52 protein-coding genes are annotated in these 57,671 nt (G+C 30.6%); 22 read left to right on the top strand and 30 right to left on the bottom strand.

The genetic code is table 11. From position 1 onward, the window contains the following. Nucleotides 1-5 precede the first annotated feature (5 nt). The 6 genes from ES045_RS13380 (at nt 6) to ES045_RS13360 (ending at nt 4,267) form a co-directional block, all read left to right on the top strand. Nucleotides 6-554, top strand: a complete 549-nt coding sequence (locus tag ES045_RS13380; RefSeq protein WP_147116798.1) for a hypothetical protein — start codon at nt 6-8, stop codon at nt 552-554. Between the two features lie 114 nt (nt 555-668). Further along, nucleotides 669-845, top strand: a complete 177-nt coding sequence (locus tag ES045_RS13375; RefSeq protein WP_223267264.1) for a CAL67264 family membrane protein — start codon at nt 669-671, stop codon at nt 843-845. A 55-nt stretch (nt 846-900) separates the two neighbouring features. Further along, on the top strand, nt 901-2,592 hold the full coding sequence (gene ettA, locus ES045_RS13370) for an energy-dependent translational throttle protein EttA (protein ID WP_147116797.1): 1,692 nt from the start codon (nt 901-903) through the stop codon (nt 2,590-2,592). A gap of 273 nt (nt 2,593-2,865) precedes the next feature. Further along, a complete protein-coding gene (locus ES045_RS13365) occupies nt 2,866-3,294 on the top strand; it encodes a hypothetical protein (protein WP_147116796.1) in 429 nt (142 codons plus the stop codon). A gap of 300 nt (nt 3,295-3,594) precedes the next feature. Then, nucleotides 3,595-3,765, top strand: a complete 171-nt coding sequence (locus ES045_RS16450; protein WP_189663108.1) for a hypothetical protein — start codon at nt 3,595-3,597, stop codon at nt 3,763-3,765. 271 nt (nt 3,766-4,036) lie between these two features. After that, nucleotides 4,037-4,267: a hypothetical protein gene (locus tag ES045_RS13360; RefSeq protein ID WP_147116795.1), complete on the top strand. Its 231-nt coding sequence runs from the start codon at nt 4,037-4,039 to the stop codon at nt 4,265-4,267. Between the two features lie 795 nt (nt 4,268-5,062). Here ES045_RS13360 and ES045_RS13355 read toward each other — a convergent pair. Further along, nucleotides 5,063-5,974, bottom strand: a complete 912-nt coding sequence (locus ES045_RS13355) for a hypothetical protein (RefSeq protein WP_147116794.1) — start codon at nt 5,972-5,974, stop codon at nt 5,063-5,065. A gap of 300 nt (nt 5,975-6,274) precedes the next feature. Here ES045_RS13355 and ES045_RS13350 point away from each other — a divergent pair, with 300 nt between their 5' ends. After that, a complete protein-coding gene (locus ES045_RS13350) occupies nt 6,275-7,186 on the top strand; it encodes a serine hydrolase (RefSeq protein WP_147116793.1) in 912 nt (303 codons plus the stop codon). Nucleotides 7,187-7,207: 21 nt separating this feature from the next. Further along, nucleotides 7,208-10,036 carry an NTP/NDP exchange transporter gene (locus tag ES045_RS13345; protein WP_147116792.1) on the top strand — a complete coding sequence of 943 codons (2,829 nt, stop codon included), beginning with the start codon at nt 7,208-7,210 and terminating at the stop codon, nt 10,034-10,036. Here the strand turns inward: ES045_RS13345 and ES045_RS13340 are convergent. From ES045_RS13340 to ES045_RS13235, 22 genes are all read right to left on the bottom strand, one after another. Then, nucleotides 10,033-11,346 carry a serine hydrolase gene (locus ES045_RS13340; RefSeq protein ID WP_147116791.1) on the bottom strand — a complete coding sequence of 438 codons (1,314 nt, stop codon included), beginning with the start codon at nt 11,344-11,346 and terminating at the stop codon, nt 10,033-10,035. The genes ES045_RS13345 and ES045_RS13340 overlap by 4 nt on opposite strands. 2 nt (nt 11,347-11,348) lie before the next feature. Continuing rightward, the gene (locus ES045_RS13335) at nt 11,349-14,258 is read right to left on the bottom strand and encodes a PEP/pyruvate-binding domain-containing protein (protein ID WP_147116790.1); all 2,910 of its coding nucleotides are present in this window, start codon (nt 14,256-14,258) and stop codon (nt 11,349-11,351) included. A gap of 158 nt (nt 14,259-14,416) precedes the next feature. Then, nucleotides 14,417-15,409 carry a DUF6695 family protein gene (locus ES045_RS13330; RefSeq protein ID WP_147116789.1) on the bottom strand — a complete coding sequence of 331 codons (993 nt, stop codon included), beginning with the start codon at nt 15,407-15,409 and terminating at the stop codon, nt 14,417-14,419. 4 nt (nt 15,410-15,413) lie between these two features. Further along, on the bottom strand, nt 15,414-15,656 hold the full coding sequence (locus ES045_RS13325) for a DUF6095 family protein (protein ID WP_147116788.1): 243 nt from the start codon (nt 15,654-15,656) through the stop codon (nt 15,414-15,416). Beyond that, nucleotides 15,646-16,464: an N-acetylmuramic acid 6-phosphate etherase gene (murQ, locus tag ES045_RS13320; RefSeq protein ID WP_147116787.1), complete on the bottom strand. Its 819-nt coding sequence runs from the start codon at nt 16,462-16,464 to the stop codon at nt 15,646-15,648. Before murQ ends, ES045_RS13325 begins: the two co-directional genes overlap by 11 nt. Before the next feature lie 53 nt (nt 16,465-16,517). After that, nucleotides 16,518-17,348, bottom strand: a complete 831-nt coding sequence (locus ES045_RS13315; RefSeq protein ID WP_147116786.1) for a DUF4249 family protein — start codon at nt 17,346-17,348, stop codon at nt 16,518-16,520. A 34-nt stretch (nt 17,349-17,382) separates the two neighbouring features. Beyond that, nucleotides 17,383-19,761: a TonB-dependent receptor gene (locus tag ES045_RS13310; protein ID WP_147116785.1), complete on the bottom strand. Its 2,379-nt coding sequence runs from the start codon at nt 19,759-19,761 to the stop codon at nt 17,383-17,385. Between the two features lie 146 nt (nt 19,762-19,907). Next, nucleotides 19,908-22,133 carry an NADP-dependent isocitrate dehydrogenase gene (locus tag ES045_RS13305; protein ID WP_147116784.1) on the bottom strand — a complete coding sequence of 742 codons (2,226 nt, stop codon included), beginning with the start codon at nt 22,131-22,133 and terminating at the stop codon, nt 19,908-19,910. A gap of 692 nt (nt 22,134-22,825) precedes the next feature. Further along, entirely contained in the window at nt 22,826-23,176 is a 351-nt protein-coding gene (gene rplS, locus ES045_RS13300; protein WP_147116783.1) for a 50S ribosomal protein L19, read from the bottom strand. Nucleotides 23,177-23,290: 114 nt separating this feature from the next. Then, nucleotides 23,291-24,769: a glycosyltransferase family 39 protein gene (locus ES045_RS13295; protein WP_223267256.1), complete on the bottom strand. Its 1,479-nt coding sequence runs from the start codon at nt 24,767-24,769 to the stop codon at nt 23,291-23,293. A 34-nt stretch (nt 24,770-24,803) separates the two neighbouring features. Beyond that, the gene (gene trmD / locus ES045_RS13290; protein ID WP_147116781.1) at nt 24,804-25,487 is read right to left on the bottom strand and encodes a tRNA (guanosine(37)-N1)-methyltransferase TrmD; all 684 of its coding nucleotides are present in this window, start codon (nt 25,485-25,487) and stop codon (nt 24,804-24,806) included. Nucleotides 25,488-25,679: 192 nt separating this feature from the next. Then, entirely contained in the window at nt 25,680-26,549 is an 870-nt protein-coding gene (locus ES045_RS13285) for a cation diffusion facilitator family transporter (RefSeq protein ID WP_147116780.1), read from the bottom strand. 83 nt (nt 26,550-26,632) lie between these two features. Further along, nucleotides 26,633-28,129, bottom strand: a complete 1,497-nt coding sequence (locus ES045_RS13280; RefSeq protein WP_147116779.1) for a hypothetical protein — start codon at nt 28,127-28,129, stop codon at nt 26,633-26,635. Between the two features lie 31 nt (nt 28,130-28,160). Next, nucleotides 28,161-29,111: a succinylglutamate desuccinylase/aspartoacylase family protein gene (locus ES045_RS13275; protein ID WP_147116778.1), complete on the bottom strand. Its 951-nt coding sequence runs from the start codon at nt 29,109-29,111 to the stop codon at nt 28,161-28,163. Next, nucleotides 29,101-29,976, bottom strand: coding sequence for a 30S ribosomal protein S6--L-glutamate ligase (rimK, locus tag ES045_RS13270; RefSeq protein ID WP_147116777.1), 876 nt, complete (start codon nt 29,974-29,976; stop codon nt 29,101-29,103). Before rimK ends, ES045_RS13275 begins: the two co-directional genes overlap by 11 nt. Next, entirely contained in the window at nt 29,973-30,413 is a 441-nt protein-coding gene (locus tag ES045_RS13265; RefSeq protein ID WP_147116776.1) for an ATP-dependent zinc protease, read from the bottom strand. The genes rimK and ES045_RS13265 overlap by 4 nt, the downstream gene beginning before the upstream one ends. 156 nt (nt 30,414-30,569) lie before the next feature. After that, a complete protein-coding gene (locus ES045_RS13260; protein WP_147116775.1) occupies nt 30,570-32,096 on the bottom strand; it encodes a sulfatase-like hydrolase/transferase in 1,527 nt (508 codons plus the stop codon). Between the two features lie 43 nt (nt 32,097-32,139). Continuing rightward, nucleotides 32,140-33,696 carry an NAD(P)/FAD-dependent oxidoreductase gene (locus ES045_RS13255; RefSeq protein WP_147116774.1) on the bottom strand — a complete coding sequence of 519 codons (1,557 nt, stop codon included), beginning with the start codon at nt 33,694-33,696 and terminating at the stop codon, nt 32,140-32,142. A 158-nt stretch (nt 33,697-33,854) separates the two neighbouring features. Further along, on the bottom strand, nt 33,855-34,817 hold the full coding sequence (locus ES045_RS13250) for an ornithine cyclodeaminase family protein (protein WP_147116773.1): 963 nt from the start codon (nt 34,815-34,817) through the stop codon (nt 33,855-33,857). A 60-nt stretch (nt 34,818-34,877) separates the two neighbouring features. Further along, nucleotides 34,878-35,744, bottom strand: coding sequence for a peptide chain release factor N(5)-glutamine methyltransferase (gene prmC / locus ES045_RS13245; protein ID WP_147116772.1), 867 nt, complete (start codon nt 35,742-35,744; stop codon nt 34,878-34,880). A 5-nt stretch (nt 35,745-35,749) separates the two neighbouring features. Further along, nucleotides 35,750-37,171 carry a cardiolipin synthase gene (gene cls / locus ES045_RS13240; protein ID WP_223267255.1) on the bottom strand — a complete coding sequence of 474 codons (1,422 nt, stop codon included), beginning with the start codon at nt 37,169-37,171 and terminating at the stop codon, nt 35,750-35,752. Nucleotides 37,172-37,181: 10 nt separating this feature from the next. After that, on the bottom strand, nt 37,182-37,673 hold the full coding sequence (locus ES045_RS13235; protein ID WP_147116770.1) for a GNAT family N-acetyltransferase: 492 nt from the start codon (nt 37,671-37,673) through the stop codon (nt 37,182-37,184). Between the two features lie 126 nt (nt 37,674-37,799). Here ES045_RS13235 and ES045_RS13230 point away from each other — a divergent pair, with 126 nt between their 5' ends. The 6 genes from ES045_RS13230 to ES045_RS13205 all read left to right on the top strand — a co-directional run bounded on the left by ES045_RS13230 (nt 37,800) and on the right by ES045_RS13205 (nt 41,919). Then, nucleotides 37,800-38,189, top strand: a complete 390-nt coding sequence (locus ES045_RS13230) for an LEA type 2 family protein (protein ID WP_223267254.1) — start codon at nt 37,800-37,802, stop codon at nt 38,187-38,189. Nucleotides 38,190-38,210: 21 nt separating this feature from the next. Then, entirely contained in the window at nt 38,211-39,254 is a 1,044-nt protein-coding gene (gene ribD, locus ES045_RS13225; protein ID WP_147116768.1) for a bifunctional diaminohydroxyphosphoribosylaminopyrimidine deaminase/5-amino-6-(5-phosphoribosylamino)uracil reductase RibD, read from the top strand. Next, on the top strand, nt 39,247-39,852 hold the full coding sequence (locus ES045_RS13220; protein ID WP_147116767.1) for an HAD family hydrolase: 606 nt from the start codon (nt 39,247-39,249) through the stop codon (nt 39,850-39,852). The genes ribD and ES045_RS13220 overlap by 8 nt, the downstream gene beginning before the upstream one ends. 1 nt (nt 39,853) lies before the next feature. Continuing rightward, the gene (locus ES045_RS13215; protein ID WP_147116766.1) at nt 39,854-40,714 is read left to right on the top strand and encodes an EamA family transporter; all 861 of its coding nucleotides are present in this window, start codon (nt 39,854-39,856) and stop codon (nt 40,712-40,714) included. A gap of 62 nt (nt 40,715-40,776) precedes the next feature. Further along, a complete protein-coding gene (locus ES045_RS13210) occupies nt 40,777-41,382 on the top strand; it encodes an IMPACT family protein (RefSeq protein WP_147116765.1) in 606 nt (201 codons plus the stop codon). Nucleotides 41,383-41,472: 90 nt separating this feature from the next. Next, nucleotides 41,473-41,919, top strand: coding sequence for a BLUF domain-containing protein (locus tag ES045_RS13205; protein ID WP_147116764.1), 447 nt, complete (start codon nt 41,473-41,475; stop codon nt 41,917-41,919). Nucleotides 41,920-41,933: 14 nt separating this feature from the next. Here ES045_RS13205 and ES045_RS13200 read toward each other — a convergent pair whose 3' ends face one another. Then, nucleotides 41,934-42,332 carry an acyl-CoA thioesterase gene (locus ES045_RS13200; RefSeq protein ID WP_147116763.1) on the bottom strand — a complete coding sequence of 133 codons (399 nt, stop codon included), beginning with the start codon at nt 42,330-42,332 and terminating at the stop codon, nt 41,934-41,936. 172 nt (nt 42,333-42,504) lie between these two features. Between ES045_RS13200 and dnaA the strand changes: the two genes are divergently transcribed. The 3 genes from dnaA to ES045_RS13185 are packed head-to-tail and all read left to right on the top strand — an operon-like array spanning nt 42,505 to nt 45,193. Continuing rightward, a complete protein-coding gene (dnaA, locus tag ES045_RS13195; protein ID WP_147116762.1) occupies nt 42,505-43,932 on the top strand; it encodes a chromosomal replication initiator protein DnaA in 1,428 nt (475 codons plus the stop codon). 44 nt (nt 43,933-43,976) lie between these two features. Next, nucleotides 43,977-44,429, top strand: a complete 453-nt coding sequence (locus ES045_RS13190) for a low molecular weight protein-tyrosine-phosphatase (RefSeq protein ID WP_147116761.1) — start codon at nt 43,977-43,979, stop codon at nt 44,427-44,429. A gap of 59 nt (nt 44,430-44,488) precedes the next feature. Next, complete coding sequence (locus ES045_RS13185; protein ID WP_147116760.1) at nt 44,489-45,193, top strand: SAM-dependent methyltransferase; 705 nt, start codon at nt 44,489-44,491, stop codon at nt 45,191-45,193. Between the two features lie 112 nt (nt 45,194-45,305). On the opposite strand, the gene ES045_RS13180 is transcribed toward ES045_RS13185, so the two are convergent. Genes ES045_RS13180 through dapF form a run of 5 tightly spaced genes read right to left on the bottom strand, consistent with a single transcriptional unit; the run spans nt 45,306 to nt 49,253 of the window. Then, complete coding sequence (locus ES045_RS13180; RefSeq protein ID WP_147116759.1) at nt 45,306-45,932, bottom strand: peptidoglycan-binding protein LysM; 627 nt, start codon at nt 45,930-45,932, stop codon at nt 45,306-45,308. A 49-nt stretch (nt 45,933-45,981) separates the two neighbouring features. Further along, nucleotides 45,982-46,884: a DUF2279 domain-containing protein gene (locus ES045_RS13175; protein WP_147116758.1), complete on the bottom strand. Its 903-nt coding sequence runs from the start codon at nt 46,882-46,884 to the stop codon at nt 45,982-45,984. A 23-nt stretch (nt 46,885-46,907) separates the two neighbouring features. After that, nucleotides 46,908-47,933, bottom strand: coding sequence for an endolytic transglycosylase MltG (mltG, locus tag ES045_RS13170; protein ID WP_147116757.1), 1,026 nt, complete (start codon nt 47,931-47,933; stop codon nt 46,908-46,910). A gap of 28 nt (nt 47,934-47,961) precedes the next feature. Beyond that, nucleotides 47,962-48,483: a GNAT family N-acetyltransferase gene (locus ES045_RS13165; protein ID WP_147116756.1), complete on the bottom strand. Its 522-nt coding sequence runs from the start codon at nt 48,481-48,483 to the stop codon at nt 47,962-47,964. After that, on the bottom strand, nt 48,483-49,253 hold the full coding sequence (gene dapF / locus ES045_RS13160; RefSeq protein ID WP_147116755.1) for a diaminopimelate epimerase: 771 nt from the start codon (nt 49,251-49,253) through the stop codon (nt 48,483-48,485). The genes ES045_RS13165 and dapF overlap by 1 nt, the downstream gene beginning before the upstream one ends. Before the next feature lie 129 nt (nt 49,254-49,382). Between dapF and ES045_RS13155 the strand changes: the two genes are divergently transcribed. From ES045_RS13155 to ES045_RS13145, 3 genes are all read left to right on the top strand, one after another. Then, nucleotides 49,383-50,759: a trypsin-like peptidase domain-containing protein gene (locus tag ES045_RS13155; protein ID WP_147116754.1), complete on the top strand. Its 1,377-nt coding sequence runs from the start codon at nt 49,383-49,385 to the stop codon at nt 50,757-50,759. Nucleotides 50,760-50,893: 134 nt separating this feature from the next. After that, nucleotides 50,894-52,336 (top strand): glyceraldehyde-3-phosphate dehydrogenase, encoded by a 1,443-nt coding sequence (locus tag ES045_RS13150; RefSeq protein ID WP_147116753.1) that lies wholly within the window; start codon nt 50,894-50,896, stop codon nt 52,334-52,336. A 457-nt stretch (nt 52,337-52,793) separates the two neighbouring features. After that, nucleotides 52,794-53,363, top strand: coding sequence for a hypothetical protein (locus ES045_RS13145; protein WP_223267253.1), 570 nt, complete (start codon nt 52,794-52,796; stop codon nt 53,361-53,363). A gap of 112 nt (nt 53,364-53,475) precedes the next feature. Here ES045_RS13145 and ES045_RS13140 read toward each other — a convergent pair whose 3' ends face one another. Next, entirely contained in the window at nt 53,476-54,138 is a 663-nt protein-coding gene (locus ES045_RS13140) for a hypothetical protein (RefSeq protein ID WP_147116752.1), read from the bottom strand. 78 nt (nt 54,139-54,216) lie between these two features. Here ES045_RS13140 and ligA point away from each other — a divergent pair, with 78 nt between their 5' ends. Together ligA and ES045_RS13130 are read left to right on the top strand one after the other, a co-directional pair. Next, on the top strand, nt 54,217-56,214 hold the full coding sequence (ligA, locus tag ES045_RS13135; RefSeq protein WP_147116751.1) for an NAD-dependent DNA ligase LigA: 1,998 nt from the start codon (nt 54,217-54,219) through the stop codon (nt 56,212-56,214). A gap of 140 nt (nt 56,215-56,354) precedes the next feature. Further along, nucleotides 56,355-57,056 (top strand): DUF4294 domain-containing protein, encoded by a 702-nt coding sequence (locus ES045_RS13130; RefSeq protein ID WP_147116750.1) that lies wholly within the window; start codon nt 56,355-56,357, stop codon nt 57,054-57,056. Nucleotides 57,057-57,671 lie beyond the last annotated feature (615 nt).

The following is a 57,671-nucleotide window of genomic DNA, read 5'->3' as shown; positions in this document are numbered from 1 at the left end:
AAAAGATGAAAAAAGTATTAATTCTATGCGTATTATTTACAAGTTACTTTGCTTCTGGGCAAGAAGCACCCGAGTTTCCGAAGTATAATGCTAAAAATCAAGCAAATATTTTTTATTACAACTTTACTGAAGTACCAGAGGAGATAAAAGTAAAAAAAGCGACTACAAAAAGTAAAACCTATAATACGCTTAGGCTTTATAATGATAAAATAAAAAAAATCTCTTTTTTAAACACACCAAAACTTCAAGAGTTAGAGCTTACCATTAATTCATTAGGCAAACAGTTGTATACCAATAGAGATCTTGCAGAGAAAGTTAGAAAAAAAGTAGAAACAATCATTTTACCAATTAGAGATAGTATCGAGGTTCATGAGAAGGTTTTAAATGACAATTTAAAAAGTTTTTTATCTAAGAAACAATTTAAAAAGTGGTTAAAATATCAAAAAGCTCAAAAAAGGAAGCTAGTTCCAGAGTTACCTAGAAATAACAATGCACCGCAACAAAATATGAGTGGTAGAAGAAATAGACAAGGTATGGGAGGTAGAAGGTATTAATACATCTCTACTTTCTTTAGTTTTATAGATCTTATAAAATTATACTTTTATCCTTTTTTCAGAAACAAAATAAAATGCCGATATTTGCCGTTAAACTAATTACTAATTATGGGAATGAATAAAAATACTGTGCTTGCTTGGGCAACACTTATAATGATACTTGTAGGCTTAGGTTTAATTGCATTAGGAGCTTTTAGATACAATGAAGTTGCAGGATGGGGTTTTGCAGCCGTTGGTGTTGGTTTCTTTGCAATTGCATGGGTTTTTAATGCATTAAAAGGAAGAGTCTAAAAAGTCTACAGTTTTTAGTAGTAATTTTCAAATTAAATTTTAAATAAAATATATAATGAGCGACGATAAGAAAGTAATCTTTTCGATGAATAAGTTGTCTAAAACTTATCAATCAACAGGGAAACAAGTTTTAAAAGATATTTATTTAAGCTTCTTCTATGGAGCAAAAATTGGAATTCTAGGTTTAAACGGTTCAGGGAAATCAACTTTATTAAAAATTATTGCAGGTGTAGAAAAGAATTATCAAGGTGATGTTAATTTTTCACCAGGTTACAAAGTTGGTTATTTAGAGCAAGAGCCACAATTAGATCCAGAAAAAACAGTTTTAGAAATTGTAAAAGAAGGTGTTGCAGAAACGGTTGCAATTTTAGATGAGTACAATAAAATTAACGACATGTTTGGCTTGGAAGAAGTGTATTCTGATGCTGATAAGATGGAAAAACTAATGGCACAACAAGCGGAGTTGCAAGACAAAATTGATGCAGCAAATGCTTGGGAATTAGATACCAAATTAGAAATAGCAATGGATGCTTTAAGAACGCCAGATTCTGATAAGAAAATTGGCGTACTTTCTGGAGGAGAGAAACGTAGAGTTGCACTTTGTAGATTGTTATTACAAGAACCAGAAATTTTATTGTTAGATGAGCCTACGAATCACTTAGATGCAGAATCTGTGCACTGGTTAGAGCATCATTTAGCGCAATACAAAGGAACCGTAATTGCAGTAACGCATGATAGATATTTCTTAGATAATGTTGCTGGTTGGATTCTTGAATTAGACAGAGGTGAAGGCATTCCTTGGAAAGGAAACTACTCTTCTTGGTTAGATCAAAAATCTAGTAGAATGGCACAAGAAAGCAAAACAGCTTCGAAACGTCAGAAAACATTAGAAAGAGAATTAGATTGGGTGCGTCAAGGAGCAAAAGGGCGTCAAACAAAGCAAAAAGCGCGTTTGAAGAACTATGACAAATTGATGAGTCAAGATCAAAAACAGGTTGATGAAAAACTGGAGATTTATATTCCGAATGGACCACGTTTAGGAACAAATGTTATTGAAGCAACGGGTGTTTCTAAAGCCTATGGAGATAAATTATTATATGATAATTTAGAATTTAATTTACCGCAAGCAGGAATTGTAGGGATTATTGGACCCAATGGAGCTGGTAAAACCACTATCTTTAAAATGATTATGGGTGAAGAAAAGCCTGACGCAGGAAGCTTTAAGGTTGGTGAAACAGCTAAAATTGCTTATGTAGATCAAGCACATTCAGACATTGACCCAGAAAAAACAATTTGGGAAAACTTTTCTGATGGACAAGACTTAGTAATGATGGGAGGTAAGCAAGTGAATTCTCGAGCGTATTTAAGTCGTTTTAATTTCTCTGGAAGTGAGCAAAATAAGAAAGTAAATACACTTTCTGGTGGAGAGCGCAACAGGTTGCATTTAGCAATGACTTTGAAAGAAGAAGGAAACGTTTTACTATTAGATGAGCCAACAAATGACTTGGATGTAAATACGCTAAGAGCTTTAGAAGAAGGTTTAGAAAACTTTGCAGGTTGTGCAGTGGTAATTAGTCACGATAGATGGTTTTTAGATAGAGTTTGTACACACATTTTAGCTTTTGAAGGGAATAGTGAAGTGTATTTCTTTGAAGGCGGTTTTTCTGAATATGAAGAAAATAAAAAGAGTCGTTTAGGTGGAGATTTAATGCCAAAACGAATTAAATATAGAAAGTTAATTAGATAATATTTCGAAATAATATTTCACCAAAAAGCAGCTAATTTTATTAGCTGCTTTTTTTGTTTAGAATAGTTCTGCACCTTTTATAGGTAGATCTATTTCGCCCAAGATAAACCATAATCCAACTCTAAATACCCAAAATCTATTACTTATGAAAAAAGATTAGATATTCTTTAAGTTAATATTTTTGTAGTATGATTTATATCATAAAAAGAAAAACATTCATTGCATACTTTTGTTTTAAAATAGAGATATATTAACATTTAAAAATAATATTTGATGAAAAATTTAAAAGTAAGTTTAACAGAAGGACAATTAAAAATCACAATGGATAAGCCAGGTTTTAGTAAATTTACATTAAAAGAAGCTGGTTTAAAAGAAGCATATAAAGTAGAAGGAGGAAATTTAAGAGTTAATGTAGTTTTAGGGTATATTCAAGATATTAACTTTTATAAAATGCCAAAGATTGAATTCGATTATACAGAAAATATTCATGAAAGTAATTGGATTGTTGAGTTTAACGGTGAAAATATTCTAGAGAAGAAAGATCATTCAGGAAAAGCAACAATACTTCTTTTAAATAGGAAAAAAATGAAAGAATTAGTGCAACGTCATGAAAACAACTTATTAATACATGGAGATTTCTCTGAAGAGGTTCTAATTAAAAACACAAGTTCTTTACAATTATTTGAGACATCAGGAGAATAAAACTTTAGATTTTCAACACAATAAAAAAACCATTTTACATTGCCCCTAAAAAGTTAGACACTATTTGGGGGTATTTTTATGTTAGTCTTACATCTTTAATTTGATGTGTTTTCGGTGTAAACGTATTTTTTAATCATGTATGCTGTAATTGGGTGTAGCTTTTTTAACGTTGCCGGATGAATTCCTCTGTTCATAAAAAAATCTATTTTACCAGTTGCTAATTTTCCATACCAAATTAATGGGTTTCCACCTCTAGAAAATTGAGTTTCTCCTGTAGCTTGTGTTGTTTAAATTTTTTTAATGTTCGAAAGATTACTTGTAAACAGCATTTTTTCCTCTTGTACAGAATTAGAAGAAAGTTTAAAGAATGAACCTGTAAAAATAGAAACTTTAGCAACAGAGGGTGAAGATGGACGAGACCCGGATGAAGACGACAATGATCAAACAGAAAAAAAGAATGGAGGAATTTAAACTTTTTTAAATCAAGAATTGTAGTATTTTAGAGAAGCAAAATTGAAACCTTTATTCCTCTTATGTTTTATTTTTTTCTAAACAATAATTTATTTTATTTTCAAGAAAAAACTTTTGATAGCATTTATAAAAAGGTTATTCATTGCAGTAAAAAAAACAAAATAGTAAAGCATTATTTTATTTTAAAAAATTACTTTTAGAAGCAAAGCAAAATAAAAACTTAGAACGAGAAGCGCTATCGTGTTATAAAACAGCAACTTATAGTGGTTTGTTGAGTTTTAGAGATAGTGCTTCTTACTATAACAATCAATCAAAAAAAATATATATACAATTAGAAGATAGTATTCAAACGGGTAGGGTTTTACTAAATATAGCTATTATAGAATCTAATTTTGGAAGTTATTCTATAAGTGATTCAATAGTAGTAGAAACATTAAAATATATAAACGGAAAAAGAGATAGAACAACAGCTTCTGTTTATAATTGTTTAGCAATCAATTAAAAAAAACAATTTTTATACGATGATGCAATTACTTATTTTAATAAAGCGATTGCTATTTCAAAAAGAAAAACATTAAAAAGCATTTACATAAGTAACATTGCGAATGTTTATGAAGAGCTTAAAGAGTAGCCAGAATCCATTTTAACTTTAGAAAACTTACTAAAATATTCAATAAACATTCTAAAAACAAAGGCAAGAATTATCCATAATACAGCGCAGGTTAAATAGTTAAATAATTCAAAAGAAAATGCTTTAAAAGGGTCGCACTTAAGAGAATCAATAAGGATAAAGGAAAACGATAATTACGGTTGAATAACTAGCTATTCTCATTTTACAACCTATGATATTTTTTAATTTAATACTTGTCTAAAGGTTTATTGCAATAAGGTATTAGTATAAAACTAAAAGAAAAGGAAATTTCTCCTTCGAGTACAGGTGCAATTGAAAAAAGATTAAAGTTTTTTTGAAAGAATATTTTAATGCTAATAATCTGTCACATTTAGTAGGTATTGCTAAAGATTTCGGAGTTATTTAAATCCATCTATTAATTTAAAAACAGTAGTAGCTTAGTCTAAAAAAGAATCTATATAAGTAAAAGAAGAAGAACATTATCGATTAGCAACTCTGCTTGTTCTAGAATCTTAAAATAAAAAACGCCACATTTTTTAAAATGGGGCGTTTAACTTCTACTTTTTCTATTGCAATTAGATTCTAATTTAATAAAAAATAAATTCAAATATCGTAATACAAAAGTACATTAAACCATCACTTTAGTTGTAAGTATAAACACCCGTTTTAACTTCTTTTTCGAGTTGATTTTTTTTGTATCTTATTAAATTTGCTTCTGGTGCTACTTTTTTTGGTATTCTCTTTTCTATCTTTAGAAGATTTAGCTCTTCTTGTAACCGGTTTTTTCGTGCGCACGGGTCTTCTTTGCGTATCTATACTAGCAGTTCTTCTTCTAGTTTCCGAACTTCTATTTATTTTAGCATCAGATTTTCTTTTGCTATCAGATTTTCTATAAGAAATATTATCATGCTTTTTATACGTTCTATTATTTCTATTCGTGTTTGCTGGTTTTCTCCTTTTTAAAATTTTTCCTCTTTTACCTGATTTGTATTTTTTATTAGACTTGTAATAATAGTATCTATTATCTTCTCTAAACTTGGTATAGCTTCTTCTAAAATCACTTTTATAAAAATAAGCATCATTATAATTCCAGATAGTTCCTATGTTTAGGTTTATTCTAATTCCGTTATCGTAATAGTAATTATCCTTTACATTTCCATAGAAAATAGGTTCTCCGTATCTATTATATTTGACACTTAAGTTACCAACATCTGTAAGTCTATTTCTATAGTACCTCATAAAAATAGTACCAACTCTAGAAACATTTCCTCTAAAATCATAATTAATAAATACAGAACCTACACGTCTTATTCTACCCTTGTAATCTCTTTCTATGGTTATACCACTTTTTCTAGCACGTATACCGTTATGGTCATAATAAGTGTCATTATAATTTGAGTTAAAATCAAAATCTCCGTTTGTGAAAATAAAAAATTCAACGCCTCTTTCTATAAAGTTTACAGAGTTTTCATAAGCGTAATTCCCTCTAATGTTTTCCGATAAATAATTGCCGTTTTTGGCTTCAACAGTAGAAACCATCAAGAACATTCCTAGTAATATAAGTACACCTTTTTTCATAATATATGGTTTTAGGGTTTTGCCTACTCTAATTGCTTTTCGGCTTTCGCATTTGATTTAGTATTTCCAAAGAACGTGCCAAAAACATAGAAAGTGGTGTATAAGAGCGAGGATGAATTGATAGTTAGCTACTTAATTTGTTGTTTTTTAGTTTTTTCGAAACAGCTTTGAGTTTCAAAGTTTATTTCTTTTAATGAGATATAATGAGTAATTTTATTTTAGATAAGATTAACAATATTTTTATACAAACTGGTATAAATATTGTACTATATATGGCGTTATTAATAAAAATAAATAAAGATGTATTCAAAAAAAATTAAGAAACATTTATTAACGGCAGTCCTATTGATATTTTCTTCAATAATTTACGGACAAGGTAGCTTGCCGATAAGTCATGTAGATGAAATAGACCAAATTGCAGTGATTGAAAACCCAGCATTAAAAAGAATATTGATAAAAGAAATAAATTCGAATAAAAAATGGAAGCGTTTGGTTGCAGGAAAGCAAATGTCTATTGGTATTGTAGATTTAAGCGATCCTACAAATTTTAAGTATGCAGGTATGAATGATAATTTTATGATGTATGCTGCAAGTTTGCCAAAAATAGCCATTCTTTTGGCGGCGATGGATGCTATCGATAAAGGAGAAATGGAGTACACAGATGAAATTAAAACAGATTTACGATTAATGATTAGTAAGTCGAATAACCAAGCATCTACAAGAATGATTGATAGGCTTGGGTATCAAAAAATTGAAGAGGTTTTAAGAGCTCCTAAAAATATGCTATATGATGAAGAGGTTGGCGGTGGTCTTTGGGTTGGTAAGAGATATGCAGCGCAAGGTAAAAGGAGTCCAGACCCGTTAAAAGGTTTAAGTCATGCAGCTACAACAAGACAAGTATGTAGCTTTTATTACCAATTAGCTTTGGGGAATTTAGTAAGTCCAGAACGTTCTAAAGAAATGTTAGAGATTATGAAAGATCCTAAATTGCATCATAAATTTGTAAATACTTTAGACAAAGTTGCTCCAAAAGCAACTGTTTATAGAAAATCTGGTTCATGGAGAAATTATCACTCAGACTCTGCATTAGTTTGGGGACCAGAAAGAAAATATATAATTGTTGCTTTGATTGATAATGATTACGGAGAGCAAATTATAAGAAATTTAGTAAGACCATTAGAAAAGGTATTAAAAAAAGCACGTTCTTTATAGTTCTTTTATTTAAAGTAAACTGTGAAGAAACTAATAACTAAAACATTCGGATTAAGAGATGATGAAATACGCATCTCTTTTTTAATGTTCTTTTATATTTTTATAATTATTACCGTTTTACTAATTGTAAAGCCAACTGTAAATGCCCTTTTTGTTTCTAAGTTAGGCGCAGATAACTTACCTTTTGGGTATCTTTTAGTTGCTAGTGTAGCTGTTCTAACCTCTTACTTTTATAATAAAGCAATTAGAAACTTTTCTCTTGTTAAGGTAACAGTGATTTCTTTAATTGTTTTTAGTTTTACTTTTATAGTACTAAGTTTAGTAATTAGGTATGCTCTTATTAATAATTTTATTCTCTATTTTTATTATGTCTTTATTTCTTTATTTGCCGTGGTTGCAACATCGCAGTTTTGGTTGTTTGCAAACATGGTTTTTAACGCAAGAGAAGCAAAAAGAAATTTCGGTTTTATAGGAGCCGGAGCTATTGCAGGAGGAATTTTTGGAGGTTATCTAACCAGTATCATCGCTACTAATTTTGGAAACGAGTTTGCTATTTTTCTTGCTGCTATATTAATTTTAGTTTGCATTCCGCTATTAAAAAAAATATACCATTCAAAAATTAAATTTTTAAATTCTTTTAAAAGAAAACAAGTAATTGCTAATGAAGAGAACTTAGAAAGTTCCTCATTGCGTTTAATTTCAAAATCTAAACACTTAACTTATATCGCTTTGATAACAGGTATAGGTGTTGTTGTAGCAAAATTAGTCGATTTTCAGTTTAGTGATTTTGCTCAAAAAGCGATGCCAGATTCAGATGATTTAGCAGCTTTTTTTGGTTTTTGGTTTTCAACGTTTAATGTTGTTGCACTAGTAATCCAATTATTTTTAACGAATAAAATTCTAACCAGATTAGGCGTTTCTTCTACTTTATTGATACTTCCGCTAACAATTGCGTTTGGTTGTTTACTATTTTTAACTTTCCCTGAACTTTGGGTTTTAATAATTATTAAGGCAATTGATGGTAGCGCTAAACAGTCTGTAAATAAGGCAGCAATAGAATTGTCTATTATGCCAATTCCTATTCAGGTTAAAAATCAAGCAAAATCTTATATTGATGTTGTTATAGATAGTTTGGCAACAGGTTTTGCTGGGTTTTTATTGCTCTTTTTGATAAAAAAATTAGACTTAGATACCACGTACATTACTGTTATTATTTTACTATTTACTTTTGTTTGGATCTTATTTATTTATCGTTTAAGAGAGGCTTATTTTTCATCTTTTAAAGAGAATATTCAAAAAACGCTATCATCTGAATTTAATAAAAATAAAAAGAATGAAAATACCATTACCGATATAAAAAATATTTTTGTAAACGGTGATGAAGAATCTATTCTTAACGCATTAGAAAGATTAAGAGACTACAAAGAATCTTCTTTTAACACTGCTGTAATTAAACTTTTAGAACATCCTTCTAAAAAGATTAACGCAAAAGCTATTGAGTATTTAGACTCTTTTGAAGGGATTGATATTTTAGATAAAGTTGAAAAGTTAGTTTATGAAAAAGATGATCTTTTAGTATTTATAGCGCTAGATTATATTTTAGCGCATTCGCCAATTACAGATGAATCTTTTTTTAATAAATATCTAAATCATGAAAATGAATACATCGCAAACGGAGCCTTATTATCTTTAGCGAAACAAAGTTTTAACAACGCTAAGTTAGGTGATAAATATACTGTTGTTAATAGATTAGATGAAAAAGTGATCGCTTTAAATAAGGGTATATTGTCTGAAAGAAAAGAAATTTTAGCAGGTTTGTTAATGAGTATTGCGTATGCAAGAATGACAAAGAATTACCACATAATTATAAAGTATCTTAAAGATGACAATGCTTACATAGCCAAATTTGCAACAATTTCTGCAGGTATTACGTCTGACGAAATTTTTATAAAGGATTTGCTTAATTCATTATCAGAAAAAAAACATAGAAAAAGGGCGATAAGAGCCTTGAGAAATTATGGACCAAAAATTATTGACTATATTCTTAAATTAGACAATAACGGAACGCTAAAGCCTTCTACCAAAAAGTACATTCCAAAAATTGTAGAATCTTTTAAAAATGAAAAAGCTGTAAGAATTTTATTACGTCTTTTAAGAAATAAAAATGCCATTACAAGGTTGTCTGCTTCTAATTCTTTAACTAAAATTCTTAAGAAGAACACAAATTTATCTGTGAGTGCTAGAGTTATTAAGAATCAGATTTTAAGAGAAAGTAATTATTATAAAAATACCTTAGAAATCATAGCTTCTATAGAGCATTTAATTCAAAAGGATGTGTTAGATGAGGTAAGAGAAAGTAATAATGAAGTTTACCTGTCCAGAAAAAATCTTGTTTCAGAATTAGAAATTTTACTAGACGCTAATATAAAATGCATTTTTAATCTCTTAAGTTTAATTTATAATGAAGAAGATATTAAAATGACGTATGTTGGTATACAGAGTAAAATTAAGGAAGCTAAAATAAATTCATTAGAGTTTTTAGATAATATTTTACAGCACAAAATAAAAACAATGGTATTGCCAATTATAGAATATTATGTGGTTGATGATAGTCATTATAAATCTTCAATAATAAATTTGAAGATCATAAAAGAGAAAAAATTTCTCAATAGAATTGTAACTTTAGGTAGTTTTAAATTGAGAATTCTTGTTATTAGATATGTTGAAGCGTCTAATAACAAGAGATTAACATCGGTATTATTACCGTTAAATAAGTTTAAGAATAGCAAGGTAAAAGAGCTTGCTACAAAAGCATATCACTTATCAATTTCTAAGAATAATAATCATTAATTATCGCTTTCGTCTTTATCGCTCTTATATTCTTCTTCTTTAATAATAGGTTTTTTAGAGACATTTGCTTCATCAATAATATCATCAATTTTACTAGCTAAATACATGTGTGCACCTGCAGAGTTTTTATTTAATACGTTAGACATTAAGCAAACGATGTATTTTAAACCATTGGGGTGCTCTACGATAATGACAGAATTCATGTAATTAAAAACATTACCGGCATAACTACCACAATCAGGGTTTTTTGCGCGATCACATTTATAATAACTACCAGATTTAAAATAAACAGCAGCACTATCTAATCTTGGTGATTTTGCATATCTAATTCTTCTGTCTGTTAGATAAAGCAATCTTTTCATCTCTAAGCTAGACTCTGTGTCTATAACATTACCTTGTTCTAATTGAACTAAAAATTTCATTAAACCTTTTGGTGTGCCAATACTTCCGCCTTTTCTACCAACATACTTTCCTGCGGGTCTTGTAAACATTCCGCCTAACTTCCATTCGTTTTCTTCAATTCCTAATTTTCTTAGAGGCTCGTTAACCACTGTATTTGCTAAGTTTGTAAGAGAGTCTCTAGATGTTTCTTTAAAATAGTTTTCTGCCTTTTCTGCATCTAAAAAGAAGTAATCTTGTCCGAAAGCAGCCATTAACATTGCCTCTCTATACATAATACTAGCGGCGCCATTATTACTTACAGAAACCATGTGATCTAACCATTCGTATAAAGAAAACTTGTCGCTTGCTACTACTTTTCTTTTTGTTAACCTATCTTCTTCAATATCGTAAACAGGTATTGTATGATGATCTCCGGTTCCCCAATATCTAGAAGTAACTTTGATGTTTTTTAAATAACCAACTCTATCCTCCCAAGAATCTGGACATAGTCTTTGCAATTGATCAAAAACGGCTAATAAAACAGCAATTTTACCAACACTTCCGGGTTGATAACCTACATTTTCTCTATGAGCTGCGTATTTTAGATTATCAGGATTACTCATGTCCATCACAGAGATAGAATACGAACCAGAAGGTATTATTCTTTTTAATTTTCTTTCAAAATCTCTGTCAGAAATTAATAAATCTTGAATACTATCATCCTTTCTATTCGCAAGGCTTAGCTTAATATCTGTCAGTTTTTTATAGGCTCCCGCAGGAATTCTAGTATACTTTACACTATCTAATTGAAACTTTCTTAATTGGTACAATCTTGCAATTCCGGTAGCTTCATAACCATCGATAGGATATTTTATGAAACCCAATGATGTAACTATTAAAACGGCTAGTACTATGTATTTAGCTTTCATATTTATATTTTTTCCGTTAATTTTATTTTTGTATTAATTTTTATTTTCGGGGCAATAGAATTTAGATAATCAGAACTTTTAGCTTGTTTATTCTCTACAAAAGGTCTTATCTGAAACAACCAAAGTTTGTCATCTTTAAACCCAAATTCAACATCATAAGCATGATTTTCTTCGGAAGATTTTTTGCCAATTTTAGTTCTAATTTCAGTTGCAAGTTCTCTAATGTCATTTACATTACCTACATTTAAAATAGGTATATTAAATGTGGTGTAATATTTTTTTGTGCTTCCTGTATTCGGTAAACGAATGTAATCTGGTTGTCTTGCAGGACTTAACAAATAACTGCTTTCTGAGGTAATTAATCTGGTCTCTGCAGATTGTCCATCTACAGCACCACCAGCTCCTCTACTAAAAGCCACTGTTAAATCTTTTTCAGAACCTTCGTTAATTCCTTTTGTAATCATAACCCCAGAATAATCTACATCTACACTTGGTATAATTAAAATTGAAGGATATACATTTTCTGGATTCAATAAATATTTCTGACGCCATTTAAAACTTCTCTCGGTATAAGCAGAAGCCCAAACTTGTTTTATTCCTTGAATTATTTTCTCTTCTTTTAGAATATTAAAAAGTGTTAGGTTTAACCCAGCTCCTGTAAATTCTTTCAGATCTTCCATATTGGTGTCACTTCTTAAAAATACCGGAACATTTCCAATCTTATCCCCGAAAACAGTTTTAAAATTATTTTTTAAATCCTCTATAAAGCTGTTCTCTAAATTGATACTTAAAATAGCTGTGTGTAACTCTTTTAAAGAAGAAATTAAGAATTTTTCTATGGCTTCCTCTGAGCTCCCATTCTTTTTTAGTGCTTCTGATTTTGCAAAAGTGGAATTTAAAAATTCCCAATAAGTTTTATCTTTACTAGGCATTTGTTGGTTCATATGGGTTTTAAAAATTCCGAAAGGAATGATGATTCCCTCTACAACCTTGTTAGGAAACATATTTTTTAATTCACCTAAGTTTGCTGCTTTTGGACCGCATAAAATACCAGAATCGGTAGCTTTTACATCTCTCATATTAATGATTTTAGAAACACCTAACTTTAATTTGTCAGTCGGAACTTTAATCATATTTTTAGATCTTTCTTTCTTATCGAACAATTTTCGTTCGATAGCTGTCATGTCATTCTCTAATTTTAAAATGACATTTCCTTTACTTGATACAGCGTAAAATACATTTTTGTTTGTATATTCTTCCAGAGACTTTAAATTATCACTAGACAAAGCGGCATTCGGTATTCCTAAATTTCTTGCTAATAATTGTACATGAGAAACCAAATTGCCTTCAGAAACCGTCATGATTCCTGCAACCGGTTTTAAGTCAGATGGCGGTTTTTGAAAAATATAAATATTATTAGTATTTACTCCAACATCGTCTGGGTTTCCATCGACAACAATTAATTTTCCGAAAGCATAACCTGGATTTAAACCTCTAATTGCACCTTGGTTGTTAATACTCATTACACTGTTATTCCTTTTAGAAACCCTGGCAGCAAAACCATTTAGCTTACTTACAGTTTCTCCTAAATTCAAACTAATAGAATTTCTAATTCGATCGTCTATAAAACTGTAGGCTAGTGGTTCAAATTTAGCATATTCATTTACATCTTCTTGATAATTTGCCTTTACTAGAGAAGTGCTCCATTCTACAATTCTTCTAGCATTAGTAACTAAAGAGTTTAGTTCTCCTAAAGTAATTTCATCATTTTTTAAAACGTCTGAAAAAGCAGATTTCACAATATCAAATTCCCAAGCCTCAACAAGACCAGTAGCATATGATGCACAGGTAAGTGTTTGTATTTTTAAAATGGTTTCTTCTAAAGTTTCTGGGTTCCAGTTTTGGGTTTCTATTAGAAGATTTTTTTCTAGCTGATTTGTTAAATCTAGTAGATTTAAACGGTCTTTGCTATTTTCAAATAAGGTAATATTATACCTAAGTAGATCTAAATTATCTGTAATTTTTATAACAATATCTCTTGCAGAAAGGTTTGCCTTGTCTTCGTTTATAAAACTTTTTAAATGCGCTAAAACTTCGTTTTTATCTTTAATTTTAGTCAGTTCTCTAGCAATTGAATTATAATTTAAAGGAGCATAGAATTCCTTCATCGTTTCTAAAAGTTTATCAAAATTCTTTTTGTCTTTGGTCTCTATTTTAGAAGCATTTTCCTTTAGGAAACTCTGTACTAAATAAATATCTGTTTTTTGTGGATTTCCATGGATTTTGATTCTAATATCCATAAAATCAGGAATTTCTTCTGCCAATATTTTAGATTCACTTCGCATTAGTTGTGCAATGTTAGAATCGCCATTATGAGGAATGTCTTTTAAAGATTGTCTAACCAAATAATAATTAGAATTTAAGAAACTATCATCTTTTAGAATATTTTCATAAAACTCTTTTCCCCATGCTTCTTCATCTTCAGATTGTATAGCGCCTCTATAAAACTGCCCTTTTCTTAACACCCAACCATCGTCTACACTTGCTAAATATTGGCCTATTTGATATTGTTTTATTCTGCTATAATTATGCTCTGAATCTAAAAAATTATCATTTTTAAGACTTGCTAGAATTTCTCCAAAAAACAAATGATTGCTTTTTCTTAAGTCTAAAGCAGATATTTTAAAACTTGCATGCTGAATTCCGCCACCGATAGAATCTGGACACGGGTCTCTTGGATCTCTAATACTACCGTCTTTACAGAACCATTTAATTCTGTAATAAGGACCTCTAATATCCTTCTTGTAAGAGGTAATTAACTCTTTTATTTCGTGTAGAGTCTTCTTTTGTGAGGTAGTATTCAAACTGAAAAACAATGCGATAGCAAAAGTAAAAAGTATTCTTTTTTTCATAATAAGTTCTTTGTCTTACACAAATTTATAATATTAAAAGTATATAATAAACTTTCTAAATTAATAAGAGTAAGAAAAAAACGGAATGAGTTAAAATTTTTTTGTTGCTAATAATTTTGAGAAGGCGAGCAGTGTAAATGTTGACTTTTAGTTAAGTATCAACATTTTTTAAAGGCAAATTTCTCTTTATTTTGAAGAAGAAAAGCCTCTTTACAATTTGTAGGATGTGTAAAATGATGTGTTTCTAAAGAGTTAAAATGGGGTTTATCTATTAAGAATAGACCTTCAAAATCTTTTTCTCCATCAGAATTGTGTCTTGATATTTTATACGTTTTGCTATTTATTTTTTCTTCAATTTTAAACCATGCACCGCTTCCAATTCCACCCAACCAAGTTCCATCTTTTAATCTAAAAACATCTAAATTAGGTTGCTCAGTTCCCTTTAAATTTGGCTCTCCTTCAAACCTGTTAAAAAAAGAAGCTTTGTATTCTCTTACAATAGATCTGTTAGTGTAATTGGTAATTTCCTGTTTAAAGACGTTGTATACGGTGTTGTTTGTGTTTGCTTTTATAACATTACCAATAGGACTTGGCGTTAATAAATTAGATTTTTTCAATTGAATTCCAATCTTTTTATTTGTAGAAGAAGCAATAATGGCATCGGTTACAAACCTAGCGCAATTGGTACCTTTTTTAATAAAAGCACCATAAGGAATCTCTTTTTCATCAATTAACTGATGAATAAATGTTTTGGCTTTATTATAATCGATTTCTTCATGAATGCTCGCAACCAATCGACCATCTCCATGTGTTTTTTCTGGATGATTCTCTATCCATAGTAAAATTTCTTTTAGGTTTAATAGTTCCTTCTTTTTAAACCTAGCAGTAACAGAAACTTCTAATTCGGGATCTGTCTCTTTAGAGCGCACACGACCATTTCCGTAGGTTGTAATATACCGCCCAAAATCAAAATAATTTATTTCCGATTTGCCTTTTTGAATCAACAGTAAAGCGGCATGTCCTGCTTGAACAGCGTGTTGGCCACCAATACCAATTTTTGGCCAAAAATTACTTAAAACTTCCCAATAAGCTGGTCTTACGATCGTATCTGGATACGAAAGTATGATGATAATTCCATCAGAATCTTGCATTCAACTAATTGTTAAAGATGGCTTTTAATAAAATCTGAAACGTTTTAAATGCGAAGAAAACAGTAAAAATGATTAAAATTCCTGCAGCAGCTATTATCACATAAGAGAGCATTTCTTTGGGAGTATTTTCAAACTTTTTTAAAGCCTTAAAACCCATGGTAAGTGAAATAGGTGATGCAATAAATAGAAAAACTAAAATACCTAAATACTTTAAACCTTTTGCTAATAAATTTACATTAGTGCCCATTGTTATAGTGTTTTATAGAATTTCTAACATTTCCGTATTTTTCTATTAAGACGGCTGCTTCACTTTGGTCGATACTTAATTCATTTGCTAACATTATTTGTCCTCTTTCTACTAATTTGCTATTAGACAGTTGCATATCAATCATTTTATTGCCTTTTATTTTTCCTAACCGAATCATGGTTGCAGTAGAAATCATATTTAGTACTAATTTTTGTGCGGTTCCTGCTTTCATTCTAGAACTTCCTGTAACAAATTCAGACCCCACAACAACTTCAATAGGAAATTGAGCTGCACTCGATAACGGACTGTTTTTATTACAGGAAATAGAACCTGTAATAATAGTGTTCTCATTACATTTTTCTAGCGCAGAAATAACATAAGGCGTGGTGCCAGAGGCAGCGATACCTATAACAATATCTTTATTAGAAATTTTATGTGCTTGTAAATCTAACCAGCCTTGTGTTTTAGAATCTTCTGCATTTTCTACCGCTTTTCTAATGGCAATATCCCCACCGGCAATAATACCAACTACAAGTTCATGAGAAACGCCAAAGGTGGGCGGACATTCAGAGGCATCTAAAACACCTAATCTACCGGAAGTTCCTGCGCCAATGTAAAATAACCTACCGCCACTTTTTAGTTTTTTAACGATTTCGTTCGTTAATATTTCTATTTGTGGTAAAGATTTTTCAACAGCTAAAGGCACTCTTTTATCTTCATTATTTATGTTGATTAACACTTCATTAGCCGTCATCTTTTCTAGATGGTTGTACTTAGAATCTTGTTCCGTAGTTTTTATAAAAGTCATCGTCCAAAAATACTGTTTTTTTGTATGTTTGAATGCTCATTTAAACCGAAGTTTTAGTTTTTTTCTACCAAAGTTATATTATAACTGTCTGTTTCTGAAATATGAAAATAACCTAGAGGAAAATTAGTTTCGTTTGTGGTGTTTATGATATTTCCTAGCAAAGAAGAAGGAACCGATTGAAATGGCCCACCACCATTTACACCACTTTGACTTAACAAAACTCTAAAATAGGTGTAATAATCTTTTGTAATACCAGATAGTTTGATCTTTATGTCTTTGGGGAATTCAATATTTTCATCTTCATAATAATAAGAAAAAAGATATTCAGATCCGTTAAAATACCTGTCTTCAATAGTAATATAATTATAGCTGTCTATATTAAAAAGGTAATAATCTTCTGTTGTGATAGTGTCTGTAAATACTATTTTTAGCTCTATTTGATCTTCTGAAAACAAGGTTTCATTGCCTTGTTGTATGTTGTTAATTATAGTAGATTTTACTTTTGTAGCTTTTCCTTTATAGACTTCGTTTTTATAAATCACAGTTAGTTCATAGATTGTGTTATCTACAGGGATAAAAGTAGTCATTGGCGTATAAACGCCGTTACTATTTATATCTAAAAAAGGAATAACAACATTATCGGACAGGTTTGTTATATAAACGACTGCATCAGTTACCGTAGGAATTGTTTCTTCAAAATAATCTGCAGATAATTTTAATTTAACAACTGTATTTGCCGTCACGGGAGTTTCATCAAACAAAACTTCAAAACTTGCATCTATAATTAATTTTGGTTCAATTGTAGGCAACTCTACATCTACTACTTTCTCGCAATTGGCAAAAATTAGCAATACTAAAAACGGAATTATTTTTATGTTTTTCATACGAGTATTATTATTTAAAAACTACTTAGCGTGTTTAGAATTTAAAATTATAAGTTACAGAAGGTACAACACCAAAAATTGAGGTTTGTACAGCTTCATTTCTAAAAGTATCTTCATTTTGCCTGAATGCTAAAGAAGCTGCATTTTGCCTTCCATATAAATTATAAATACCAAAAACCCATTCTCCTTGCCACTTTCTATTTTTATTTTTTTCGGGTGTTAAAGTAGCCGAAATATCTAACCGATGATAGGTTGGTAATCGATCTGCATTTCTTCGATTATCATCATAAATTGGTACATTTAAACCCTGCACCTCATATTGCCCAACAGGATAATTTGTTGGTTGCCCAGTTTGAAAAACAAAATTTGAATTAAATTGCCACTTTTCACTCAATTGATAACTTGCATTGATAGAAAAATCATGTGTTTTGTCATAAGGTGTGCTGTACCATCCACCACTATTAATACCAGGTTCATTAGTATTTCTACCTGCTGTTAGTTGTTCGGAACGCGAAAGTGTATAAGAAATCCATCCTTTAAAATTACCTTCATTCTTTTTAAACAATACTTCTAAACCATAAGCCCTTGCTTTTCCGTTTAAAATTATGGTTTCAATTTCATTATTTGCAATTAGATTTGCCCCATTTATATAATCGATTCTATTTTGAATGTCTTTGTAAAAAGCTTCTGTTTCTAAGGTATATTTTCCGTCTTTAAACGACTTAAAATAACCAACTGCATATTGATCTAATAATTGTGGTTTTACATATTTTCCACTTGGCGTCCAAACATCTAATGGAGTAGGAGAGGCGGTGTTAGAAAGTAAGTGTAAATACTGAACCATTCTGTTATAACTCGCTTTTATAGACGTGTTGTCATCTAAAGTATAAGACATAGAAACTCTTGGTTCAAAATTATGAAAGCTTGCAATTACATCGCTTCTTTTAAAATTTTCTGTACCTGTAGCTGCTGCAGATTCGTACTTTTTAAATTCGGTATTATAAAGTACTGCTTTATCGTTCTCATATGTATTTAATTCATCTTGCCCTAAGCGTGTAAAATTGCTAAAACGAACACCATATTGCAATCTAAAAGCATCACTAATCTTGTGTTCTGCATCTATGTAAGCTGCAAATTCATTGGCATACTTATCAATTAGTTTTTCTGCTATAATACCAGAATCTTCTCTGTTGGGTATAATTTTACCAGGGTTAAATTTGATGTAAATGTTGTTAATACCGTAACTTAGTTTTACCTTTTCACTTACATAATGATTAAAGTCGTATTTAAGATTGAAGTTTGTAATGCCAGAATCCCATTCGAAACCAACAAAGTCTAGCGTTAATCCGTAGAAATAATCAGAATAAATTAAAGACAGGTTAGAGAATAATTTGTCTGTAAAAAGATGGTTCCAACGTAAATTAACAACCGTATTTCCATACGTGTTTACAAAATTATCGCTGATTCCGAAAACATCTTTTCCGAAATAGGTAGACAAAAACACATTGTTGTTGTCATTAAAACGATAGTTAACTTTAGTATTTAAATCGTAAAAATAGGCTTTGTTATCATTATCAAACAACGGTAAAAATAAATGAGCGTAAGAAGATCTGCCACCAATTAAAAAAGAGCTTTTTTCTTTTTCTAGCGGGCCTTCAATGAGTAATCTAGAAGAAACCAAACCAATACCTCCTGTAATATTAAAGTCTTTGCTGTTTCCTTCTTTCTGATAAATGTCTAACACAGAAGACAATCTTCCGCCGTACTTCGCAGGAATACCTCCTTTATATAGTTTTACATTCTTAATAACATCAGGATTAAAAACAGAGAAAAAACCGAATAAATGAGATGAATTAAAAACAATTGCTTCGTCTAATAATATTAAGTTTTGATCTGCTGCGCCACCTCTAACATTAAAACCAGAAGCGCCTTCACCAGCACTTGTAACTCCTGGCAGAAGTATGAGTGATTTGATAATGTCTGCTTCACCTAAAACAACAGGAATCTGTTTTATGGTAGAAGAAGTTAAACTGTTAACGCTCATTTGTGGCGTTTTCAAATTCAGTTTTTCAATATTACTTTCTATTATAATTTCATTTAAACTCTCGGACTCTTCTCTTAAATTAAAATTTTTTGATGTTTTTTCTAGCAGTTCTAAATTTTCTATAATTGTAGTATATCCTAAATAACTAATTTGCAATTTATAGTTTCCTTTAGGAATAGTAATCGAGTAAAAACCGTATTCGTTAGTGGTTGTACCCGCATTTAATTCAGACAAATAAATAGAAACCCCTATTAAGGTTTCGTTATTAGAATTGTCATAAACAGTTCCGCTAAGTGTTACTTTTTCTTGACTAAGTATTGATAAACTCATCAGAAAAAACAAGAAAAATATTTTTTTAAGGTGTAACATTTTTATTTTGTTTAATTATTATCTAAATAATTGCAACAAAAATACAATTCTAAAATGATATAAAAATACAAATTACAAACTTTTATAAATAGCAAAAGCCGATATCTATATATCGGCTTTTGTTTAATTTATACATCTTGTAAAAACTAGATATTATCTAAAATAGTATTTAAAGTAGTATTGGGTCTCATTGCAGCATTAGCTAAATCTTCTTTTGGTAGGTAATAACCACCAATATCATTAGCATTTCCTTGGGCTGCATTTAATTCAGATACAATCTTAGCTTCATTAGTTTTTAAGTCTTTTGCAACTATAGTAAAGGCCGCTTTTAATTCTGCGTCTTTATCTTGGTTTGCCAATCCTTCTGCCCAATAAGTTGCCAAATATAAATGACTTCCTCTATTGTCTAACTCACCTACTTTTCTTGAAGGAGATTTGTTGTTTTCTAAGAATTTGTCTGTAGCATTGTCTAACGTTTCAGCTAAAATTAAAGCCTTAGGGTTGTTTTTAGAAGTTCCTAAATGTTCTAAGGAAACAGCCAATGCTAAAAATTCTCCCAAAGAATCCCAACGTAAATGGTTTTCGCTTAAGAATTGTTGCACATGTTTAGGAGCAGAACCTCCAGCACCTGTTTCAAACAAGCCACCACCATTCATTAAAGGAACAATAGATAACATCTTAGCAGAAGTGCCAACTTCTAATATTGGAAATAGATCTGTTAAATAATCTCTTAATACGTTACCAGAAACAGAAATAGTGTCTTCTCCTTTTACAATTCTTTCTAAAGTGAATTCTGTTGCTTTTTTAGGCGATAAAATTCTGATATCTAAACCAGAAGTATCATGTTCTGGTAAATATTTTTTTACTTTTTTAATAATTTCTGCATCATGAGCTCTGTTTTTATCTAACCAGAACACAGCTGGTGTTTCAGAAGCTCTTGCTCTTGTAACAGCTAATTTAATCCAATCTTGAATTGGTAAATCTTTTGCTTGACACATTCTCCAGATATCTCCAGCTTCAACGGCATGTTCAAGTAACGTCTTACCTTTGCTATCTAAAACAACTACTTTTCCGTCTTTAGCAATTTCGAAAGTTTTGTCATGAGAACCATATTCCTCTGCTTTTTGAGCCATTAAACCAACGTTAGGAACAGTTCCCATGGTTGTAGGATCGAAAGCACCGTGTTTTTTACAGAAATCGATAGTTGCAGAATAAATTCCTGCATAAGAACTATCAGGAATAATTGCTTTGGTGTCTTGTAATTTTCCTTCAGAATTATACATTTGTCCAGAAGTTCTAATCATAGCAGGCATAGAAGCATCTATAATTATGTCTGAAGGTACATGTAAATTAGTAATTCCTCTATCTGAATTTACCATTGCTAATTCTGGTCCGTGATCTAAGGCATATCTTATTTCATTTCTTATTTCATCACGCTTTTCTTTTGGCAATTCACCTAACTTGCTAAGAAGATTTCCTAAACCATTGTTTACATCTGCACCAATTTTCTTAAAGGTTTTTCCATGTTTTTTAAATAAATCATCAAAAAATACACGAACTGCATGCCCAAAAATAATAGGATCACTTACTTTCATCATGGTTGCTTTCATGTGTAAAGAAAACAATACATTTTTATCTAAAGAATCTTCATATTGCTCTTCTAAAAAAGAAATTAATGCTTTTTTACTCATGATGGTTGCATCAATAATCTCACCTTCTAAAAGATTTAAATTTTCTTTTAAAACCGTTTTTGCACCGTTTTCTGCAATATGAACAATACTTATAGAAGTGGCACTTTTTAAAGTAATAGATTTTTCGTTATTAGCAAAATCTCCTTCACTCATAGTGGCAACATGAGTTTTAGAATCTGCAGACCAAACACCCATAGAATGTGGGTTTTTACGGGCATAATTCTTAATTGCCTTTGGTGCTCTTCTGTCAGAGTTTCCCTCACGCAAAACAGGGTTTACGGCAGAACCTTTTACTTTATTGTACAAAGCTAAAACAGCTTTGTCTTCATCGGTTTTTATTTCTTCTGGATAATTTGGAAGCGCATAACCATTTTCTTGTAATTCTGTAATTGCTTCTTTTAACTGTGGTACAGAAGCACTAATATTTGGTAATTTTATAATATTTGCATCTGCTTGTTTTACTAAATCTCCCAAAACAGCTAAAGCATCTTCTACTTTCTGATCTTCATTTAAATACTCAGAAAAATTTGCTAAAATTCTTGCTGCAAGAGAAATGTCTTTTACTTCTATTTCTATATTAGAAGTTTTGGTAAAAGCTTTTACAATTGGTAAAAAAGAACGAGTTGCTAAAGCGGGTGCTTCATCTGTTTTTGTATATATTATCTTAGCTGTATTGCTCATGTAAATTGTATTTGAAATTGTATGAATAAATTACTTTCTTAATAAAAAGAGCTTATTGAGAAGGCGAACAAATTTAAGAATTTAAGTTGATATTTATATTGGTAAAATGCTTTTAATTAGTAGGTTTTATTACATTATTAGCAATTTTTGAAATCGATTGCATAGAAGTTAAAAATAAAAGCCATATCAAACAATTTCTTGCTGTGATATGGCTTATTTGAAATAGTTTTGAAACTATTTTACATTGCTGTAAAATAAATAAGAATACACTTATATTTCCATCTCTAAGGAGAAATTATCTTCGCTATTTCATTTTCGAAACATCCTTAATTTTAAAGAAGTAAATTACCTGTTTAAAACACAATGAATGTTTCTATTGCTATAGATAAAAGTATTTTCCTAAAAAAAACTTTCTACAGCTATACATTTTTAGATTTCAATTTCTTTTAAATAAACAATATATAAAGAACGTTACTTCATAAGTTTACTTTTAATTTCTTTTTAGTTATAGAAAACCAAAAAGTTTATCTTATTTATAAACTATAGCGTAAATATAAGATTAATGTATACAGAAACGAAGTTTTTAACTAATTAGTAATCAACATGATGTTAACCAAGGTTATGAACATTTGTTAACTAAAAAAAGCGTTGTAATTAAACAACGCTTTTTAGCTTCTTTATAAATTGAAGAATTATCTTCTTTTTTCAGTAATTCTAGCTTTTTTACCAGTAAGACCTCTAAAGTAAAAGATTCTAGCTCTACGAACTTTACCTCTTTTGTTAATTTCAATTTTTTGAATAGAAGGTAAGTTTACAGGGAAAATTCTTTCTACACCTACAGTTCCAGAAATTTTTCTAATTGTAAATGTTTCAGAAGCTGCAATACCTCTTCTTTGAATAACTACACCTCTAAAAAACTGAGTACGTACTTTTTCCCCTTCTTTAATTTCGTAATAAACAGTGATTGTATCACCAGCACCAAATTCTGCAAATTCTTTTTTTGCTACAAATTCGTCTTGTACAAATTTTACTAAAGATTCCATATCTTTTAATTTAATTAATTTTTTGTAAAACAACGTACACGATATCTTCGTCAGAGGTTAATTTAGCGTTTGCAAAAATAGTACTTTTTTTTAGTTGATAAAATTAAAATCGAACTATTTTTTAGGTTGGTAGTCAGTACAATAGAAAACCCAGAACTTTCTACTTTCTTTACCGTTTATTTTTATAATGATGGGTGCTAATTCTGTTACTTTTTTAAAGTGAGAAGTTAATAAAGGGTCAATTTCACCTAACTTTTCTTTGTTCTTAAAACGTTTATCAGAATCTATAAATAAGGCATTTCTTCCTTTTAAGATAGATAAATTATCATCTAAATAATCAAAATGTAACGCAGGCAACCCAATAATGTTTTGTGCATACACTTTGTCTTCCATAAAAAAGTTTAAACAAGCCGTTGTTTTATAATTATCATTAGAAAAGATAAAAGTATCTATATATTTTTCTTGTAACTTTTCCGTTTCTAAAGCCAATTCCTTCCAGCCAACCCAAGTGTCATCACTTTTAATCGGAACAAAATAAAACAAGATTTGTAAACTAAAAAGTACGTGAAATACAATTGAAAAAATAAGTTGAATTTTTAATAATTTCTTGCTGATAAACATTCCTGCGATAATTATTCCTGTAATATAAGAAGGCATCATCCAGTTTAATTTTACCCAATATATAGGGGTAATAAGAAAAAAACCAACAAACGTGGGAATAAAAAAGGCTAGTAAGAATAAGGTTTTAGCTTGTGGTATTTTTAATTTTAGGAAGGCTCTTTTGATGTATTTAAAGGTAAGCGTAATCAATATTAAAAATAAAACAGGCAACAATAAGAACATTTGATGGCCAATTGCACCAAAGAATTTTTTAGGTGAAATTTTAAACTCTGAAATAGAACTTGTTCTTTCGGAAGATTGAAAAACAAATGAAGCAAAATCATTTTGATAATTCCAATACCAAACCGGGTATTTTACTGCTAAAGAGATGGTAATTGAGAGCCACAACCATGGAGAAAGTAACAGTTTTCTGTGTTTGTTCGAGAATATTAGAAAAGCCAACAATCCAAATTGCAATAAAATTGCGGTGTATTTACTATTAAAAGCAAGTCCCATTGCAATACCACCTAAAACGAAAAACCATTTTTTCTCTTCAAAAATTGCTTTGTACAAGCAAATTAAACTCAAGGTCCAGAATAATAAAAGAGGTACGTCCGGTGTAGAATTAAAGGATAAAATAGAAATTAATATGGTGGACGCCAATAAAACAAAAGCTCTTTGTAATTTTTGTTTTGATAAAAAATAAGTGCTTAGTTTGTAAAAACTAAGAATTGTAAGTGAAGTAATAAAAAAGTCTGCAAACTTTACAACAAATATCGAAGCACCAAAAATATCAGTAAAAAAACGTAAAATATATCCAATCATTCCAGGATGATCAAAATACGAAAGTGATAAATTTTGTCCGTATAAATAGTAATACGCATCTTGTGGCATTAACCCCATAAAAGGGAGTAGTAACAACCTAAATAGCTGAAAACCTAAAACCCAAGAAAGTGCTTTATTATTTTTTATGAAAGTTTTTATAGTGTCCAAAATCAATCGGTTAGAGATATTTTATAAAAACCCTTTATGAGGTTTCATCTAGTAAATCGGGCCTTATTTGTTGTGTTCTTTCGTATGCTTTATCGCTTCTCCAGTCATTAATTTTAGGAAAATTACCAGATAATAATATTTCAGGTACTTTTGTTCCTTCAAAATCGGAAGGTCTTGTGTACACGGGTGGTGACAATAAGTTATCTTGAAAAGAATCTGTAAGTGCAGATTGTTCATCGCCAATAACACCGGGAATTAAACGCACAACAGCATCTACTAAAACTGCGGCAGCCAACTCACCACCTGTTAAAACGTAATCTCCAATAGAAATTTCTTTGGTAATGAAAAGTTCTCTAATTCTATGGTCTACACCTTTATAATGTCCTGTTAAAATTAGAATATTTGCTTTTAAAGAAAGTGTGTTTGCTGTAGATTGATTTAATGTTTTAGCATCTGGAGTCATATAAATAACTTCATCATAATCACGCTCAGATTGCAGTTTCCTAATGCAATTTGCAATAGGTTCTATCATCATAACCATGCCTGCACCACCACCAAACTGTGTGTCGTCTATTTGTTTGTAATTACCTAAACCATAGGTACGTAGATCGTGAATTACAATTTCTGCCAAACCTTTTTCTTTTGCACGTTTGATAATTGAATGATTAAACGGACTTTCTAATAAGTCTGGGGCTACTGAAATAATATCTATTCGCATTTTAAAATTGTAGTTTTTTGTTTAGTCTTTAAGTTGTTTTCTGAGAAAATTCACAAACGATTTTAAACTTGGTTTATGGAGCTATTTAAGCACGTAATTTAGTAAATAAAACCCGAATAGAAAACCTTAGAAGATTTTAGTAATTAGGAAAGAAGGACCGAATCATTTTACAATTTGGGGTGCATTCTTTTTTTACTTGTTTGGTTCAATATGAATTAGTACATGTCCTAAATTCGGTATTTCTGTTCGTAAATAATCTTTTAATTTGTGTGAGATGCCATGTCCTGCTTTTACTGAAATTTCACTGTTTACAATGGCGTGTAAATCTACGTGGAATTTCATTCCAGATTTTCTAATAAAACACTTTTCTGTTCCTAAAACACCTTTTACTTGCGTAGATTTTGTTCTAATTTCAACGATTAGATCATCATATAATTGTTCGTCCATCACTTCACCTAAAGCGGGTCTTAAAATTAAGTAACTATTATATAATATAAAAGCGGATGCAAATAAGGCAGCCCAATCATCGGCAGTTTCGTAACCTTTTCCAAAAATAATGGCTATTGAAATTCCTATGAAAGCCATTACAGATGTTATTGCATCACTTCTATGATGCCATGCATCTGCTTTAAGTGAAGAACTTTTTGTTTGTTTGCTTTTCTTAAGAACAATTTGAAATGAAATTTCTTTCCAAATTATGATTACACCAAGTACAATCAATGTCCAAGCTTTAGGAACCTTATGAGGTGTTTGTATGTTTTGAATACTTTCATAAGCAATAATTGTGGCAGAAAAAACGAGGAATGCAACTACGCCAAATGTAATTAATGGTTCAATTTTTCCGTGGCCGTATGGATGATTTTCATCTGCTGGTCGCTTGGCATATTTAAAACCTACTAAAACTAAAAATGATGCGAAAATGTCTGTGGTAGATTCAATAGCATCTGCAATTAAAGCGTAAGAATTACCAAAAAAACCTGCAAAGCCTTTTATTAAAGCTAAAGCAGTATTTCCAATAATACTGAAATAAGTTGTTCGGATTGCAGTTTGTTCGTTGGTCATTCCATTTTTTTAAAGTCGCAGATAATATTTATAAAGATATGTTTGTCCTTAGTGAAAATCTATTCTTTAAAGTTAAAAATAAATTATTGAACTATAAATGTAAAAGGAAAGCTAAATTTTACATTTACAATCTTTCCGTTTTGCATTTGTGAAGATTTCATTTTGGGTAGCAAGCTCATCACTCTTTTTACTTCAAAATCAATTTCCGGACTAGGTTTACTTAGTTTCGTGTTTACACGAACAACACTTCCATTAACATCAATTTTAAAACGAATTAAAATACGTAATCTTCCTGGTGATAAACCAAGCTGATTGGGTAAATTAGAATTAAACTTCTCAGAAAAATGAGTTTGTATCCCTTTAGAAAAACACTTTTTATTAGCTGCGATGTTTTTTGTATTCTCACAACCTTTGAAAACAGGAAATTTTACATAACCAATAATGCTGTCTGTATTTACAATAGTTTTACCATCTGTAAAAGAGAGTATTTGAATATTATAATTGTTAAAAGCTCCTTTGTCTGCAAACGTTAATTTTTCTATTGGATATTCTTTAAAGATGGAAATAACTTCATCATTTAAAGCAGTAGACCTTGCATTTGTAGTAATATTAAAAGGATTATTTTTTTTATCGAGTTCAAAAGACAGTGAAAGCCTATTGTTAATTCTATTTAAATTTGCTTTTTCAATAAATTCTTTTGATAATTTTTCTAAATAAAAAGACGAAAGTTCGTTTTCTGTACTTGGTTTTGTAAAACGAATAGAAGATGCGTCTTGTGCACTGTAAATAGGTTTTTCTCCCTGTTTAAATTGAATTTTAAAACTGTGTAAAGGTTCATTCTTAAGACCGTTAAAAGTTCCAGGTATTTTAACTGTAGGAAAGGATGCCAAAATTCTTAACACCTCTTCTTTAAAAACAGTTGGGACTCTTGTTTTATTACTAATTAACTGTCCAGATTTAGATACAGAAAAATGAATGAATAATTCTACCTCTTTATACAACTGTAACTCAAAATCTTTCTCTTCATTTAAATTAACACGTGAAGCATTATTTAATAAGTTGAAGTTGGCTTTTTTGTAAAAATGTTCTTTTACGGCTATATTTAAACAAGTTTTTAAATCTTCATAATACGTTAAGTCGCTGCAACTATCGTAAATGGGAGGAGATGCGACCATAATTGTAGTGCTGCAATTAAAAATGGCTTTGTTCTTTTTTTTTGATATAATTTGTAGAGAGTACCTGTTACTACTATTTAAAGTGTCTAATTTTAATTTTTCTAAAGGATATTTTTCAAAAGCTTTTACGATTGCTTCATATAAGTCTTTAGATCTAAAAGTGTTAATTGCTATGTTGTAGGGTTTGTTTTCTTTATTGATGCTAAAAGATAAAATAATATCATTCTTCTTTGGTGCAAATACACTCCTTCTTAAAAGCTTTTTAGGAACTTCACTTTTAAAATACAAAGACAATTCGTTTTTAGCATCGGGCTCTGTAAACTTTCCGTAATTAAAAGTAGTATTTGATTGCGAAAAACTTATCAAAAATGAAAAGAAAAAAAATAATTGTAAAAGTTTCTTCATAGCAATTAATTTAATAAAGATAAAATACTTTTTATTCCTCTACACTTAAATGAAACAAAGCATCACCTTTATTAACAATAGGAGTTTTATTAATACAGAAAATATGACAATTAAAAGGCGCGTAGACTTTTTTATTAAACTCACCAAAAGGGTCTTGAATAACCCCTAAAATTTCTTTCTTTTTCACAAAACTTCCGTTGGGAACTCTAATTTTGAACATTCCAGAATCAGATGCTCTTAGCCATTTTGCTTTGTGTACAAAAACAGGGGTCGCTCTAACTGTAATTTCTCCTTCAATTAGCCCTAAACGAATTAGCACATTTTTAGTTCCGTTTACGCCTTCGTTAATAATTGTAGGGTTTAATTCTTTTGATTTTCCACCTTCAAAAAGTAAAACAGTTTTACCCATTTTATGTAAGGTATCTCTTAACGATTTGGTAATGTTTTCAGAAAAAACAATCATTGGTGGGTTAAAAACCTTGGCTAATTCCAATGCTTTTTCATCATCTTTGCTACATCTTATTTGTGCAATATTATCACGTTCGCCACCACCCGTATGAAAATCGATTACATAATCTACAAAAGGGGCTATTTCTTTTGTAAACTGATATGCAAATTGACTCGCCAAAGAACCATTTACGGTTCCGGGAAACATTCGGTTTAAATCACGTCCATCAGGAAACTCTCTAGTTTGAATTAAGTACCCAAAAATGTTAAAAACAGGAATACAAATAATGGTTCCGCTTTTTGGTTTATTTAATTTTAAACTAATTATTTCTCTAATAATACCAACACCATTTGTTTCGTCTCCATGAATACCAGCTAGCAATAAAACTACGGGTCCAGGATTGGTAGAACGCTCTATTATTATAGGAACTTTTACAGTTGTTCTTGTGTGTAGTTTTGCGACTTCTAAATCTAAAACAGTACGTTTTCCTTCAGGAATTTCTTTACCTAAAAGGATGAAAGGTTTATTCAACATTTAATTCTAAATAACGGATAATTTCTTTTGCAATATTTTTCTTAGTAGCAATTTCTATTCCCTCTAAACCAGGAGAAGAATTTACTTCTAATACTAATGGTCCTTTAGAAGACTGTAACATATCTACACCAGCAACACCTAAACCTAAAGCTTTGGTTGCTTTTAGAGCCGTTTTTTCTTCTTCGTCTGTTAGTTCAATTACATTTGCGTTTCCACCTCTGTGCAAGTTAGACCTAAATTCGCCTTCTTTACCTTGGCGTTTCATTGCACCAACAACTTTACCATCTACTACAAATGCTCTAATATCTGCACCGCCAGCTTCTTTAATAAATTCTTGCGCAATTACTCTTGCCCCCAAACCATTAAAAGCTTCTAAAACAGAGGTAGCTGCATTTTGTGTTTCTGCTAAAACAACTCCCAAACCTTGTGTTCCTTCTAATAATTTTAAAACTAAAGGAGTTCCACCAACAGATTCTATGACGTGTTCTACATCTTTTGTATAATTAGTAAAAACTGTTTTTGGTAAACCAACACCAGCTCTTGCTAAAATTTGTAAACTACTTAATTTGTCTCTAGATCTAACCAAACCAATTGAAGAAACGGCAGTAAAAACTTTCATCATTTCAAATTGTCTAATTACAGCAGTACCGTAAAAAGTTACAGAAGCACCAATTCTTGGAATAATTGCATCTACATTTTCTAAATATTCACCTTTGTAAAATATTTTCGGAGATTTTTTTTCAATCTCAATATTGCACTTTAGGTGATCTACAACCATTACTTCATGCCCTCTTTTTTCTGCGGCTTCAACTAATCTTCTTGTAGAGTACAATTTAGCATTTCTAGATAAAATTACAATTCTCATTTATTTGTGTTTTTTAATTTGTGAGATAGATTTTTCATAGTGGTATCTATCACGAATTTTTTATTCAAAAATTTTCTTCCTAGTAATATAGGAAATTTCATGTCTTTTCGTTCGCTTAAGGTAAGGTAAATTGGAAAAGTTTGATTAAAAATGAATATTTCTGTATGAATCATAAAGCGCTTTTCAGAAATACCATTAGAACTTTTTACAATTTTAGATGCGTAATTTTTAGACGTAAACTCTTTATTATTATAAAAAGGATGTTCTGGGTCTAATAGCGTAAATTGAATTAGCGAAGCACCGTCTACAGTAATTTCACTAATATTAGAACAATGTATAGAGGAAGTATACGCACCAGAATCTACCTTTAGATCAATCTCATAAAGTGATAACTCTGGGAAGTCTGCTTTGTCTGAACGACCAATAGTAATTTTCATTTTTTATTTTAATAAGTTTGTAAAATTACTAATAGTTATTGAATTACGATATAAATTGAAGTAATTTATAAAGGTTTTGAATTAACGAAGTGATTGCAGCAGACTAATTATCTTTTTTTTTTACAGAATATTTCTGAAACACAAGAATTGAATTCTTTAGTTAGGCATTATCGGTTGCATTGGAAGCTTGTCTTTTTCAGGATAAAGTGCCTTTTTACTTTTTAGTTCATCAATTAATACCGTCATCATAACCTTGAGCTGTTCTGAATTTGTGTCCGCTAAATTACTGGCTTCATACGGATCTTCTTTTAAGTTAAAGAGTTCATAACGTGGCAGACCTTGAGGTTGATAATGATAAATAATTTTCCAGTTAGCTTTTACCAAGCTCGTAAAATAGCTGCTGCGGTGTTCATGAGGAAAATGATTTAAAAATAGTTCATTACGCTCTTCATTTTTTTGATTGTTAAGCTGTCTGTTAAGACTAAAACCATCTATAACATGACTTTTCGGATAAGTAACATTAGCAACGTCGCACAATGTTGGAAAAATATCTAAAATAGAGGCTAATTGCTGTTGTGTTGATTGTTGTGCAATGGGCAGTTTTATTTGACTACTCACAGTTTTATTAGGTGTAACCCAAGCAGCGATAAAAGGAGTGCGCATACCGCCTTCCCAATGATTTGCTTTTTTACCTTTCAATGGAGACGAACTGCTATACCCATTTTCAATTGGTAGTGGTGCATCAGAACCATTGTCTCCAAGAAATAAGAGTAAGGTGTTTTCTCCAAGTCCTAGTTTTTTAACATGCTGTATAATGTCTCCAAGAGATTTATCAATTCCTTCAATTAATGTAGCGTAGGCTTGTGCGTTTTTAGATTTTCCTGAATTAACATAGTGTTCTTTAAAACGTGGGTCTGAATAAAACGGAGCGTGAACAGCATAATGCGCCATGTTAAGGAAGAAAGGTTTTCCCGCTTCTTTTGCTTGTGAGATGGCTAACTTCGCTTCTAAGGTTAAGGCTTCTGTTAAAAATATATCTTTTCCATGATATTTTTCTAGACTAGGGACAGCTCTTTTTTTATCACCTTTTATGTGCCCAAAACCTTCTGTTCCTAAATAACTACCTGGTTGGCCAATAGCGTTTCCTGCAATATTAACATCAAAACCTAAATTAAGAGGGTTTTCTGCATTGCTATGTAAAGGACCAAAATGTGCTTTTCCTATGTGAATTGTTTTGTAACCTTCTCTCTGTAAAAGTCTAGGTAGTGTAACAGACTCTTTGGTAAGTCCTTTCCAATTCCAATCTGTTGGTCCAAACTTAGTACGGTTATTCCACTCTGGGTGTACCCAATTCGTTACTCTGTGTCTCGCAGAATTTTGTCCAGTTAAAATAGAAGTTCGTGAAGGCGAACAAACTGAATGGGCATAAAAATTTGTAAATAAACTACCTTGATTTGCAAGTTTTTTTAAATTTGGGGTCCTGTAAAAGTCGTTTAATGGATGTTTTTTTAGAGTGCCATTAGCATCTGTCAAAAAAGGAACAGAAGTATCCATCAACCCCATATCATCCACTAAAAAAATAATAATATTAGGCGCGGTTTTATCCTTATTTTGAGAAGTACATGAGGTTACGTAGAAGAATGCTATCAATACGTAAAATAAAAAGGCTTTATTTAATCTCATCTTAGTTTTTGTTTTTATACTGTTTTTAAGAGGTGTTCTAAATTTACAATTGCGCAATTGCAGCTTCCGCACAACGTTCACCATCCATGGCAGCAGAAACAATACCGCCAGCATAACCACCACCTTCGCCACAAGGAAATAAACCTTCTATTTCTGTGTGTTCTAAACTTTCTTTTCTAGGGATATTTACAGGTGATGAAGTTCTAGATTCTACACCAATAATATTTGCTTCATTGGTATAGTAACCGTGCATTTTACTACCAAATGCAGCAAAACCTTTTCGCAATCTACTACCAATAATTTTAGGTAAAAGGGAGTGTAGTGGAGCAGATTTTAGCCCTGGTTGATACGAGCAATCATTAAGCTCTGGTGATAGTTTACCATCAACAAAATCTACCAATCTTTGTGCAGGTGCAGTTTGTGTTCTTCCACCGGCCAAAAAAGCAATTTTTTCTAAATCTTTCTGAAATTCTAACCCTCTTAATTCTCCAAAATGTTCGTATTTTTTGAAGTCTTTATCAATATCTAATTCAACAACAATTCCTGAATTTGCAAACTTGTTATTTCTTCTACTTGGCGACATTCCGTTTACAACAACCTCTCCATTCGCTGTAGCTGCAGGTACAATAAAGCCACCAGGGCACATACAGAAAGAGTAGACGCCTCTGTTGTTTACTTGTTGCACTAAACTATAAGCCGCAGCAGGTAAAAGTTCGTCTCTTTCACCAGAACAGTGATACTGAATTTGATCTATTATTTCTTGCGGATGTTCTACACGAACTCCCATTGCAAAAGACTTTGCTTTAATTCGTATTTCTTTTTTATGCAATAATTCGTAAATGTCTCTAGCAGAATGTCCGGTTGCTAAAATTACTGAATTTACGGTTATTTCTTCTCCGTTTAATAGTTGAAGCGCTTGTAATTTATTATTCTTAACAACAAAGTCTGTAACTCTTGTTTCAAAACGAATTTCGCCACCAAACTTTAAAATGTTTTCTCGAATATTCTCGATAATTTTTGGCAGTTTGTTTGTTCCAATATGTGGATGTGCATCTACTAAAATTTGCGATGTTGCACCGTGGTAAACTAGGTTTTCGAAAATTCTTCTTACATCTCCACGTTTTAAAGAACGGGTGTATAATTTTCCATCAGAATACGTTCCTGCACCACCTTCACCAAAACAATAATTAGAATCTTCGTTTACAATATGATCTTGATTTATAGCTTTTAAATCTCGCCTTCTATCTTGTACATTTTTTCCGCGTTCTAAAACAACAGGTTTGTACCCTAATTCTATACAACGCAATGCAGCGTACATTCCTGCAGGACCAAAACCAATAATATGAATTTCTTTGGCATTAGAAACATCTTTGTATTCAAAAGTATAATCAGATTTTTCTGGAACCTGCTCATTGATATAAACAGCTACTTTATAATTAAAGATGACATCTTTTTTACGAGCATCAATAGATTTTCGCAAGACTTTTACTGCGGTAATTTCGCTTTTGTCTATACCTAGCTGTTTAGAAGCTTTGTATAAAAGTGTGTTTTCTTTGCGTTCTTCTATTAAATTTACTCGAAGTTGAATTTCTTTAACCATGTTGCAAAAGTAATTAAATTATGATTGATTTTGGTAGCGAAATTTAGAGGTTTTTTTGAAGGAATTTGTTACCGTGCAAACTGATATAAAATTGTTTCAATGTTTTAAAAGATTAGTCTACAAAGGTCTTGTGTTTTTAAAGTATATTTTTTTATTGGTTAGGTTGTTTCTATGAATTTATGATAGTAATAATTTGCAGCGGTTAAATCTTCTAGAGCATGCCCCACAGATTTAAAAACGGTGATTTCTTTCGCATTTAATCTTCCTTTTTTTGTGTTGGAACAAAGTTCGAATAAATCAGCTTTTATGTCGGCTTCTTTAAGAACTCCTTCTTTTAACGGAGCTACAATATCTCCACTTTCTGTTAATCCACCTTGATACGTGTCTAGAAAAACAGTTCCTTTTAATATAGTTTCATTATCAGCCTCTCTTGCATCTTTCTTAAAGGAACCAACCAAATCTACGTGTTGTCCTGGTTTTAAATAGCTGCCTAAAATTAAAGGTGTTTTAGTTAAGGTAGCAGAAGAAATAATGGCTACTTCAGAAATTTTTTCTTCAATAGTTTTAATTGCAGTAATTGCAAAGCTTTCATTAGATAACTCCTCACAAATAGCTTGTGCTTTTTTATAATTTCTTCCCCAAATAAAAACATTTTTAATCGGTCTAACGGAAGCGTGCGCTTTAATAAGGTTTGTAGATAATGCACCAGTACCAATCATTAATAGAGAATTTGAGTCTTCTCTAGATAAGAAAGAAGAGGCTAAGGCAGAAGCTGCGGCTGTGCGTTTTACAGTTAGACTTTTTGCATCTAAAATGGCTTTTAAAGTTCCGTTAATGGCATCAAAATAAATATAGGTACCATTAATTGATGGTAAGTTAAACTGACTGTTTTCTGGGCTTACGGTTACTATTTTTACACCTGCATCTTTTCCAGAATTCCAAGCAGGCATTAATAATAATGTAGATTCTGTATTTGTTGTAGGATTTGGAAAATCGTGATGGTGTCTCATTGGAACGATCACTTTTTTATTAGAGAAGCTTTCTTGTAATTTTTGAACTAATTCTGTGAAAACAGTGTTTTTTTCAATAAATGGAGTGTCGATTTGAACAAATGTATTCATTCTTTAAAGTATTTTTATGTGTGTATAGAAAGAAGTTCTATTTTTAAATTTTGAAACAAATTAAACCAATCCGCACTTTATCATTCGATCATTTTCGAATAGATCTTTTTTTAATTCAATATTGATAAACCCTTTTTCTTTGAGCATTGCAACCGTTTCTTTTCCTAAATATTGATTGATTTCAAAGAATAATAATCCGTTTTTAGACAGCTGTTGTTTTGCTAAATCTGCTATTTTATTGTAGAATAATAACGGATTTTCATCAGTTACAAATAAAGCCAAATGAGGTTCGTTTTCGAGCACATTATTTTTAATTGCTACTTTTTCTAGTTCTCTAACGTAAGGTGGGTTAGAGATGATTATGTCAAATTGTTGAGGTAGTTTGTTTGCTTCTAAAATATTCAGTTCAATAAAATCAACTTCAACGTTATTTAAAACGGCATTTTGTTTCGCAATTTTTAAAGCTTCCGAAGAAATGTCAATAGCAGAAATTTTTGTATTTTGTAGGTTTTTAGCCAAAGAAACAGGAATGCAGCCTGTTCCTGTACCAATATCTAAAATAGTGAGTGTTTTATCTTCATTTTTGGTTCTTAATTCTGATGTTTCTAAAAGAATCCATTCAACCAATTCTTCGGTTTCTGCTCTCGGAATTAAGGTGTTTTTATCAACGATAAAAGGCAAACCATAAAATTCTGTATTTCCTAAGATATATTGTATTGGCTCTTCTTTTTGTAATCGTTTAAGAATATTCTTTAAGTCTGTTAAATTTTTAGCAGTAATTAAAAAATCTGGTTTTAGAACCGTATCAATTCTTTGTAGATTCAGTTTTTCTTCCATTAAAATAAAAAAAAAGCTGTCTATTTCTGTCTTCGGGTAGGTTTCTGAAAGTGCTTCAGAGAAATAGTTTTTGAATTCTTTAAGAGTCATAAGTTTTATAATAACGGACTTAAGAAACGTGCTAAACGCTCTAATGTTTTTTGTTTGAAGCTTCTTTGTCTAAATTCTTCATATACTATTTTTGATGCTTTTGCTACACGTTCATCAAATTCTTTTCTTAATTCTAGTGTAATATCCTCATCAAAAATTAAAGCATTTAATTCATAATTGTGCTCAAAACTCCTACAATCAAAATTAGTTGAACCAACAGATGAAATTTCATCATCAATAAAAATAACTTTAGAATGTGAAAAATCGTCTCGTAAATAAATAGTAACTCCAGCCTTAATTAAATCTTCAAAATAAGAATACATGCTATATTTTGCCATTTTAGAATCTCCTACTTTAGGCAATAATAGAGTAACATTTATTCCACTTAAAGCAGCCATTTTAAAGGCTTCTAAAATAGAAAAGGTTGGTATAAAATACGGATTTAGAACACAAATGCTTTTTTCTGCAGAATTAATTAAGCTTAAATATTGTTGCATAACTATAGATTGCTCATAATCTGGCCCACCAGAAACAATTTGCAATCTCGATTTTCCTTCGCAAGAAAATGACTTGGTAAATCTTTGATCTTCACTTAAATCTTGTTCTGTGGCGTAATAAAAGTCTTTTAAAAAAGACTTGTGTAAACTAGTTACTGCACAACCTTCAATTTGCAAATGTGTGTCTTGCCAAATGCCTAGAAATTTATCATCTATATATTGGTCAGTGATATTTACGCCACCAGTAAAGCCAATTTTATTATCAATTACACATACTTTTCTATGGTTTCTATGATTTAAAGAAAAAAGAAACTTCCCATATTCCCATGGTGTTTCCGGGTAAATTTCTGCACCCATCTTTTTTAATCTTTCTTTTGTAGATTTTTTTAGAGAAGAACTTCCAAACCCATCATATAAAATTCTAACGCTTACATTTTCTTTTCTCTTTTTCTCTATTTCATCAATGATATTGTCTAAAACTTTACCGTCTTCAAATATGTAATATTGAAGATGAATAAAATTTTCTGCATTTTTAATGGCCTCTATAATGGCATCAAAGGCCTCTCTACCATTTTTTAAAAGTTTTATATTATTACCTTCATCTAATGGAATATTTGTAGTTTTAAAAATGAGGGTTGATATTTTTTTGGCTTTTGTAGAATCTAATTTTTGTGAACAGTTGTTATTGGTTTTTTTGAAAGATCTTTTAATGTAATTTTTTCTACGCTTGGCTTCTTTTAGTTCTAAAAATTTTAATTTTCTTCTATTAATTCCAAAAATCACATATGCGATAACACCTATGAAAGGAAAAAAAAGCGTGATAAGAATCCAACTTAGAGATTTTGAAGGCTTAATGCCAAAATATAAAATATTGTAAAATGCCCAACTGAATAAAATAAAATGTAGTATTGTAAGGATGTAGTATGACAAAATATTGGTTTTAAATTTTTTTAAGCATCCAAACGTTACATGAATAATGGCCTGTATTTCCCATTGGTTTGTCTAAATTAAGAAAACCATTTTTTTTGTATAATTTTCTAGCAGCTTCCATATAAGGCATGGTTTCTAGATAGCAACCTTCAAAACCAAACTCTTTTGCTTTTTCTAAACATTTAGAAATTAAACTTGTTCCCAAGCCTTTTCCTCTTGCAATTGGTAAGAAATACATTTTTTGAAGTTCACAAATATTAGTTTCACAATTGTCTAACTTGGCAACTCCTGCGCCACCAATAATTTTAGCATTATGTTCTAAAACAAAATAGGCAACTTTTTCTTTTTGGTAGGTTTCAAACATGAAGTCTGTAGCCTTATCTTCATAAGCGGTTCCTGTTTTAGGAGCACCCATTTCTAAAATTACACCTCTAATTACTTTAGAGAGTTCTAAATTATCTGTGGGCTTTATTTCTCTTATAATAAAATTTTCACTTGTCATTTATTACCGTATTTTTGCAAGAGCAAGTTACCTAAATTTTATTTTTTTTTGATGAAAAACACATTATTTTTTTTGGTTATAGTTTTATTGATGTCTTGTTGTTCTGTTCAAAAAGAGCCTATCTTTATGAAGGTAGATAATTTGAAGATACTAAGTTTTGAATCTGATACGATAAAATTAAAAGCAGATGCTTTTTTTGAAAACCCGAATGATGTTGGTGGTAAAATTACCACAGAGGATATAAAAGTTTTTGTAAATGGAGCAGAGGTGGCTCAAGTTTTTTCAGATGAGTTTAAAGTACCGGCTAGAAATGAATTTTCAATTCCCTTAATTGCGCATATTCCCACTAAAAACTTCCTGAATTCAAATAAAAACGGCGCTTTAGGTGGTTTGTTAAATTCTTTGATTACCAATAAAGTAAATGTTCAGATTAAAGGAAACTTAGAATATGTTGTTTTTGGATTTAAAAGAGAGTTTTTAATTGATAAAACACAGGAAATAAAAATTAAATTTTAAGATATCACAAATCAATTCTACATAAAACGTTGCTTGCAGATTGCCAAAAACGGATTGGGAACAACGCGTCCGAACCCTTCAGTTGGCGCTGTTATTGTGCATCAAAATAAAATTATAGGAGAAGGCTTTACAGCTACTTTTGGTGGAAATCACGCAGAGGTAAATGCAATTAATTCGGTCGAAAATAAAGCACTTTTAAAAGAAGCAACTATATACGTAACGTTAGAGCCTTGTAGTCACTTTGGTAAAACACCACCTTGTGCAGATTTAATAGTAAAACATCAGCTTAAAAAAGTAGTAATTGGTTGTTTAGATGCTAATAGTTTGGTTGCTGGTAAAGGTATAGAGCGTTTAAAAAATGCAAATATAGAAGTTGTAGTTGGTGTTTTAGAGGATGAATGTAGAACACATCACAAACGATTTTTTACGGTGCAAGAAAAAAAGCGTCCTTATATAATTTTAAAATGGGCAGAAACCAAAGACGGATTTGTTGCTCCAAAATCGAAAAATGAAAACAAACCCGTTTTTATTTCTAACAAATATTCACAACAATTGGTGCATAAATTACGAAGTAAAGAGCACGCTATTTTAGTGGGGACAAATACCGTTTTAGCAGATAATCCTAAATTAAATGTTCGAAGTTGGTTTGGTGAAAATCCTATTAGAATTGTCCTAGATCGTACGTTAAGAATTCCCGAAAGTGTACATATTTTAGATGGAAGCGTACAAACGATTTTAATTACTGAAAAAAGAGACGATAAAAAAGACGCAAGAATTAAGAGTTTAGCATTAAGAGAAAATTTAATTTTTGAAGAGATAGATTTTTCTAAAAAGATTGCTTCACAAATTTGTTCAGTGCTTTACAAGCATAATATGCAGTCTTTAATTGTAGAAGGAGGAACGCAAACGTTACAAACTTTTATTGATGAAAATTTATGGGATGAAGCCATGGTTTTTATAGGAGATAATAATTTTAAAGACGGAATAAAATCACCTGAAATTAAAAAGAAATATACGCAAGAAAACATCAAAAAAGATGTTTTAAAAACATATTATAATGATTAAAAATATTGTTTTCGATTTTGGAGATATTTTTATCAATTTAGATAAAAAAAAATTTGCAAATGAGTTACAGAAATTAGGAGTTTTTCAAAATTCTGAAGAAATGCGGCCTGTTTTGCAGCAATATGAAAAAGGACTTATTTCTACGGATGGTTTTTTAACTTTTTTTGAAGAAAAGTTGAATATTCCTTCAGAAAAATTAGTTGCAACTTGGAATTCTATTTTGTTAGATTTTCCTAAAAAACGTTTAGAATTTATTCAAGAATTGGCAAAAAGTAAAAAATATAGACTGTTTTTGTTAAGTAATACCAATGATTTACATATTTCTTGGATAAAAAAAGATTGGGGAATGGACTTGTATCATTCTTTTAAAATTTGCTTTGAACAATTTTATTTGTCACACGAAATAAATTTTAGAAAACCAGATAATAATATTTATGAATTTGTTTTAAGAGAAAACAATCTAATCGCAGAAGAAACACTTTTTATAGATGATACTAAAGAAAATACAGATGGTGCAAAAGCTTTAGGAATTGAGGTTTGGCATTTACTACCAGGTACAGATGATGTGGTAGAATTATTTACTAAAAACCAGCTATAGTTTGATTTTTCTACTTTTAAGCATTCTTTTTTCTACAGGATTATTTGTGATTTTTAAATATTTTGGTATTTATAAAATAAATGTTTTAAAGGCTATTTTTGTAAACTATATTGTTGCTTTTTCAATGGGGTTTTTGTTGGCAAAAAGACAAATACCTATTTCAGAAATTTATTTAGAACCTTGGTTTCCTGGTTCTTTAATTTTAGGCGCGTTGTTTGTTTCTGTTTTTTTTGTAATGGCAATGACATCTCAACAAAACGGAGTTTCGGTAGCGTCTATTTCAGGAAAAATGTCTGTAGTTGTTCCTGTTTTCTTCGGAATAATTTTATACAATGAATCGGTTACCTTCTTAAAAATAGTAGGAATTATTATTGCTTTGGTTGCTGTGTACTTGTCTTCGGTAAAAGAAGGTAAGTCAGAAAATAGAGGCACTTTAGTGTTTCCTATATTACTCTTTTTAGGCTCTGGTACTATAGATACGTTTTTAAAATACGTACAAGTAAACCACGTAGCAGATGAAGACGTTTCTATATTTTCTGGAAGTTTATTTGGCATTGCAGCTATTTTCGCTCTGGTTATTTTGGTGCTTAAAACAATTAAAAAAAGAGAAGCTTTCGGCCTAAAAAATATTATTGCAGGTGTTATTTTAGGGGTTCCTAATTATTACTCGATAGTGTTTTTAATAAAAGCTTTGCAAAATAACGAATTTGAGAGTTCAACTTTATTTACCATAAACAATGTGGCAATTGTAATTCTTTCTACTTTGGTTGGTTTGTTACTTTTTCAGGAGAAATTTAGCTTAAAAAATAAAATAGGCGTTGCTTTGGCAATTTTAGGAATTGTATTGGTTACAATTGCATAGAACTTCATCATTGAATATTAAAATAGTTTTGCTATTCTAATTTCAATATTTAAAAATTTACAATGGAAGACGTTTATAAAACGATAGAGAAACCATCTAAAGAAACCCTTTTTAAAGAAAAAGGAAGTAAGTTCTTTGGGTACACTTTTCCTGTTTTAACTGAAGAAGATGTAAAAGAGAGCATAGAAGAACTTCGGAAAAAACACCATGCTGCACGCCATTTTTGTTACGCTTACCAATTAGGTATTGAGAAAATTAGGTTTAGAGCAAATGATGATGGGGAGCCAAATAACTCTGCAGGAATGCCAATCTATGGGCAAATTCAGTCTTTTGAAGTTACTAATATTTTAATTGTTTCTGTTCGGTATTTTGGAGGAACAAAATTAGGTGTTGGCGGCTTAATTTCAGCGTACAAAACTTCTGCTCAAATGGCATTAGAAGCTTCTTATATTTTAGAGAAGACCATAAATATTGAATATAAACTGACTTTTAATTACGATTTGATGAACCCTGTGATGAGAGTTGTCAAAGAAAAAAATATAAACATAGTGAGTCAGAAATTAGAAATGGATTGTCAGTATATCATTTCCGTAAGAAAAAAGGATGCGGATTCAATTTTTGCAATTTTTAACAATTTATATAAAGTTGATGTGAAGGTTTTAGAATAATTTTTTGTTTTTAAATAAAAAAAAAGTAACTTTATTTTCTTACTTAAAGGTTGGTGAATTTGGTGAAGTTATTCTTTAAAATAAATTGTTATGAAATTACGTCGCATCGCATATACTAGTAAAGCTACTATTCATTTTAGTAAGCGTACTTTGTTAGATTTACTACATGATTCTAGAGCTTACAATTCACTAGACAATATTAGTGGGGTTTTAATTCATAAAGATGGTTATTTTCTTCAAATTATTGAAGGAGAACTGGATGATGTTAATGATTTACTTGCTCGTCTTGTTAAAGATTCACGTCATATTGATTTTAAAATTATAGACGATCGTATTTCAGACAGCCGGATGTTTTCTGACTGGGCAATGGGTTGTGCAGATTTCGATAATTCTTCTCTAGCAATGATACCTGGTATTCGCACAGATTTAACAGACCCGAAAGTAATTGATAGTATTATTAAGAGGCTACCAGAATTTGCTAATATATTAAAAGGGAGTCTTACAAATCTTCAAATTTATGGGTTTGATAAAGAATAGGCAGTCAAATGATATTAATATCCCAAACCTTTTAATAAATAATCAGGACAACGAGTTGGTTTCATTGTTTTAGAATTCAAAAAAGCTAACACCGAATTTCCGGTACAAATGAGTTCGTCATTTTGGTTTTTAATTTCATAATCAAATTCAATCTTTACCATAGGTTTTTTTTTCAAAAAAGTATGAATTGTTAATATGTCATCATAAAGTGCAGATTTTATAAATTGAAACTGTATCGAAATTACGGGCAGCATTATGCCACTCATTTCCATGTCTTTGTAAGTAACTCCTAAAGAGCGTAGCCATTCTGTTCTTCCTAATTCGAAGAATTGAGCGTAGTTACCGTGGTACACAACGCCCATTTGGTCGGTTTCAGAATATCTAATTCTTGTTTTTGTTGATGATTTTTTCAATTATTATAGATAAAGTTTATTTTAGCATTTTACGCAAAAAATAGTTAATAATCAATAGCAAATTGATTTTTTTATACTGAATTTTATTCACACTTTTGTATAACCTAAAAAAGCAGGTTAGATTCTCTTTTTTTACCCTATTTAATAACTCTATAAGTACCCAAAACAATAAATGAATTTAACTGCTGAATCTGTTTGGAATGATTGCTTGTCCTTTATAAAAGACAATATTAAACCACAAGCATATAAAACTTGGTTTGAACCTATCAAGCCCGTAAAACTTTCAGGAGAAGCATTAACAATACAAGTGCCTAGTAAGTTTTTTTACGAATGGCTAGAAGAGCACTACATTAAATTGTTAAGAGTTGCATTGGTAAGACAATTAGGTAGTGATGCTAAATTGATTTACGACGTGAAAATGGAAAACAATTATAGCAGTAACAGGCCGCAAATTGTTAAAATTCCTAGTTCTAACAGAGATCCGTTAAAACCACAAAATGTTACAGCTCCTGTAGATTCTAGTAAAAGAGAATTAAGAAACCCTTTTGTAATTCCAGGACTACAAAAGGTTAAAATAGAATCTCAGTTAAATCCTAATTATAATTTTGCTAACTTTATAGAAGGAGACGCTAATAGATTAGCACGTTCTGCAGGTATGGCAGTTGCCAATAAACCAGGAGGAACTTCTTTTAATCCGTTATTAATTTACGGTGGTGTTGGTTTAGGAAAAACACATTTAGCACATGCTATTGGTGTAGATATCAAAGATAAATATCCAGATAAAACAGTGTTGTATATTTCTTCGGAAAAATTCACACAACAATTTATAGACTCTGTAAAATCGAACACAAGAAATGATTTTATTCACTTCTATCAAATGGTAGATGTGTTAATTATTGATGATGTTCAGTTCTTATCTGGTAAAGCAGGTACACAAGATGTTTTCTTCCATATTTTTAATCATTTACATCAAAATGGTAAGCAAGTAATTTTAACATCAGACAAAGCACCTGTAGATATGCAAGACATAGAACAGCGTTTGTTATCTCGTTTTAAATGGGGATTGTCTGCAGAATTACAAGCACCAGATTATGAAACTAGAATTTCTATTTTAGACAATAAATTGTTTAGAGATGGTGTAGAAATGCCAGAAGAAATTGTTGAATACATTGCTAAAAATATAAAATCTAACGTTAGAGAGTTAGAAGGTGTTATTATTTCGATGATTGCACAAGCTTCTTTTAATAGAAGAGAGTTCTCTTTAGAATTGGCAAAACAGATTGTAGATAAGTTTGTTAAGAATACAAAAAAAGAGGTTTCTATAGATTATATTCAGAAAGAAGTTTCTAAGTATTTTGATATGGATGTTGCTACCTTACAATCTAAAACAAGAAAACGCCATATTGTACAAGCACGTCAATTAGCAATGTTTTTTGCGAAGAGATTAACAAAAACGTCTTTAGCCAGTATTGGTAACCAAATTGGGCAAAGAGATCATGCAACCGTTTTACATGCGTGTAAAACAGTAGACAATCTAACCGAAACGGACAAGCAATTTAGAAAATACGTAGACGACTTAACAAAAAAGTTAACGTTTTAAAAAGAAAACTTTTTTTAAACGATACTTCATTTAATTTTACTCTGATGAAAAAAGTACTGATGGTTTGCTTAGGGAATATTTGTCGTTCTCCATTGGCAGAAGGTATTTTAAAATCTAAAGTAAATACGGATGCTGTTTTTGTAGACTCTGCAGGAACTGCTGCTTATCATGTAGGTAACCCTCCAGATATACGTTCTATTTATATTGCGAAAAAATACAAAATTGACATCACAAATCAACAAGCAAGAAAAATCACAGTAAAAGATTTCGATTTTTTTGATTTTATTTATGCTATGGATGATAGCAATTACAACAACATACTTTTGTTAGCCAGAAACAAAGAAGATGAGCAGAAAGTAAAAATGATTTTAAAAGAATCAAACCCCACTAAAGATTTATCAGTTCCAGACCCGTATTATGGTGGAGATGCTGGTTTCGAAGATGTATATAAAATGTTAGACGAAGCTTGTACTGCTATTTCAAGTAAACTATCTTAATTAATTATTTGGGCAATCATCAGTAAAAAACACATACAACAGTACTTAAAATATAAGAAATGATTGGTAAACTCTATTTAATTCCCACAACATTAGGAGATACAGAACCTTTAGAGGTAATGCCTCTATCTGTAAAAAAAGTAGTGGAAGAAATTGATTATTACATTGTAGAAAATGAAAAAACTGCAAGAAGGTTTATCAAGAAAATTGCACCAAAAAAATCGCAACCATCTTTACAATTAATGTCTTTAGATAAATATGCAGAAGAAATTGAAACGAGAAGGTATTTAGATGTCTGTAAAGAGGGTGTTAACGTGGGGTTATTGTCTGAAGCGGGTGTGCCAGCAGTTGCAGATCCAGGAGCGAGTATTGTAAAATTAGCACATGAAAACAACATTCAGGTTGTGCCTTTAGTCGGTCCAAGTTCTATTTTAATGGCAATGATGAGTTCTGGTATGAACGGACAAAACTTTGCTTTTAACGGCTATTTACCAATCGATAAAGGAGATCGAAAAAAAGCAATTAAAGATTTAGAAAAGTTATCTAAAGATAAAAATCAATCTCAAATTTTTATTGAAACCCCTTATCGAAATGAAAAAATGTTTGCAGATTTAAAAGCGGCATTAGCACCAACTACAAACTTATGTATTGCTGCAGATATTACGCTGCCGTCAGAATTTATTAAAACACTTTCTGTACAAGATTGGAACAGTCAAACACCAAATTTACATAAGAAGCCGGCTATTTTTATTATTCACAAGTAGCAAATAATAATATTAGCCTTTATGTATTAGTAAATATAGAAACAAAAAAAAACACTTTATTAGACTCTTGAAGTCTAATAAAGTGTGTTTTTTTTGTTATTAGGAAAGTAGATTAAACTTTCGCGTTTTTATCTGCTATAATATTAGAAACATTGTAATCTGCAAATTTCTTTAAGTAAGATTGAATACTTGAGCCGTATGCATCAGAAAAACGTTGAGAACCATAACTTCTTAAAAACTTCTTTACGTTTCCAGCACCACTTAAATGAGCAGCTGCTAAAATTCCTGATTCTGTTATTTTAATACCGTTCATTGTTTTACCAACAGACCGTTGAATGTCTTTTCTCAAAATCCATTTATTAACTTTGCACAAAGCTACAAATGCTTTTTCTTGTAAACCTGGGTTTTTTAAAAAGTCTTGTGTATTATAAATGTCGAATCTATGTAAAGTAGTTCTACCAAACTGATATTTTCCTAAATATCCTAAAGTATTTACAGTTTCATATTTTCCTTGAGATTCTTTAAAAGCGACTGCTTCTTTAAAAGCAACAAAATCTCTTTCTAAATAAAAAATATCATTTCCTATAGATTTAGGAAAACTTAATTTAGTTAATGCTACTGCTTCTGACTTAGAAACATTTTTTTTATCAATGGATGTTGCATTGATAAAAAGGATAACTACACTGAATAATAGAATTTTATTTTTGATAAAATGTATATTTCTGTTTTGCGGATGCAAAATTACAATATAATTTAAAAGTAATTGATTATCAATATGTTAAATTTTATTAAAAAAACAAATAGTGAAGCTTTATTTGGCCTTTGGTATTAAATTCTAGTGTTGGAGAAGGAATCTTTATGAAATTAACAATAGAAAAGACCGATTGTAATATTTTTGATTTTGTGTCTATTTTTGTCAAATCTAGATCTAAACTCAAATAAAATTGTCTGTAAGGGGTTTGTAGTGTTGGGTTCGTTTGTCTTGTTTCGCCATATAACATTCCTTCAGCACCATAACCAAAAGCTACATTTAACCATTTAGGGAAGTTACTTTCCTTGTGAAAAGACCAGATATTAGCAGAAAGCCAATATGTCTGCCCGTTATAATCTTTTAAAGATTGTTGTAAAAAGTTTTCGCCTAAAGTCTTTGGTCGCTGTTTTGCGTAACTAGTTTGATGAAAAGAGTATTTAACGGTAATTCTCTGCTCGTTCCATAATAATTCTTGACCAACTAATAAACTTGTTCCTGCGGCATTTGCTATAATATCTCCTGGTGACGCACCCCATTCTTTAGAAAAACCATCTAAGACTTCTACGGTAGTTAAAAAAGTAAAACCTAAAGTAGCCCCGTAAATAAGTTGATTTCTTTTAGAAACTCCAGTCCAATCTAAAACGTCCATACCTATTTTGCCTAAGTAATAAGAAGTCATAAAATGACCTGCTTTATCCATTTGCTTCCAGTCGTTATTATCATTTTTAAAATGAAAATTAGACTGAGCATAATCTTTATACCAGAGTTCGTTTAACGCCAGTAAAGTTCCACTCGCTAAAACACTTTCAGAAATAATTACAGCGTTTCTTCTTTTGGCATTTAAAGTATCAGATTTTTTAAAAAAGGGAGCTTCTTGTCCATAACAAAAAGTTGTTACCAGAAGTGATAGCCAACAAAATACGAAGCTTTTTTTTTTCAAAATTTATATAATTAAAAAATCAACTATCTATTTACACCTTGTGCGCTTAACCATCGTTGGTATTTTGCTGCATTTCTATTGTGTTGTGTTAAGGTTTTTGCAAACTCATGATAGCCAATTTTATCGATGCTAGCACACATATAAAAGTAGTTGTGTTTAGTAGCATTTAAAACGCCGTCGATTGCAGAAATATCTGGCATAGAAATTAAAGTAGGTGGTAAACCTTTATTTTTATAGGTGTTGTACGGAGAGTTAATTTCTAAATCTACCGTTAAAACTCTTTTCACAACGTAATCTTGCCCTTTTATTTCTTTTACACAATAGATAATTGTAGGATCTGCTTGCAAAGGCCAACCATTTTCAAGACGATTTAAATACAAACCAGCAACAATTGGTCTTTCAGAATTTTGTGCTGTTTCTTTTTGAACGATTGAAGCCAAAGTACTCACTTCTTCTTTTGTTAGATTTAACTTTTTGGCTTTTTGAAGTCTGCTGTCATTCCAAAATCTCTTATAAGCAACCAACATTTTAGATCTAAAATTTTCTGGAGAAACCGTCCAATAAAATTCATACGTATTTGGTATAAATAGTTGGAGTACAGATTTATCCGTTAAGCTATTTTTAGATAAAAATGTATCGTCTTTAAAAGAAGTTAATAAAGAAATAGAATCTGCATTTATTTGTTCTGCAATTCTACCAGCAAATTTCTCTAGAGTATCTTGATTGTTAAAAGACAATTTAAAAGGGGTTTGTCTTCCGCTTCGCAACATATTAACAAGATCATTATTAGACATCCCTACTGTTAAAACATATCTACCAGGTTTAGGATTTGAAAAGTCCTTTTTAGCTGCAACCCAAAGAAAAGTTTCTGGGCTTTTAGAATATTCTTCTAATTCCTTTTTAATATCTAACAAACTATTTGTAGCTGTTACGTATAGCACATGTTCTTTTGTAATTGCTTGTCCGAATATTTTTTGATAATAGTTGTAACCAAACATTCCACCAATTATTAAAAGGGCAGTAAATGTGTAAATAATTTTTTTCTTCAATTGTCTGTTTATTTAGGCTGTAAAGTTACTATTTAATCAATTGAAATAAGATTTCATCTTTAAATTTTCCTTCGGATAAAATCCACTCTTTTTTTACACCCACTTTTTCAAATTTATGTTTTGTAAATAAAGAAATACTTTTAGCATTATCTGAAGTAATATTCGCATATAATTGATGTAAATTCAAATGAGAAAATGCATAATTAATTAAAACGGACAGTGCTTCTGACGCATAACCATTTTGTTGAAAATCGGGATGAATTAAAATCCCAATTCCAGCTCTTTTATGTTGCGGATTAAAATCAAAAACATCAATCATTCCTAATTGTCTTTTTGTTGATTTGTCTTCTATTAATAAGCGTAGTTGTTTTGCTTCAAAAATATCTAAATGTGCATTTTCTAAGTACTGTCTCAAAATAAATTTAGAAAACGGAGTTTGAGTATGACTTATTTCCCAAAAAGATTCGTTATTTTCTATATTGTATAGAAAGTCTAAATCTTCTGGCTCTAAAGCACGTAAGTTAATATTTGGTCCTTCTAGATTTTGCATTAAATTTGTATTTGACCTTTAAAAACAAAAGTAGCAGATCCTTTTAAAAACACGTTTTGGTAAACGCCATTTTTTTCTGTAAAAGAAACCTCTAAATTTCCACCTTCTACAGGCAATGAAATTAAATTACTAGTTGTTTTATTTATTTTGTGCATTGCAATTGCAACTGCTGTAACACCCGTTCCGCATGCTAAAGTTTCATTTTCTACCCCTTTTTCATAGGTTCTAACTTTAAAAGTAGCCTCATTAATTTGTTCTACAAAATTCACATTACTTCCAGGGGCTGCATATGAATCTCTTATTTTTTTACCGTTTTCATAAACGGGGTAATTGTCTAAACTTTCAACCAATTCCACATGATGCTGTGTTCCTGTATACGTAAAAACGGAGTGCTCATTTACTTGTAAATCTTCAACATCAATCATTTTTAGAGAAACAATACTATTTTCTATTTCAGCAAAATGAGAACCATCAACAGCAATAAAGTTTGTAGTATTTTTAATAATGCCTAAATATTTTGCAAAAGCAACAGTACATCTTCCTCCATTTCCGCAAAAAGTTTCACTACCATCAGCATTGAAATAAATCATCTTGAAATCAAATTCAGTGTTCTTTTCAATCAAAATAACACCATCTGCGCCAATACCAAAATTCCTGTCGCAAAGATGAGAGATTACTTTAAGGTTTCCTTTAGGAAATACTTTTGTTCGGTTATCTACCATTACAAAATCGTTTCCTGTTCCTTGATATTTATAAAAATTCAAATTCATACAACAAAGATAAGTATTTCGCGTATAATTAATGGTTGTTAAAAAGTGGTTAAAGTCCGTTAAAAAGAAGTTAAACAGATTTTTTTAATATGTTAAAATTATATCTTTGGATAACAAAAATAAATAAAAATGAAAAAAGCATTCAGTTTTCTTGGTATGGCAATTTTAGGAGGAGCACTTACTTTGGGTGGTTACAAGATGCTATTTAATGATCAAGTAGTCATAGAAAGAGCAGTTCAAAATCCTATAGAAACGGTTCCAACAAATTATAATCCGAATTTTAAAAGCACTGGTTCGGTAGAAATGTCTACAGATTTTACAGTTGCTGCAGACAAAACGGTACATGCTGTTGTTCATGTTAAAAATACGGCAATTAGAACGCAAACAAATCAGTTAGATCTTTTTTTCGGAAGAGGAAACGGACAAAGACAGTACGAACAAGTTGGTACAGGAAGTGGTGTTATTATTTCTGAAGATGGTTATATTGTAACGAATAATCATGTAATTGATGGTGCAAGCGCATTAGAAATAACATTAAATAATAAAAAGAAATACAAAGCAGAATTAATAGGAAGAGATGCCGCGAATGATATTGCTTTATTAAAAATTGATGCAGGTATAGATTTGCCGTACGTAGCTTTTGCAAATTCAGATAATATAAAAATAGGAGAATGGGTTTTAGCGGTTGGGAACCCTTATAACCTAACGTCTACCGTAACTGCAGGAATTATTTCTGCTAAAGGAAGAGATTTAGAAGGAAACAGAAATATAGAGTCTTTTATACAGACAGATGCAGCTGTAAACCCTGGGAATAGTGGAGGGGCTTTGGTGAATTCACGCGGCGAATTAATAGGAATAAATACCGCCATTTCTTCTAAAACAGGTTCTTTTATTGGGTATTCTTTTGCAGTACCTTCTAACATTGCAAAAAAAATAATTGATGATATTCTAGAGTTTGGTACTGTACAAGAAGCTGTTTTAGGAATTCGTTTCTTACCAGCTGAAGATGATAAGGTAGAAGGTGTAAGAATAGCAGACGTAGAAAAAAACCAAGGAGCATCAAATGCAGGTTTACAAAAGGATGATATTATTGTAAAAATAAACAGTGTTAAAATTTCTAAGTTTTCTGAATTAAGAGGGCAATTAACGGCAAAAAGACCAGGAGAATCTGTAGCTATTACTGTTGTAAGAGATGGAGATTTGTTGGTAAAAAATGTGACATTGACAAAAAAGATAAAGGCTATTACTGTAACAGCACTGGGTTGGGAATTAAAAGAGTTGTCTAAAGAAGAAAAGAAACTTAGAAAAATCAATAGTGGAATAAAAATAGTTAAGGACACTAAGTATGGTTTAAGTAACTACATTATTACTAAAATAAACGATAAAGAAGTGGATAATGCTAAAGAAACAGCTGCTCTTTTAAATAAATTATACAACCCTAAATATTCTAATAATATTATAGAGTTGATAAACTTAGAAGGAGAAAGAGAAAGAATTCGTTTTTAAGAAAGTATTTTATCTATTAAAAAATCCTGATTTTAAATCAGGATTTTTTTATTTTAAAACTTTTAACGAAATCGATTTCGTGTTGTGAAAAAAATAGATACTTTTGCCGAAAATTTAATTATAGTAACACAACTATGTCAACAAAAGTAAATTACAACGAAGAAGTTTTATTACAAGCACAAACAAGAAGAGCTACAGTAGAATTTATTAATATCGTAAACGGTTTATGGTATGATAAATCGATTGAATTGGTGCTTTTTAAAAACCCTTTAGTAGATAAAAGAGCTAGTGAGGTTTTAAATCTAATAGAGTATGCAAGAGAATTTGTAAACAAGCCAATTTCAATTCTAGATGCTTTAGATATTGCAAAGGCAATTCAGCAAATAGATTTACCGTCTTCTAAATTAGACATTGGTAAATTGGCCTACGAATGTTATTTGAGTTCAGAAAACTGTGAGGACAAAGTTGCTTTTGTTCAAAACAAGTTAAAAGACGCAACAGTCGCAAAAGACATTCAACCAAAAGACGTAGTTTTATATGGTTTTGGTAGAATTGGGCGTTTATTAGCTAGAGAGTTAATGACAAAAATGGGAAAAGGTTCTCAGTTAAGGTTGCGGGCAATTGTAATTCGTGGAGAAATAAATGAGACTATTTTAGAAAAAAGAGCTTCTTTATTAAGTGTAGATTCTGTACACAGAGACTTTTTAGGAACGGTTCAAACAGACGTAGAAAACAGTGCACTAATTATTAACGGTACCACTGTTTATGTGATTTCTGCAAATAGCCCAGAAGATATCGATTATACAAAATACGGAATTAAAGACGCGCTAATTATAGACAATACAGGAGCTTTTAAAAATGACGTTGAATTAAGCAGGCATTTAAAATCGAAAGGAGCAAGTAAAGTTTTAATTACAGCACCAGCAAAAGGAGTTCCTAATATTGTTCATGGTGTAAATCATAAACAAAATAACCCAGACAAAGAAAATATTTTTTCTGCTGCCTCCTGCACAACCAATGCAATTACACCAATTTTAAAGGTGATAGAAGATAATTACGGAATTAAAAAAGGACATTTAGAAACCATTCACGCATATACAAACGACCAGAATTTAGTGGATAATATGCACAGTAAATATAGAAGAGGAAGAGCTGCAGCTTTAAATATGGTCATTACAGAAACAGGTGCAGGTGCAGCAGTTGCAAAAGCAATACCAGCTTTAGCGGGCAAACTAACTTCTAACGCAATTCGAGTTCCTGTTCCGAACGGTTCTTTGGCTATTTTAAATTTACAATTAAATACCAAAGTGACAAAAGAGGGCGTAAATTCTTTAATTAAAAAATATGCTTTAGAAGGTGATTTAGTAGAGCAAATAAAATACTCTATAGATAATGAGTTGGTTTCTTCAGATATTATTGGAACGACTGCGCCATCAATATTCGACAGTAAGGCAACCATTACAGACAATGAAACTATTGTAATTTATGTTTGGTATGATAATGAATACGGTTATTCCCACCAAGTAATTCGCTTGGCAAAACACATCGCAAAAGTGAGAAGATTTACCTATTATTAATGAAACGCTGTTTTAAAAAGTTGCAAAGTAACAAATTTAAAACAGCTAGTTGAAATAATCCCGGTTTTATAACGGGATCTCAAATTATAATAACACTTTTGATGCAAGTGTATTCAATGGAAATTGAATGTAAAACTCCGATACATTTTTTGTCTCGGGGTTTGTTTTTTTAGAAGTTATTTTCTGTTTGGAGTTTATCTTGAGCCAAGGCGAAAGGCACTCGCTTTTTTATAAAAAAAAAGCGTTCAACCAAATGCTTCAATCAGGACTAAGCTTAATTATCAATTTTTGACATAAGGATAAAGCCTGAAGAACCTAAAAAGAGTCTCATCAAAAGAAAAGATATTTATGTTTTTTATGTGCCTTCGTGTTAAGAAATAGACTTTATAAATAAATTGCAATTAGATATTAATAAAAAAATAATCTTTTCCGTAATTTAGCATTCAAAATAAAAAGAATGAATATTAAACCAATAATTATAACCATCTTATTTTTTACTGTTTCAATAAATTCACAGGAAAAGTTGCCATATCATCAGATTCCTCAAATGAAGGAAAATTACACAGCACAAAATACTGTTGCAAGAATGATAGATGGTTTAGGTTTTAGATATTATTGGGCAACAGAAGGTTTGCGTGCCGAAGACTTAGCATATCAGCCACAAGGAGAAGGGAGAGATTGTCAGAAAACCGTAAATCATTTATACGATTTATCTAATATGATGTTGCGTTTAATAAAAACGGAATTCAAACAAGAAATAGAAAAGGAAAAAATGACGTTTGTAGAAATGAGAAAACAAACACTTTTAAACCTGCAAGCGATAAGTAATAGAATTAAGGCAAGTAAAAACTTATCAGAATTTACAGTAAAAAAAGAAAGTAAAATTAGTGTTCCCTTTTTTAATGTAATTAACGGTCCAATTGCAGATGCAATTTGGCATGCTGGTCAAGTAGCCAGTTTTAGAAGATCTTCTGGGAATCCTATAAACTCTAAAGTAAATCATTTTACAGGAACTGTAAGAGAGTAAAATAGCATTTACTTTAAAAAAAATGCCTTTTTGAGTGCAGTCGATAACTTATTAATTTTAATAAAATTTTCGATTACGCTCAAAAAGACAACTTAAAAATATATTTTAAATTTTATTCTTCCTCAAAGAATTCAATTTTACAATCCATTTCTGGCTTTAAAAATTCATTTTTACTCATAAAATATTCCGAAGTAATTAAACGATAACCCGTATCATTTTTTTGCAACTCCCAGATAATATCATCTGCTTCTTCAAATTCTTCTTCTCCATTTAATTGTTTTCCAAACAAACGAATAATCACATTATGACTGTCTAAATTCTTCGCAAAACATTTTAGTACAATTTCTTTGGTTATTTCTTTATCAGCATTTAATAAAGGAGTAATTTCAAAATCTACAATCGTTGCTTTTGTATTGGGAAACTTCCCGTTATACGCTTTGTGTAATAATTGGTTTACGTTAAAAAGTTCTTGGTGTAAACTAATTTCAGGGTATTCTTCCGAAATTTTATCAACCAACATTTCATAAGAAAGAGAATCTATTTGTCCTTCATTTAAATGGTTACCTAATTTATATTCTAATACAATTGCAGCAGCTTCATGTGTCTCGTAATCAGCAATTGCCATAGATAATAATTCTTGTAGTTCTTCTAGATTGTCACTTTGTGCATCCGGGAAATCAAATTTTTCTAAAAGTGCTTTTAAATCTTCTACATTCCAAGCGTTTGGAAGTGCTTCAACTGTAGAAATTTTATGTATTTTTATAGCGTATTTCATTTTTTTAATTCATTTTTGAATGAGCTTTTAAAATACATTTTTTTAAATTCAAATACAAGTTTTTCTATAAATATATTTATGAATACTGAAGAAAAAATACAACAACTTCGAGACGAATTAAACAACCATAATTACAATTATTATGTGTTAGATAATGCCACTATTTCCGATTTTGATTTCGATATCAAATTAAAGGAATTAGAAAAGTTAGAAAAAGAGAATCCAATTTTTTTTGATGCAAATTCACCAACGCAAAGAGTGGGAGGAACCGTTACTAAAAATTTCAAAACAGTTGTTCATAAAAATAGAATGTATTCTTTAGATAATTCGTATTCCAAAGAAGATTTATTTGATTGGGAAAAAAGAGTTGAAAAAGTGTTAGGAAGCACAGATTTAGAATTTACATGTGAGTTAAAATTCGACGGAGCATCCATCAATCTAACGTATGAAAATGGTCAGTTTATAAAAGCAGTAACGCGTGGCGATGGTTTTCAAGGAGATGAAGTCACTAATAATGTGAAGACGATTCGTTCCATTCCGTTATCAATAAAAAAAGATTTTATTTCAGATTTTGAAATGCGAGGAGAAATCATTTTACCTTTAGAGGGTTTCATTAAAATGAATGAAGAACGTTTAGAAAACGGAGAAGAAGAATATAGAAATCCTAGAAATACCGCAAGCGGAAGTTTAAAATTACAAGACAGTTCTGAAGTTTCAAAAAGACCTTTAGACTGTTTGTTGTACCAAGTAGTAACATTAGAAAGAAAATATAAAACGCATTTCGAAAGTTTAGAAAATGCGAGAAAAGTTGGTTTCAAAGTTCCAAAATCTATAAAACTAGCAAAAACAATTGATGAAGTGTACAATTTTGTGAATTATTGGGATGCCAATCGTCATGAGTTACCTTATGAAACAGACGGAATTGTAATAAAAGTAAATAACTTACAACAGCAAGAAGAGCTTGGGTATACAGCAAAAGCACCTCGTTGGGCAATTGCATACAAGTTTAAAGCAGAGCAAGTTTCTACCATATTAAATGAAATTACGTATCAAGTTGGTAGAACGGGTGCAATTACACCGGTTGCAAATTTAAATCCAGTTCAATTGGCAGGAACCACTGTAAAACGAGCGTCTTTGCACAATGCAGATCAAATTGACAAATTAGATATTAGAGAAAAAGATACTGTTTTTGTAGAAAAAGGAGGAGAGATTATTCCGAAAATAATAGCAGTAGATTTTACAAAACGTCTAGAAACTTCAATACCAACAATTTATGCAACCAATTGTCCGGAATGTAATACCGCACTGGTAAGAACAGAAGGTGATGCAAAACATTATTGTCCGAATGAATTCGGTTGTGCGCCACAAATAACAGGAAGAATTCAGCATTTTATTTCTAGAAAAGCCATGGATATTGATGGTTTGGGAGGAGAAACGGTAGATTTATTACGCAAAGAAGGATTGATTCAGAATTACGCAGATTTGTACGATTTAAAAGTTGAACAAGTAATTCCTCTAGAAAGGATGGCAGAGAAATCTGCTCAAAACATGATTACCGGAATCGAGAAGTCAAAAGAAATTCCGTTTGAAAAAGTATTATTTGCACTCGGAATTCGTTTTGTTGGTGAAACGGTTGCTAAAAAATTAGCAAAACACTTCAAATCGATAGACAATTTAATGAAGGCAACGTTCGAAGAACTGGTAAAAGCAGATGAAATTGGAGATCGCATTGCCCAAAGCATTATCGATTTTTCAAATAACTTAGAAAATATGCAATTAATAAACCGTTTAAGAAGTTACGGATTGCGATTAGAGGTTTCTGCAGAAAGTTTAGAAAACCAAACCGACAAGTTACTAGGGCAAGTTTTTGTAGTCTCAGGTGTTTTTCATCAACTATCGAGAAACGAACTCAAAAAAGCGATAGAAGACAATGGTGGAAAAGTAAGTGCATCAATCTCTAAAAAAACAAATTTTATTGTTGCAGGCGATAATATGGGGCCAAGTAAGTTAACAAAAGCGCAAGACTTAGGGGTTTCAATAATTTCAGAACAAGATTTTATAGATAAAATCAATTAAATAAACTTTGGTATCTATTTTGCAGTAGAGCATCCAAGAACATAAACCTATATTCTTAAAAGGTGTTTTTCTGTCAAAAATAAAATCATAAACAAATTCAAATAATCTTTTTTTTGAAAAAAATACTATACCTATATATAATGACAATTTCGTTTCTTACTTTTTCACAAAAGAGAGGTATAGATTCGTTGCCTAAAAACATAGATGAATATATTTTTGTAAAACCAGGAGATTCAATTGTTATACAACTAAATGAAATTGCACTTTTGCCAAAACCTAAATTCAACTCGCAAGAAGACATTCGATATTATTTGTGGTTTAGAAAAAAAGTGTACAAAGCATATCCGTTTGCAAAATTAGCTTCAGAAAGATTAGATAGTTTAAACGCTAGATTAGAAAGAATCGATTCAAAAAGAAAGAAGCGACAGTACACAAGGTTAGTGCAAAATTACGTTGAAGGTGAATTTACAGACCAGATGAAAAAAATGACCACTACAGAAGGTCGTATTTTAATTAAATTAATTCATCGTCAAACCGGTAAAACTGTTTTTAATAATATAAGAGGACTCAGAAGTGGTTGGAAAGCGTTTTGGTACAACGTAACTGCCAATATTTTTAAGCTCTCTTTAAAAACAGAATACCTACCAGAAACAGTAAATGAAGATTTTTTAATAGAAGATGTGCTGCAACGTGCTTTTCGTGACGATAAGTTGCAAGCGCAAAAATCTAAATTAAATTTCGATTTCCTAAAAACGATAACATCTAAGAAAGCAAAAATCAACGTAGAAGAATACAAGTTGATGTTTTCTAAAATGAAAAAGAAAAGAAAGAAGAAGAATTAGTATTTATTTTTCTTGGGTGTTCCCACACAAAAGGTGTGGTCGGGCTTTACATTATATCTTTTTATGAGTTATTTATTCAGAATACTTTTTTTTTAGTAAGTTTATTTATTTGCATCAGCAGACACTTACCCCTTGTTTGAACATAAAAAGGATGTCATTTCAATCCCTAACACAGTCATTTTTGAAAAGGATTATCCATTCTAAAAAAAGAGATGAATGTCAAACAAGCTTTTCAGACGTGTTTTTTTAACTTTTTTACAGTTAAAAAACACGTTGTTTAGTATAATAATACCTAGTAAAGTATATATTCAATAAGAATTAGATCCTTTTTTTTTACGTTTTCATATAAGCTTATGTGTTAATAATAGTAACCGAAGTAACTAAAAATAATAAGAATTAGACGCTTAAAGAATTTACACCCTAAAAAACATAAAAAAAAAGAGAAACAGCCCCCACGATAACCCCCATATTTTCAATGATTTAAGTTCTATTAAAAAAACAATTTAAAAAAAGGCAAAAAAAACAGTTGAGATATTAAAAAGGTGTTGTAAGTTTGCACCCGCTAACAGGAATATTAGTTTGTTAGTTTCGTTCATTGAGAGAGTTGTTTTCAGT

Source organism: Polaribacter sp. IC073, from assembly GCF_007997075.1.
Taxonomy (GTDB): domain Bacteria; phylum Bacteroidota; class Bacteroidia; order Flavobacteriales; family Flavobacteriaceae; genus Polaribacter.
This window is presented reverse-complemented; position numbering and strand designations above follow the sequence as displayed.

Excerpts from the sequence above, each read along its gene's own strand:
- ES045_RS13380 (WP_147116798.1), top strand. The coding sequence starts at position 6 with ATGAAAAAAGTATTAATTCTATGCGTATTATTTACAAGTTACTTTGCT.
- ES045_RS13375 (WP_223267264.1), top strand. The coding sequence starts at position 669 with ATGAATAAAAATACTGTGCTTGCTTGGGCAACACTTATAATGATACTT.
- ettA (WP_147116797.1), top strand. The coding sequence starts at position 901 with ATGAGCGACGATAAGAAAGTAATCTTTTCGATGAATAAGTTGTCTAAA.
- ES045_RS13365 (WP_147116796.1), top strand. The coding sequence starts at position 2,866 with ATGAAAAATTTAAAAGTAAGTTTAACAGAAGGACAATTAAAAATCACA.
- ES045_RS16450 (WP_189663108.1), top strand. The coding sequence starts at position 3,595 with ATGTTCGAAAGATTACTTGTAAACAGCATTTTTTCCTCTTGTACAGAA.
- ES045_RS13355 (WP_147116794.1), bottom strand. The coding sequence starts at position 5,974 with ATGAAAAAAGGTGTACTTATATTACTAGGAATGTTCTTGATGGTTTCT.
- ES045_RS13350 (WP_147116793.1), top strand. The coding sequence starts at position 6,275 with ATGTATTCAAAAAAAATTAAGAAACATTTATTAACGGCAGTCCTATTG.
- ES045_RS13340 (WP_147116791.1), bottom strand. The coding sequence starts at position 11,346 with ATGAAAGCTAAATACATAGTACTAGCCGTTTTAATAGTTACATCATTG.
- ES045_RS13335 (WP_147116790.1), bottom strand. The coding sequence starts at position 14,258 with ATGAAAAAAAGAATACTTTTTACTTTTGCTATCGCATTGTTTTTCAGT.
- ES045_RS13330 (WP_147116789.1), bottom strand. The coding sequence starts at position 15,409 with ATGCAAGATTCTGATGGAATTATCATCATACTTTCGTATCCAGATACG.
- ES045_RS13325 (WP_147116788.1), bottom strand. The coding sequence starts at position 15,656 with ATGGGCACTAATGTAAATTTATTAGCAAAAGGTTTAAAGTATTTAGGT.
- murQ (WP_147116787.1), bottom strand. The coding sequence starts at position 16,464 with ATGACTTTTATAAAAACTACGGAACAAGATTCTAAGTACAACCATCTA.
- ES045_RS13315 (WP_147116786.1), bottom strand. The coding sequence starts at position 17,348 with ATGAAAAACATAAAAATAATTCCGTTTTTAGTATTGCTAATTTTTGCC.
- ES045_RS13310 (WP_147116785.1), bottom strand. The coding sequence starts at position 19,761 with ATGTTACACCTTAAAAAAATATTTTTCTTGTTTTTTCTGATGAGTTTA.
- ES045_RS13305 (WP_147116784.1), bottom strand. The coding sequence starts at position 22,133 with ATGAGCAATACAGCTAAGATAATATATACAAAAACAGATGAAGCACCC.
- rplS (WP_147116783.1), bottom strand. The coding sequence starts at position 23,176 with ATGGAATCTTTAGTAAAATTTGTACAAGACGAATTTGTAGCAAAAAAA.
- trmD (WP_147116781.1), bottom strand. The coding sequence starts at position 25,487 with ATGCGAATAGATATTATTTCAGTAGCCCCAGACTTATTAGAAAGTCCG.
- ES045_RS13285 (WP_147116780.1), bottom strand. The coding sequence starts at position 26,549 with ATGACCAACGAACAAACTGCAATCCGAACAACTTATTTCAGTATTATT.
- ES045_RS13280 (WP_147116779.1), bottom strand. The coding sequence starts at position 28,129 with ATGAAGAAACTTTTACAATTATTTTTTTTCTTTTCATTTTTGATAAGT.
- ES045_RS13275 (WP_147116778.1), bottom strand. The coding sequence starts at position 29,111 with ATGTTGAATAAACCTTTCATCCTTTTAGGTAAAGAAATTCCTGAAGGA.
- rimK (WP_147116777.1), bottom strand. The coding sequence starts at position 29,976 with ATGAGAATTGTAATTTTATCTAGAAATGCTAAATTGTACTCTACAAGA.
- ES045_RS13265 (WP_147116776.1), bottom strand. The coding sequence starts at position 30,413 with ATGAAAATTACTATTGGTCGTTCAGACAAAGCAGACTTCCCAGAGTTA.
- ES045_RS13260 (WP_147116775.1), bottom strand. The coding sequence starts at position 32,096 with ATGAGATTAAATAAAGCCTTTTTATTTTACGTATTGATAGCATTCTTC.
- ES045_RS13255 (WP_147116774.1), bottom strand. The coding sequence starts at position 33,696 with ATGGTTAAAGAAATTCAACTTCGAGTAAATTTAATAGAAGAACGCAAA.
- ES045_RS13250 (WP_147116773.1), bottom strand. The coding sequence starts at position 34,817 with ATGAATACATTTGTTCAAATCGACACTCCATTTATTGAAAAAAACACT.
- prmC (WP_147116772.1), bottom strand. The coding sequence starts at position 35,744 with ATGACTCTTAAAGAATTCAAAAACTATTTCTCTGAAGCACTTTCAGAA.
- ES045_RS13235 (WP_147116770.1), bottom strand. The coding sequence starts at position 37,673 with ATGACAAGTGAAAATTTTATTATAAGAGAAATAAAGCCCACAGATAAT.
- ES045_RS13230 (WP_223267254.1), top strand. The coding sequence starts at position 37,800 with ATGAAGGTAGATAATTTGAAGATACTAAGTTTTGAATCTGATACGATA.
- ES045_RS13220 (WP_147116767.1), top strand. The coding sequence starts at position 39,247 with ATGATTAAAAATATTGTTTTCGATTTTGGAGATATTTTTATCAATTTA.
- ES045_RS13210 (WP_147116765.1), top strand. The coding sequence starts at position 40,777 with ATGGAAGACGTTTATAAAACGATAGAGAAACCATCTAAAGAAACCCTT.
- ES045_RS13205 (WP_147116764.1), top strand. The coding sequence starts at position 41,473 with ATGAAATTACGTCGCATCGCATATACTAGTAAAGCTACTATTCATTTT.
- dnaA (WP_147116762.1), top strand. The coding sequence starts at position 42,505 with ATGAATTTAACTGCTGAATCTGTTTGGAATGATTGCTTGTCCTTTATA.
- ES045_RS13190 (WP_147116761.1), top strand. The coding sequence starts at position 43,977 with ATGAAAAAAGTACTGATGGTTTGCTTAGGGAATATTTGTCGTTCTCCA.
- ES045_RS13185 (WP_147116760.1), top strand. The coding sequence starts at position 44,489 with ATGATTGGTAAACTCTATTTAATTCCCACAACATTAGGAGATACAGAA.
- ES045_RS13165 (WP_147116756.1), bottom strand. The coding sequence starts at position 48,483 with ATGCAAAATCTAGAAGGACCAAATATTAACTTACGTGCTTTAGAGCCA.
- dapF (WP_147116755.1), bottom strand. The coding sequence starts at position 49,253 with ATGAATTTGAATTTTTATAAATATCAAGGAACAGGAAACGATTTTGTA.
- ES045_RS13155 (WP_147116754.1), top strand. The coding sequence starts at position 49,383 with ATGAAAAAAGCATTCAGTTTTCTTGGTATGGCAATTTTAGGAGGAGCA.
- ES045_RS13150 (WP_147116753.1), top strand. The coding sequence starts at position 50,894 with ATGTCAACAAAAGTAAATTACAACGAAGAAGTTTTATTACAAGCACAA.
- ES045_RS13145 (WP_223267253.1), top strand. The coding sequence starts at position 52,794 with ATGAATATTAAACCAATAATTATAACCATCTTATTTTTTACTGTTTCA.
- ES045_RS13140 (WP_147116752.1), bottom strand. The coding sequence starts at position 54,138 with ATGAAATACGCTATAAAAATACATAAAATTTCTACAGTTGAAGCACTT.
- ligA (WP_147116751.1), top strand. The coding sequence starts at position 54,217 with ATGAATACTGAAGAAAAAATACAACAACTTCGAGACGAATTAAACAAC.
- ES045_RS13130 (WP_147116750.1), top strand. The coding sequence starts at position 56,355 with ATGACAATTTCGTTTCTTACTTTTTCACAAAAGAGAGGTATAGATTCG.